The following is a 57,671-nucleotide window of genomic DNA, read 5'->3' as shown; positions in this document are numbered from 1 at the left end:
CCAGCGTCGACAGTTCCCAGTCGAGAACGGCGACGATGCGCGGTTCGGTCGGATGAAATATCAGGTTGTCGAGGCGCAGGTCGCCGTGCACGATGGCGTTCTCGTCGGCGGCTGGAATGTGCTCGGGGAGCCACGCGATCAAGGCATCCATGGCCACGATGGTTTCCGTTTCCGAGGCCTGGTACTGTTTGGTCCAGCGCGCGATCTGGCGTTCAAAGTAATTGCCGGGACGACCGAAGTCGCCGAGCCCGGCGGCGGCCGGGTCGATGCCGTGCAGCGCGGCGACGACACGGTTCATGTCGTCGTAGATCGCGGCGCGTTCGGGAGGCTGTATGCCGGGTAGCGTGGGGTCCCACAGTACCCTTCCGGCAACGAACTCCATCACGTAGAACGGCGTGCCGATGATCGCACTGTCAGTGCACAGGCAATAGGTGCGCGCAACGGGTACCTCGCTGCCGTGCAAGGCGGTGATGACCCGGTATTCACGCTCCACCGCATGGGCGGACGGAAGCAGCACCCCGGACGGCTTCTTGCGCAACACGTAGCGCTGCCCGGGCGTCTCCAGCAGGTAGGTCGGGTTGGACTGGCCGTCGGAGAAACGCCGCGTCTGTAGCGGGCCGGCAAAGCCTTCCACGTGCGCTTCCAGGTATTGCTGCAGGCGGGCAGCATCGAAGTCCTGGTCCCGACCCTCAGTCATGTCGTCACTTGCGATTGCGTTCACCCGGGTCTCCTGTGCAGGGGCGCCGCTGCATGGGCTGGCGCCATGCAGAAAGTGTAGGCGAGTTCCAGCCGGGGACCGTGAATTCAGCAGGTTAACGCAAGGACCGGGCTCATCGCAGCGCGGAAAAGGGCGGCGTGGCAGGCTGGCACAAGACGGCCGATGACGGGCGCGGCATCATGGTAGCGAAAACAACAAGGGAGAAAGCAATGGCAGGTCCCACTCGCGATTTCTGGGAAGCACGTTTTTCCTCGGGCAGCATGCCGTGGGACCGGGGCGGCCCGAATCCGCAACTGCAGTGCTGGATCGATGCCGGCTGTATCACGGCAGAGCAACGGGTCATCGTCCCCGGCTGTGGGCAGGGATGGGAAGTTGCCGCCATGGCAAGGGCCGGCATCCGGGTGACGGGGCTCGACTATGCGCCTGCAGCGATCGATGCATGCCGCGCGCTTCTCACTGCCAATCAGCTCGACGCGCAATTGTGCGTGGCCGACGTGCTCGCGTGGAAGCCGCCGATGCCGGTCGACGCTGTCTATGAACAGACTTGCCTGTGCGCGCTACATCCCGATCATTGGCAGCGTTATGCAGAACAACTCCATGCCTGGCTACGACCGGGCGGCAGCCTGATGATGCTGGTGGCGCAGGTGCCGTCGGAAGGATCGGCGCACGGCTTCATCAAGGGGCCGCCTTACCATTGCGACATCAACGCGATGCGTTCCCTGTTTCCGGCATCCCGCTGGGACTGGCCGAAGCCGCCCTATCCTCGTTCACCCGTCGGGCCGGGAACCGAACTGGCGCTCGTGCTGACCAGACTTTAATCTCGGTAGACGGGCCGGCGCTGCTCGCGCTGCGCCGCCAGCGCCTCTTCGAGATCCGCAGACAGCAGCATCCCCGCATTCCAGGTGGCAATGTAGTTCAGGCCATCCTCAACGGAATGGTCGCGCACATAGGTGATCATTTCCTTGGTTCCGCGCACCGCCAGCGGTGACTTCGCTGCGATGCTGCGCGCAGTGTCGTCGACGCCCTGCACCAGCGCGTCGATCGAATCGTAGGCGCGGTTGACCAGTCGGATTTCCTGTGCTTCGGTGGCTGCGACACGGCGTGCGGTATAGGACAGTTCGCGCGCCATGCCTTCACCGATGAGCTTGGGCAAGCGCTGCAGCGTACCAACGTCGGCAGTGAGGCCGACGTCGACCTCCTTCACGGAAAAGTAGGCATCGGCGCTGCAGTAGCGCAGGTCACAGGCGCTGGCAATATCGATGCCACCGCCGACACATGCGCCGTGGATGCGCGCAATCACCGGCTTGCGGCAACGCTCGATGGCGGTGACCGCGTCTTGCAGGTCCAGAATCATCAGACGCACCTGCTCGGCACCTCGTCCACGGCATTCGACTGCGGCAAAGCGTTGCAGCGCCTCCAGCATGGACAGGTCGATGCCGGCGCAGAAATGACGGCCCGCGCCGGACAGGATAGCGACGCGCACCGCCTCGGTGCGGTCCACCCATTGCATGGCGGCGCGCAGTTCCTGCCACATGCGGTCATCGATGGCATTGGCCTTGTCCGGGCGGTTCAGCTCCAGGTAGGCAAGCGGGCCATCCTGCCGGATCCGGATTGTCGTGAATTCCATGGCTACCCTCTCGCTAATTCAGTTCCATCGCCACGCGCGTGCCTTCCGCGATGGCACGTACCGCATCCAGTTCCGCCGCGACCCGCGCACCGCCGATCAGATGCGTTGCCAATCCATGCTGACGCAGGGCTGCATGCAGGTCCGCCAGCGGCTCCTGCCCGGCGCATACCACGATGGTGTCGACTTCCAGCACGCGCGGCTCGCCGCGCACACGGATGTGCAGTCCCGCATCGTCGATGCGCTCATACTCGACCCCGGCCAGCATGGCGACATTGCGCCGGGCCAGCAGGGTGCGCCGTATCCAGCCCGTGGTCTTGGCCAATCGCTCGCCGACCCGCTCGTCCTTTCGCTGCAGCAGCCACACCTGGCGCGACGAGCGTTCTTCCTCCGGGGCCTGCAGTCCGCCCCGATTTTTCACGTCCGCCTCGACGCCCCATTCCTGGTGAAATCGCTGCACCGGTTCGCTGTCGTCATCCTGGTGCGTGAGCAGTTCGGCCACGTCGAAGCCAATGCCTCCTGCGCCGATGATCGCCACCCTCGCGCCCGGCGTGCGCCGGCCTTCGATGATGTCGATGTAGCTGGCGACGGTCGCATGTTCGATGCCGGGAATCGCCGGGTTGCGTGGCGTCACGCCGGTGGCGATGACCACCTCGTCGAACTCTCCCCGTTGCAGTTGAGCGGCTGTTACCCGCTGGTTCAGGCGCAGCTCTACATCCAGCACCTGCAGTCGGCGGCGGTAATAGCGCAGGGTTTCGCCAAATTCTTCCTTGCCGGGTATCTTGCGCGCGTAGTTGAACTGTCCGCCGATGTCCGGCCCGGCTTCGAACAAGGTCACCCGGTGTCCGCATTCGGCGGCCGTGACCGCACATGCCAGCCCTGCCGGCCCCGCGCCGACGACGGCGACGCGGCGACGGGCGGGTGCTGGCCGTATTTGCAATTCCGTCTCATGGCAGGCGCGGGGGTTGACCATGCAGGTCGTCAGCCTGCCGCTGAAAATATTGTCGAGACAAGCTTGGTTGCAGGCAATGCAGGTATTGATCTCTTCCGCCCTGCCCTCGGCCGCCTTGCGCACAAAATGCGCATCGGCAAGAAAGGGGCGCGCCATCGACACCATATCGGCTGTGCCTTGGGCCAGGATGTGCTCGGCAACTGCCGGGTCATTGATGCGATTGCTCGCGACAACCGGTATCGACAGCACGGACTTGATGCGCGCAGTCAGGTCGATGAAGGCTGCGCGCGGAACCATGGTGGCGATAGTCGGGATGCGCGCCTCGTGCCAGCCCACACCGCTGTTGATGATGGTCGCACCCGCGTGCTCGATTGCCACGGCAAGCGCGGCGATTTCGTCCCAGGTGCTGCCGCCTTCGACGAGGTCGAGCAAGGACAGGCGATAGATCAGGATGAAATCCTTACCGGCCGCCTGGCGTGCCCGCCGCACGCTTTCGACTGCGAAACGGATACGGTTTTCCAAAGAGCCACCCCAGCGATCACTGCGCTGGTTGGCCCGCGGCACCAGGAACTGGTTGATCAGGTAGCCTTCCGATCCCATCACTTCGACGCCGTCGTAACCGACGGAGCGTGCCAGCCATGCAGCACGCGCGTAATCGTCGAGTGTACGCTCGATGTCGTCCTCGCTCATTTCGCGCGGCGTCGCCTTTGAGATCGGTGAGCGCAGCGCGGACGGGGCCACGCCTTGTCCATGATGTGCATAGCGTCCGGCATGCAGCAATTGCATCGCGATGCGCCCACCCGCCGCGTGCACGGCTTCAGTGATCTCGCGATGCGGCGCTGCATCCTCTTCGGTCTCGAACTTGCGCATGCCTTGCCACATGTTGCCTTCGGCATTCGGCGACAGGCCACCCGTGACGATCAGGCCGACGCCGCCGGCGGCACGTTCGGCATAGAAGGCCGCCATGCGCGCGAAACCGTCGGGATGCTCTTCCAGGCCGGTATGCATGGAACCCATGAGGACCCGATTCGGCAAAGTGCAAAAGCCGAGGTCCAGCGGTGCAAGCAGATGCGGATAGGCGCTCATGTTTCCTCATTCAGTATTTGGCGTGAGCCGTCATTGCTGTTTTGGCCGTTGGTCTCCGTCCGTGGACGGTACCAGCGTGGATGAAACTGTGCGACGATCGGACCGCTGGTGTCGAGCGCGTGGCAGCCGTCCAGGCTGAACGGCTTGACGTCTTCCTGCCGCGGGACTTGTCCCACGAGCGCCTGGATGACGCCGGTACCCATGGTCAGCAGCAACTCGGTCAGATGCGTGCATCCACTCACGCCGGCCAGCAGCCGGCGCACCGCCGAGCGGAATCCTGGCCCTACGCGCAGGCCGACCAGTTCTTCATACTTCGGGGTGATGGTGGCGCAACTGCGGCCAAAGGGCGCGGCGGCGGTGCTGGCGGCAACGGCAACGATGGTGGCGCCTGCGTCCACGGTCAGCCGCAGCCGCATGTCGTGTATTGGTTCGCCGGCCGGTAGCGGGCCGCGCGGTAGCGTAATGTCATGCGCGCGCATGTCCTGTAGCTGGCCCTCGACATCGTACAGGCCGTCTGCGCGGCGGTAGGCCTGGATAGCGATGGTGCGCGTATGGATGGGCTCGCGTTCTTCCTCCGGATGCGGTAAGGGCACGCTGCCTCCCTCAAGGTGTGACGAACAGGTCGATTTGCGGCGCGTCACCGGGACTTACGCTGTACGCGTCAAAGTCGCTGAGGCCGGCCTCGCGCAGTACCTGTTCATCGAGATACAGCCTGCCGCTGCACTGCTTGCTGTCGGAAGTCAGAATCCGGTAGGCGGCATCGGCCATGATGTCCGGTATCCGTCCCTGTTCGGCAGCGCCCTGTCGGGCAACGTTGAGAGCGGCGGTCGCGATGATGGTGCGCGGCCAGAGACCATTGACCGCAATGCCGAATCTACGAAATTCCTCAGCCATGCCCAGTGCCAGCATGCTCATTCCGTACTTGGATGCGGTGTAGGCGGGATGCGGTCCCAGCCACTTGGGGTCGAGGTCGATTGGCGGCGACAGCACCAGTACATGCGGATTGGCTGCCTGTTTCAGGTATGGGAGGCAGGCCTGGGTGCAGGCGAACGTGCCGCGCATGTTGATGTCCATCATCAGGTCGTAGCGCTTCAAGGAAGTTTCCTCGGTACCGGTGATGCTGATGGCGCTGGCATTGTTGACCAGGATGTCGATGCTGCCGAAGCGTTGCACCGCCTTGTCCACCGCTGCCCTGACCTGCTCTTCGTCCCGCACGTCGACTACCACCGGCAGCGCTTGTCCGCCAGCCTGCTCGATTTCTTCGGCAGCGCTGAAGATGGTGCCGGGCAGGCGCGGATCAGGTTCGGCTGTCTTGGCCGCAACCACAATCCTCGCGCCATCACGTGCGGCGCGCAGTGCGATCGCCTTGCCGATGCCACGGCTGGCGCCGGTGATGAACAGGGTCTTGTCCTTGAGTGTACCCATCTTATGCTTCCAGTTCGCGTGCGAGCGCGTCCGGCACAGCGACCGGCATGTCGAGCAGCATCTGCGCCATGCCCTTGCCGAGCGGGTCCATTCGCATCGATGCCGTCCCGCCGCCATCGAGCGCGTCATGCAGCAGGAAGTTGCAGGCATGGATGCCGGGCAGCGCATAGCGCATCACCTCGCCGCGCACCATGTGGGCGAAATATTGTTTTACCGCCTGCGGCGTCAGCTGGCTCTGGATCAGCGGCAGGTATTCCGGCTTGCGCGCAATCACACCGATGTTGGAGATATTGCCCTTGTCGCCGCTGCGCGCCCAGGCCAGGCGCACCAGCGGAACCGAGCGCGTGCCGCTGGCTGCTACAGATGCCGATGCGTCGACGGTGTCAGGTGCCGTGGGCGCAATCGGCGCGCCCGCCACGGGCACTTCCACAGTTGTACTCTCGCTGCCCATGGCGACGCTGATCCTGACCTCGCGTTTCGGCAACGTGAAAGCAAACTGCTTGATCAGCGGCGACGCCGATGGCCGGGCGAGCGCCGGGCCGGTGGTGCCTGGCGACCAGGAGGTGCCGGCCGGTGCGATTTCACGCGCGAAGATTTCCAGCGCCTGCTTCGATACGTGGTTGACGGCTACCCGCATCATCACCTCGCGCGATGCGCCGGTGCGGGCGTGCGGGCCGTAGGATGTCTCTGCACCGATGATTTCGACGTGCGATGCGCTGTAATCCGGCAGCCCAAGTTTTTTGAAAATACCGCGCGTGCGCTCCAGGATGGCTTCACCGGTGCGGCGGGCCTTGCCGGCGGCGCCGATGCCGATGATCACCAGCGTGCCGGCGCAGCGGTAGCCATCCATGTAGGTGGCCGACACCTTGTAGGAATCGGTCGGCGGCTTGCCGCGCGCACCCGCCACCCGCACCCGGTTTTCGCCTTCCTGAATTATCCTGACTTCGCGGAAGTCGCACACCACGTCGGGCAGCACGTACGCGCCCGGATCGCCGATCTCGTACAGCATCTGTTCCGCCACTGCAGGGGCCAGCACGCGGCCACCGGTGTCGTCCGGCTTGGTGACGAAAAAGCTGCCGTCGGCATGACATTCGATCACCGGGTAGCCGATGTTGGCCCAGTCGGGAACATTCTCCCAGTCGGTGTGCAGGCCGCCGGTTGCCTGGCAGCCGCATTCGATGATGTGGCCGGCGAGGCTGCCAGCTGCGAGAAGATCATGGTCGCCGGCGCTCCAGCCGAATTCATGCATCAACGGACCGAGCGTGACCGCGCTGTCGACGCAGCGCCCGGTAATCACGACATCCGCGCCGGCGGCAAGCGCCTGGGCGACCGGCAGAGCGCCAAGATAGGCATTGGCACTGAGGATGCGTTCCGGTAAAGGCTCGCCGGTGAACATGTCCTTGAGCCCGGCTTCGCGCAGTGCGGGAATGCGGCCGCTGACATCGTCGCCCTCGACCACCGCGATCTTAAGCTGCACGCCCATTTCATCAGCCAGCCTGGCGAGCGCATCGGCGCAACCGCGTGGATTGATGCCGCCAGCGTTGCTGACCACCTTGATGCCATGCCGGCCAAGCTCGGGCAGCACACTTTTCATGGCAACCTCGACGAAGTCGGTGGCATAACCGAGTTCGGGCTTCTTGCCACGGGCCGAGGCAAGGATAGCCATCGTGAGTTCGGCCAGGTAATCGAACACAAGGTAGTCGATGCGCGCTCCGCCTGCCAATCCGTTGACCAGTTGCGCGGCGGCCACCGAGCTGTCGCCCCAGAAGCCCGATGCGCCACCGATGCGGACCACTTTACCGTTTGCTTGCATATGCCCTTCTCCTTGTGTTCAGCGTCCGGTCCAGACCGGCTTGCGCTTTTCGTTGAAGGCGGCCAGGCCTTCCTTTGCGTCCTCGGTCAGCGCGAGCAGGGCGATCTGGCTTTCGGTATAGGCGATGCCCTGTTCAAAGGACATCGATGCCATCGCATGCATTGCGTACTTGCCGCGCCGGATGGCGGTCGGCGACTTGTCGGTCAGGCGGTTTAATAGCCAGTGTGTTTTTTCGTCCAGTTCCGCCGCCGGCACGACGTAATTCAGCAGTCCGTGCGCTTGCGCAGTGCGTGCGTCGAAGGGCTCGCCGGTGATGCACCACTCCCGCAGGACGCGCTGCGGCACCAGATTCTGCAGCAGGCTCAGCACCTGCATCGGGAATACGCCGACCTTGACTTCGGGCAATCCAAACAGTACATGGTCCGCAGCCACTGCCATGTCGGCCATACAGAGCAGGCCCATGCCGCCGGCCATGCAGGTCCCGTTGATGCGGGCGATGCTGGGAAGGGTTGCGTCCTGCGCCTGGCGCAGCAGGTCGGCATAGGCGATGTTCGGAGTCGCATAGTCGAACGCGAAGCCTTTGCCCGGCTGCAGGTCGCCTCCGGCGCAGAATGCTTTTTCGCCGGCAGCGGTCAGCACAATGGCGCGCACCTCGGGGTCGGCGTGGGCCAGGCGGTAGCCTTCACGTATGCCGTCGATGACCTCTTGGTTGATGGCATTGCGCTTGTCAGGCCGGTTGATGGTGATCCAGAAGGCGGAGGATTTCTTTTCGTGGAGGACAGGGTCGCTCATGGTGTTCTCGTGAAAGTTGGAGGTCCGGGGCGACAAAAGGCTGCGCCTGCAACAGGTCGCGCCTGCATCATGCCGCCCGCGCGACCTCTGCAGATTCGATCTCGGCGATGACGCGATGCACGGCAACCTGGTCGCCCATGACGGCGGACATCGACTTCACGCGGCCGGCTACAGGTGCGGTGTGGACATGCTCCATCTTCATCGCGTCCAAGGTCAACACCGGCTGCCCCGCCTTTACCATATCCCCGATGGCAACATGGACCGCCACCACGCGCCCGTTCATCGCGGCGCGGATGCGTCCGTCGCTGGCATCTTCGCCCTGAGTCTGGGCAGCATGGGTCAGGTCGACAATACGGTAGGCAGCGCCGCGGAACTGCAGGTGCAGCACACCGCCGTCGCGCGTGAATGCGGCGCTTTCGATCAGTCCGCCGCAGGAAAACCGTACCAGCCCCGCCTGCTGTCCGATTATCTGCAGTTCCTGCTTCTGCTCACCGACGGTCACGCTGAAGCGTCCGCCGCCGCAGTTGACGAGAGTGGCCACGCATTGCTTTCCGTCGACCTCCATGTAGAACGCAATCGGCAGGCGATGGGCGATGTCCACCCCGTTGCCCTTTCCAGCGCCGGGAGAGTCGGTCTGGTAAAGCATGGCGGCAGCAAGCGCATGCGCACGCAGCGTGTTTGCTTCATCGATCTGCAACAGTGCCTCGCCATGCCGGCCGATGAAGCCGGTAGTGGCATCGCCAGCAGCGAAAACCGGATGCGCAAGGCAGCGTGCAAGGAATTCCTGGTTGGTGCGCACGCCCAGAGCCACCGCGTCCTGCAGCGCGGCATGCAGTTTGCGCCGCGCCTCGTCGCGATTGCGACCATAGGCAATCAGCTTGGCGATCATGGAATCGTAATACGGCGGTATTTCGGCGCCTGCTTCTAGTGCATCCTCGACGCGGATGGTGTCCGGCATCTGCCATTGCACCACGGTGCCGCTTTGCGGCATGAAACCCTGGTACGCATCTTCGGCGCACAAACGCACCTCGATTGCGTGGCCTTCCCAGCGCACGTCCTCCTGCCGGATTGGCAGCGGCTCGCCGGCGGCAACACGTAGTTGCAGCTCGACCAGATCGAGGCCAGTGATCGCCTCGGTGACCGGATGCTCGACCTGCAGCCGGGTGTTCATTTCCATGAAATAGAAATTGCCGTCGGCATCGAGCAGGAATTCCAGCGTGCCCGCCCCTTCATACCGGATCGCACGTACGGCGGCCACTGCGGTCTCTCCCATCCGCTGCCGCAGCTCGGCATTGACGGCGGGCGATGGCGCCTCTTCCACCACTTTCTGATGGCGCCTCTGCACCGAGCAGTCACGCTCGCCAAGATGAATCGCATTGCCATGGCGGTCAGCAAACACTTGTATTTCGATATGGCGCGGTTCGACAATGGCTCGCTCCAGGATGACCTCGGGATTGCCGAACGCACTCTGCGCTTCCGACTTGGCGCTTCGTAGAGCGTCCAGAAAGGCGTCATGGGATGTGACCAGGCGCATGCCGCGCCCGCCGCCGCCAGCGGTTGCCTTGATCATGACCGGATAGCCGATCCGGTGCGCCTCTTCATGCAGGCGTCCTTCGCCCTGGTCCGCGCCCTGATAGCCGGGGATGCATGGCACGCCGGCATCCATCATCAGCCGCTTCGCGCCGGCCTTGTTGCCCATCTCCACGATGGCCTGCGGCGAGGGTCCGATGAACACCAGGCCGGCATCGTGGCAGGCTTGCGCAAAGTCTTCGTTTTCCGCGAGAAAGCCGTAGCCGGGGTGGACCGCATCGGCGCCACTGAGACGGGCTGCCTCGATGATGGCCGGGATATTCAGGTAAGACTGGGCGGGCAGGGATTCGCCGATCCAGACCGCCTGGTCCGCCTCGCGCACATGGCGGGCGTTGCGGTCGGCGGTGGAAAAAACGGCAACCGTGCGATAGCCCAGCACGCGTGCGGTACGCATGACGCGCATGGCAATTTCACCGCGGTTGGCGATCAGGATCTTGTGAAACGGAGTGGATGTCTGCATGGCTTTACTTGCGATGAAGGATGGATTGTGCAAATTATTCGGACCGCGGAAAGATACCCATGTACTTGGAAATGATCTGCAGCATAACTTCGTCGGCGCCGCCGCCGATCGAGGTCAGGCGACCATCGCGGAAGGCACGCGAGACCGAGCTCTCCCAGACATAGCCCATGCCGCCCCAGAACTGCAGGCAGCCGTCCGGTACCTCGCGCATCAGGCGCCCGGCCTTGAGCTTGGCCATCGAGGCGACCTCCGTCGCATTCTCGCCGTTGACGACCATCTCGACGCCACGCCACGTGAGCGCGCGCAGCGATTCAACCTCGGTCTTGAGCTCGGCCAGCTTGAAGTACACCCACTGGTTGTCCAGGATGGACTTGCCGAAGGCCTTGCGCTGGCGCGCATAGTCGATGGTGTCGTCGATCACCCGCGGCAGCATGCCGCCGGCGTTGAGCGCTCCCCACAGGCGTTCGATCTGGAACTGTTCCATCTGGTAGATGAAGCCCATGCCTTCTTCGCCGATGCGGTAACGCTGCGGCACCCTTACCTCGTCAAAGTAAAGCTGTGCGGTATCGGACGAATTCATGCCGATCTTGCGCAATTTCTTCGCCACCGATACGCCGGGGGTCTTCATCGGCACCACAATCAATGACTTGTTCTTGTGGGCCGGCCCGTCGGAGGTGTTGGCGAGCACCACGCAAAAGTCGGCCTGAGTGCCGTTGGTGGTCCACATCTTGCCGCCATTGATGATGTAATCATCGCCGTCCCGGCGCGCGGTGGTCTTGATCGAGGCGACGTCGGAACCGCTGCCGACCTCCGACACGCCGAGGCAGGCCACCATCTCGCCGGATATGGCAGGCGCGAGGAATTCCCGGCGCAGGGCGTCGGAGGCGCGCTCGGCAAGCGCCGGCGTCGCCATGTCGGTCTGGACGCCGATGGCCATGGGCACGGCAGCGCCATTGACGTCGCCCAGCGTTTCCGCCAGCACCGCCGCAAACGAATGATCGAGTCCCATGCCACCAAACTCAACCGGCTTGTTCAGTCCGAGCAGGCCCAGCTTTCCCATCTTCCCGAATACCTCGTGGGCCGGGAAAATTTCTGCTTCTTCCCACTCATCCATGTAGGGGTTGATCTCTTCGGCGATGAAGCGCTTGATGGTGCGCCTCATTTCCTCATGTTCGGGGGTCAGTTTCATACATCGGTCTCCGTCATCATGTTCGCCTGACTTACGGGCGTGCCACCGAGAACTGCATTGCATGCGGCTGGCGTACTTGCGCCTCACGGCAGACCGACAGCACATAGGACAGCACCGCGCGGGTGTCGCGTGGATCGATCACGCCATCGTCCAGCAACAGCGCGCTCGTCGTGAAGACATCCATCTGGCTGTCGAAGTTATCGACGATCTTGCGCTGCAGCTTGCCCAGCTGTTCATGGTCGACCTCGGCGCCCTTGCGCTTCATGGCGGCCTCGGTAACGATGGCCATGGTCTGCGCGGCCTGTTCGCCGCCCATCACTGCGGTCTTGGCGTTGGGCCATGAGAAGCAGAAGCGTGGATGAAAACCGCGACCGCACATCCCGTAGTTGCCAGCACCGAAGGATGCGCCGCAATAGATGGTAATCTGCGGAACGGTGGCATTGGTCACTGCCTGGATCATCTTGGAGCCATGCTTGATGCTGCCGATTTCCTCGTAGTGACGCCCCACCATGAAACCGGTCGTGTTGTTGAGGTAAAGGATGGGCACCTGCGCCTGGCAGCAAGCCTGAATGAAATGGGTGGCCTTGGCGGCGCCGGCCGGGTCGATCGGGCCGTTATTTGTGATGATGCCTAGCGGATAGCCGTCGATCATCGCATGGCCGCACACCGTGGCCGAACCGTATCGCGCGCCGAATTCCAGGAAGTCGGAATCGTCGACGATGCGAGCGATCACCTCTTTCATGTCGACCGGGCGCTTGTGATCCATAGGCATGATGCCCAGAAGTTCCTCCTTGTCGTACCGTGGCGACGCGACAACGCGTTCCGATTCACGCGGGACGCCCCGGTTCCATTCCAGCTTGCTCATGATGTCGCGCGCGATGCGCAGCGCATCGCGGTCGTCTTCCGCAAGGTAGTCACCGAGACCGGAAATGCTGGTGTGCATCTCGGCACCGCCCAGTTCTTCCTCGGTTGCAATTTCGCCGGTTGCCGCCTTGAGCAGGGGCGGCCCGGCCAGGAAGGCGCGCGAACGTCCGCGCACCATGATGATGTAGTCCGACAGGCCGGTCTGGTAAGCGCCTCCTGCGGTGGAAGAACCATGTGTCACGGTCAGCACCGGCAAGCCAGCTGCGGACAGGCGCGCAAGATTGCGGAATAAATTGCCACCGCGCACGAAATCTTCGACCCGGTAGGCCATCAGGTTGGCGCCGGCGCTTTCCACCAGCTGCACATAAGGCAATTTGTTTTCCAGCGCCAGTTCCTGCACCCGCAACTGCTTGTCCAGGCCGCGCGGTTGCAGGGCTCCGGCATCGATGCCGGAATCGGAGGCGCACACCATGCAGCGCACGCCGGAAACGTAGCCGATGCCCGCAATCAGGCCGCCGCCCGGGACACTGCGGTCCGGATCGTTGACATCAAGGCCGTAACCGGCCAGCGTCGCCAGCTCCAGAAACGGCGTACCGTGGTCGAGCAGGAGGGCGAGCCGTTCACGCGGCAGCAGCTGGTGCCGCTTTTCGAAGCGCGGCTTGGATGCCGATGAGGTACGCCGGGTGCGCTCCTCCAGTGTACGTACGCGCTCAAGCAATGCCAGCATGCCGCCACGGTTGGTCTGGAAGGATTCACTGCCGGTCGAAATATTGGTTTCGATAATTGCCATGTTTTCTGTGGTCGATGTGTTGGCGACACAGGTCTGGGAGACCCGCTTTTTGCACTTGTGAAATGAAGGTTACCTGCCAGTCTTTGTTGCGTCTTGCGTAAAGTGGCTGATGCGCTGAGACCTGTTTCAGAACCGGAAGAGTCCTGAAGGATGAAGACTTTTTCGGCTGCTTACGCACGCAATGCAACCCGGCATTTCTGCAGCATTGCATGAGGCTGATAGGAACGCTTGGTCTGACGGAAGTTGGGCAGGCCGATGTCCTGTTCGAAGTTGATCCACGCAATATCCTGCGCCTGCATGCAGTAGTGGTGGAACATGTACTGGTAGATGCCCTTGTAGCGGTCGCTTCCCTTGGCAAAGCGCATCGCGGCGGTGCCTGCATTGAGCCGTTGCGCGATGATGAATCCGGCCGGATCGCCGTCGGCATAGTAGATGCGAGCGTCGAAGCCGAAGCGGTCGATCAGCTGCAGTGCCTCGCGGCATGCCGATTCGTCGCCCTCCCCCTGCGCTTTTTCCTTGTCGTGCATCCAGGCTTCGAGCAGCGACTCGGCGTCGCCAATGCGATCAGTGCCGAGGGGATGCGTGGTGACCTGCCATTGGCGCAGCAACTGCTGCATCAGCTGGCGCTTCTTGCGCAGGAGCTCGCCGCGATAGTCACGGAAATTCTGTGCCGCATACAGGTAGTCGGCGTCGTCATCGCACTGCGTGACGCTGAACAGCGATGGGTCGAGCGTGTCTGCGGTAGACGTCGGAACGGGAAAGAAGCAGTCATGCTCGCGTAGCAAGTCTTGAAGAACGGAGACCGGTGCCGCGTTGAGGTCGAACAGCGGCATCAGGTGGCGCACGCCGTCATAGGTGACGCCGGCTATACAGGGCCAGGGGCCGCGCAGGAAACGATAGACGTGGGCGCGGCGGAAGAGATAGAGGTTGGAAAATGCAAACTCCGACAGGCAGGCGCTCCCCATACGCTCGCGCAAGGGGAACAACATTGCGTCGATTTCTTTGCTGTGTTCCAACGTCAGCGGCAGGCTGATGTCGGCCTGCGCGGGAGTGACCGTGTCCAACACGCTCAGCAGTCTCAATAACGGACCGCGCGCACTCCCGGCGCCGGCCCATCGGCCGGGGGGCCGGCGAAACACTGGGCAATCGGCAGCCATTCGGCGCCGGCTCCCGCGTATTCGAGACCGGTATCGCGCACGTTGCGCCGCTGCGTGACCACCAGGCAGAAGTCCTCCGCGCTGCCGCGCACATAGTCGGTGTCGGAGGGAGCGTTCCATGTCCACGCCCCCCTGTCTGGCGTCTGCAGCACAATGTACGGCGCAACCGGGGGCACCGGCAACTTGCGGTTGACGAAGGACCAGCCAAAGGTGGTAGCACCGATATGGGCTATATGACGCAGGCGGCCGTTGAGCGGACGGCGCGCCGGCACGCTGTCATAGACATCCTGGCCGTGCGCCCAGGTCTCCATCAGGCGCGCGGTCGCGAAGGAACGCGCGCTCATGGTCGGGCCGTACCACGGCAGGCGTGCCTTCGGATCGAGTTCAGCCAGTGCCGCCACCAGCGCTTGGTAACGCTCGCGCCAGACCTGCAGCAGCTGTGCGCCGTCAAGGTGGCCAAAGCGTTCACGGGCGATCTGGCTGATTTCCTTTCCGCTTTCCTGTTCGGCCATCAGCTTCCTGGTATCGGCGGCGAAAGCTTCGGCATCGGTCGCTGCGAACAGGCCAGTCTCGTCGAAGTAGCAGAGGTGGGCAATCTCATCCCATGGCGTCCAGCCATAGAATTGCGTCCTGCGCTGCCACTGCTCCGGACTCAGCGTGGCGCACAGCGCGGCAAGTGCATCGTACTCAGCCTGCAGATCTGCGCAAAGGTCTTTCATCCTGTCTCCTGATGCTCTCGTGTTCAGTAGCCACGGAATACCGGGCTGCGTTTTTCCATGAAGGCGCGCACACCTTCGCGGCCATCCTGACTGCCGGCGCTGGCGATCATATAACGTTCTTCGAGTGCCAGCTGCTCCTGCAGGCTGCGCGTAACGGCACAGTCGACCAGCTGCTTGATGCGTCCGAAGGACGCAGTGGCACCAGCGGCCAGCCGAGCCGCCAGTGCATGCGCCTCCTCGGCCAGCCGTTCGTCGGGATGAACCGCGTCAACCAGTCCGAACGCGAGGCATTCCTCGGCGCTGACGGGCTGGTTGAGGAAAAGGATGCGCTTGGCCTGGGCGGCCCCCGCGCGACGCGCCAGTTGCCACGATGCACCGAGGTCCGGCGACAGGCCGATAGCGGAGTACCCGCCGCGCAGCTTCATTGATTGCGCCGCCAGCACGATGTCCCCGCACAGCGCAAGTCCAATACCTCCGCCGCCGACCGGGCCGTTGAGCGCGGTGATGACAGGACAGGGAAGCTCCGCCAGTTGCGACACAGCTGCATGCAGCCGGGGTATGCCCGCCTGCATCTGCGCGGGCAGGTCGGTGGTTTGCAGCATTTCGGCGATATCGCCGCCGACACAAAACATTCTGCCGCTGCCGGTGAGCAACACCGCGCGCACACCATCTCGTACCGCGAGCTTGTCGACGACTGCGGCAAACGCGATACCAAAGGCCTCGTCAATGGCATTGCCGGCATCAGGACGGTTCAGCGTAATGATGGCAACGCCGTTGCGCAGGTCGCACAGCACGGGATCGGACAAATTTCACTCCTTCTAATGGTCGCAGCCAGCATACCTCCCGGAATGAGCGCGGTCTTGCGTCAAATGGCTACGCTGCACGCAGGCTAGACAAGACCGCGTACCACCGTGATGTATGCCCCGTACCTGCGCTTACTCTGTCTACCGGCGTCACTTTATGGAATGCCACGAAGATTGAAAACTGTGCCAGGTGTGAGGAGAATTACTGTCACAGAATGTGAAAAGCGACGGTTCCTGTACTCGGCGAAGTAACAAAGAGATGATTCTGAAATTTCCCATGGAGTCCATATAAGCGCTGTCCGTATAATTAGGGATATGTTGAACGTCGCTTTTCAAACCAACAACTTGGAAACGGGACCTGTCCGTACATGCCGGAAGTTTGGTGCCCGCATAAGTAATTAGGTATGGTGGTAAATGAAAAAAGCAGCCGCGAAGCGTAAGGAGTCTCTAGTTGAACCGCAAAGCCCGGCGCCGAATCCATATGCCATGGCCGTCTTAACAGCGGTGTTAGCGGGTTTGTTCGCCGTAATCGGAGGCTACTTTACTTCGGCTTTCCAAGCTCGACATGCAATCGCACAAAAGCAACTCGAATACCGTGTCGCAGCATACAGTTCGCTCCTTGACAAAACAAATCTTAACAACGCACAGGCTATCAGTCAGATTCTGAATATTGGCCAAATGGCTGACCATATAGCTACTGATGGGGAAATTCAGGCTTTCGAAGACCGAATTGCAGACCTTCTTAAAAAGCAAGGTACCCACGACCTGTATTTGCAGTTAAGCGCTGACCTGAACCTGTTCCGGCTGCATGGTTCTGGTCGCGCGCAGAGAACTTGTGACGACCTCTTAAAGGCGTTAATGCTGAGAGATTTTGAAATTGACTGGAAAATCTATCCACCGGACGTAGGGGAATATCATGAGAAATGGAAGACTGCGCTGGAAAACGGGACTGCGTATGGATGGGAAGAACGAGTTTCGTCCGACGAGAGGTTAATGGTTATTACGATGGCTAAGCTTACTCAGTTGCTTATTCGGCAGTTGAAAGAAGAAATACATGGAGCAGCGGTCTAAGAGCTGAAAATAGAAAATAGCATTTTATTTGGTCATAACTTGTTGTTCGACACCGACGAACAGGCTCGCCGGTAGACCTGACGTTAAGCATCAACGGAAATGAAATCCAAGATATTTGCCATTGTTCCCTCGCTGTTCTTCATTGCAGCTGTCGCCTGGAACCTTACTTCAGTCAGCTGGCGCAGCGATCCAGTCTCGTATTTGCTGGGTGGCGCGTTGATTGCTAGCCCTTTTGCCGTTTTGGCCATCGCCCACCTCACAATTGCAAAACGATGGCGTAGTCATGCCTTTCTGCTATCGGGCAACGTGTTTGTTGCCTTTGCAGTTTGGTTGGCTTCTTTCTTGATGCGATGGTTTCAGTCTGGATGGTCAGGAATTGCTTTCTTTTCCGTACTTCTGTTCTGTCTGGGCGCGACTTGGGCCGCAGGCGGGTTGGCGTTTCGTGATAAGCACAATGAGCCTGACTTGGAATTGGATTAGGACGTAGTCACGTGTCACATGCTTTTACTATTCGCATCACCCGGCAACTCTGCCGGGCTGCCTATGCCGGAAAGAAGCTCGCATAGCCTGCATGAAAGCGACATGTCATCCACTCTGTACCGAACCGGGCAGCAGTACGATCTTGCCGGTCGCCTTGCGCGCCGCAACCTCGGCCAACGCTTGCGCTGCCTGTTCCAGCGGATAGCGTTTCGAGATGTAGGGGCGCACCTTCCCTTGCCTAAACCATCCAACCAGTTCCCGCGTTAGCGCCGCCGCGCGTTCCGGTTCGCTGCGCAGGAAGCCGCCCCACCATACTCCGACAATTGAACAGCCCTTGAGCAGCGTGAGATTGAGCGCGATCTTGGGAATTTCACCTGCAGTAAAGCCGATGACCAGAAAGCGACCATTCCAGGCCATGCTGCGCAGCGCGGCTTCGCTGTAGCTTCCTCCCACCGGGTCGTAGACGACGTCGACCCCACGTCCGCCAGTGAGATCCTTGATGCGCTGGCGCAGGTCTTCCCGGCTGTAATTGATGACCTCATCAGCGCCGCGTTCCCGGCACAGGGCGAGCTTGTCGTCGCTGGACGCAGCCGCGATGACGCGTGCGCCGAGCAGTTTGCCCATCTCAACCGCCGACAGGCCGGTGCCGCCGGCGGCACCGAGCACCAGCAGGGTCTCACCCGGCCGAAGGACTGCGCGCACCTGCAGCGCGTAATGGGTGGTTCCATAAGCGATCAGGAATGCCGCCGCATCGGCAAAGTCGATGCCCTCCGGAAGCGGAAACGTGTCCTCCTCCCGCGCCAGCGTCTGCTCGGCATAGCCGCCGTAGCCCGGCACCGCGACCACCCGGTCGCCGGGCCGAAAGGCGCGTACACCCTCACCCACCGCCTGCACGATACCGGCCACCTCGGCACCGGGAGAAAACGGCAGATCGGGCTTGAGCTGGTAGCGGTTCTCGATGATTAAAGTATCCGGGAAGTTAACGCCGGTGGCACGCACCGAGATCACGACCTGGCCCGGCCCCGGCTGCAAGGACGGGACGTCTTCCAGCACCAGCGCCTCGGGCGGACCATATTGCTTGCACAGTACGGCCTTCATTGCCGTGCTCCTGCTGCAACCCCGTACTGCTTGACCAACTGCTTTGCCACCGCCGCCAGGTGCACCTGATCGGGCCCGTCGCCGATACGGATGAAGCGCGCGTACACATAGGCTTTTGGAAGGAAGGTGTCTTGCGACACACCCATGCCGCCATGGACCTGGATGGCGCGGTCGATCACGCGCGCGGCCATGCTAGGCACGACGATCTTGGCGGCGGCGATCAGATCCTTGGCCGCCTTGTTGCCCTCGCGGTCCATCTTGTCCGCCGCCTGTAGTGTCAGCAAGCGCGCCTGCTCCAGCTCACACCAGGAATGCGCGATGTCTTCGCGCACCGATCCCTGTTCCGACAGTCTGCGGCCGAATGCCACGCGCGACTCGGCGCGTGCGCACATGCTTTCGAGCGCGCGCTGCGCGACGCCAATCAGGCGCATGCAGTGATGGATGCGCCCCGGCCCCAGCCGCCCCTGGGCAATCTCGAAGCCGCGCCCTTCGCCCAACAGAATATTGGACGCGGGAACACGGACGTCGTCATACACGATCTCCGGATGGCCGAGCGGCGCATCGTCATAGCCGAACGCCGTGATGTCGCGCACGATCTTTACGCCCGGGGTGTCCTTTGGCACCAGGATCATCGACTGCTGCTTGTGCACGTCGGGATTGTCGGGATCGGTCTTGCCCATGACAATCAGCACCTTGCAGCGCTTGTTGAGTGCACCCGAGGTGAACCATTTGCGGCCGTTGATCACATACTCGTCGCCGTCGCGCCGTATCTCGCAGCGTATGTTGGTCGCGTCACTTGATGCGACTTCCGGCTCGGTCATCGAGAACGCGGAGCGGATATGGCCGTTGAGCAGCGGCTCCAGCCAGGTTTTTTTCTGCTCGGCATTGCCGAAGAGCGTGAGGATTTCCATGTTGCCGGTGTCCGGCGCCGAGCAGTTGAACACTTCGGACGCCCATTCGACGCGGCCCATGATTTCAGCTAAAGGCGCGTACTCTAGGTTGCTAAGGCCCGCGCCATGATCGCCGGGCAGGAACAGGTTCCATAGTCCTGCCTCGCGCGCCTTGACCTTCAGTTCTTCCATCAGTGCAACGGTGTCGTATCGGTCGCCGGAAAACACCTGATCGTAATAGGCCAGTTCGGCCGGGTAGATATGCTGCTCCATGAATGCGCCCAGCTTGTCCTGCAGGCTGCGCACCTTGCTGCTGTGCTGAAAATCCATTGTGTTCTCCTCGGTCAGGACTTTGTCGATGGCTGTTGCTGCTGGTAGCGCCGCATGCCCTTGAGCCAGCGGTCATAGTCCGCGCCCTTGCGGCGCATGTATTCGAGCACATCGGGATGCGTCAGGATCAGGAAACGTTCCGCATCGATTCCCTGGACGATTGCTTCAGCGGCTTCCTCCGGCTCGACCGCGGCGGCGAGCAGCGCGGGCTGGTCGACCTCGCTCACGCTGCCAAGCAGCATATTGGTGCGCACGCCCATCGGGCAGAAGCAGCTGACCTTGATGCCACGATCGCCGTAGGTGATCGACAGCCATTCCGCAAACGCCACCGCGCCGTGTTTCGTGACGGCATAGGAGGCATCGGAAATCGACAGCAGACCGGCTGCCGAAGCGGTTTGCAGCAAATAGCCTTCGCCGCGTTCGAGCATGTGCGGGACCACCGCCCGCGCCGCATACACATGCGCCATCAGATTGACCGACCACGCCTTTTCCCAGTCGGCATCGGATGATTCCAGCCCCTTGCCAATCGATACCCCGGCGTTGGAGCAGAAAAGGTCAATGTGTCCATAGGTCGCCACCGCGCGCTCGACCAGTTCCGCGAGTTCCTGCTCCCTTGCCACATTGACCGCAATCCCCATGCCGCCGATTTCCGCCGACACCCGGCTGGCGGCCTCGCCGTCAAGATCGGCCACCACCACTGCCCGTGCACCCTCGGCTGCGAAGCGGCGCGCCATGGCGGCGCCGATTCCGTTCCCGCCGCCCGTAACGACGACCACCTTGTCCCTGATCTTCATGTGCTGTCCTTTTCTCCAAATCATGTCCGGCGGCAGTTGCCGCCTTGTGTTTCAGCTTGTAGCTGGTGCCGCGTCGATACGCGCTGCTTCGGCCGCGAACATTTCACGCAGCCTGAACTTCTGTACCTTGCCCGAAGGCGTGAGCGGAAACTGCTCGACCACGCGCAGGTACCTGGGAATCTTGTAACGGGCGATGCGGTCATGCAGGCGTTCGCGCATCTGTTCGGCGTTCAGCGACGCTCCCGGTTTCAGGCGTACGTATGCGCATACTTCCTCACCGTAGCGGGGATCAGGCACGCCGACCACATTGGCATCGGTGATCTCTTCCAGCGTCAGCAGGGCTTCCTCGATCTCGCGCGGCGAGATATTTTCCCCGCCACGGATGATCATGTCCTTGGCACGGCCGCTGATCCACAGGTAGCCGCGCTCATCCATGTGTCCAAGGTCGCCGGTACGCAGCCAGCCATCGTCCGACAGTGCGTCGCGCGTAGCTTGCGCATTGCCGAAGTAGCCCTTCATCACTAGCCAGCCGCGCGTGCGCACCTCGCCTGTCTGGCCCAGCGGGACTCTGGTTCCGCCGGCGTCGACCAAGTCCACTTCGGCCGCCGGAAGTGGTTGCCCGCAACTGCCCATCTGCAATTCTTCCGGGTCATACGGTGCGCTCTGGGTGATGATTGGAGAGGCTTCGGTCAGGCCATAGGTGATCGAACAGCGCGCGCCGTAGCGCACATGCCAATGGCGCAGCAGTTCCACTGGCACGGTGGAGCCACCGGTGATCACGCGCTCCAGGCTGCCAAGGTCCAGGCCTTCGCGGTCGGCCGCTTCCTCCAGCGCAATCAGCATTGTTGGCACGGCACTCAGCACGTTAACGCGCTCGCGCGCGATGGTACGGGCCACCCGGTCCGGCTCGAAGGTGACTATGGGATATTGCGTGGTCCCGGACGCCAGTGCACCCAGGGTAGCGATGACACAGCCGCCGCAATGAAACAGCGGCATCGGGTTGACCCAGCGGCTGCCCTCGCTAAGCGCCGCGCGCTGTGCGAACAGGCGGCCGTCGTTGACCACGCCCCGGTGCGTCAGCTCTGCACCTTTCGGAAAGCCGGTCGTGCCCGAAGTGAACTGTATCTGCACGGTGTCGCGCGCCGAGACGCCCATCCGGCGCTGCTCGAGGGCCTCTTCACTTACTGTTGCGGCGCCGGCCAGCCAGTCGGTCCAGGCAATCCCGTTGTCGTCCGGCGCATTGCCAATCGCCACGCGCAAACGCAGTGAGGGTGCTTCACGTGCGGCCTCGTCAAGCATCGTCCACAGCGACGCGCCGCGATTCTCCGGCAGGGCGAAACAGGCGCACGCGCCCGCAGTGCGCAGGATGTAGGCGACTTCGCCGCTGCGCAGCAAGGGATTGATCGGCACCAGTACCGCGCCGCAGTAGGCCGCGCCGAATTCCAGCAGCAGCCATTCGGGCAGATTGGTGGCCCATAGCGCCACCCGGTCGCCAGGGCCGATACCCGACGCCATCAGGGCCCGGGCAACGACGCGGCTGCGCTCGCGCAGTTCGGCAAATGACCAGCGCAGCGAGAGTCCACGGTCCTCGTATGCGACATAGGCCAGGCCATCCTGGTCCGGCCATCTGCGCGCTGCCTCGTCGAGCAGGTCGCCGACCGTCATCTCCTGCAACAAAGCAGCCTCATCGGCGGCCGGTATCCAGTGCGATACACCATTTTCCACAGGCATTACTGTCCTCCTTCCGGGTTGTGTTGTTGTAGCCGCTGGTATGTCGAGTAGCTTGGCTGGTCCACCGCGAGTTTGGCCAGGCCGGTGCGCAGCAAATGCGGCATCAGGCCCGGGGTGTGCGCATTGACTTCACCACGCGCGATGCGCGCACACAGCTCGCGGTTGAGTGCGTCCAGGCCACCTTCGCTGCCAAGCAGGTCCTGCAGGCTGGCACGCTCCTGCGCATCCGCCTTCGAGCCCAGTTCGATTTCTCGCCTGACGATCTCAAGCAGGCTGATGGCGACCCGAGCATGGAAGGCCGTCAGCCCCTCAAGGCGAGGCAGCGCATCGTTGCGCAGGAAGTCGGTAACGGCCTGGATCAGTTCCGGTGCCGAGGGTTGTTCAGACATACTGTCCTCCATCGCGGATCAGGCACAAAAGATCGATCTCCGCCTCCGAGGCGCGGCGCCCGACCGCGGCGCGTTCAACCGTGCGCACGTCGCCGCTTTGGTACGAAAGTGCCATCGATTCGCAGATGACGCCCCACTTCAGCGTTCCCAGCACCTCCCAGAAGCGCACCCGCGCCTGGTCGACAATGCCGCCCGCCGACTCATAGCCGGAGAACAACTCCTCCCGCGTGCCGAAACCACCCACCGGCAGTTCCCGACCGTAGCGCCAGGAATTGACGCACATCCAGCCCAGGTCTTCCATCGGATCACCAAAGTGGGCGATCTCCCAATCGAGCACACCGCACAGCCCTTTCTCGTCGACCATGATGTTGCCGTTGCGGAAGTCGCCGTGGACCAGCGTGCTGCGCACCGCGCTTTCCGGCACGCGTTGCTGCAGCCATTGCAAGGCAAGTTCGAACACCGGCCGCGGCGCGCCCACGGTGTCGTGACGCTTTCTGTAATACGCCACCTCCTCGCGTGCGCCGCTTGCCCGCAGCGGCGGCAATTGCGCAGGATCGAGGGCATGGATCCGGGCGAGCGCCTGTCCGCATTGCCAGGCAAGGCAGGTACGGGCCTGCGCATAGCGGTCGTCGCGCAGGATGCGCCGCGAGTTGGCCTCTCCCGCGATGCGCGACATCACGTAGCCTTCTCCCAGCCCGTCCTCGGGCAGCAGCACGCCTGCCACGCGCGGCACCGGTACGCCGGAGCGAACGACCTGTTCAAGCAGGCGTGCTTCCGTTTCCAGGCCGATTGCTTCTGCCGGCGGCGCGGAACCCGGCGGTGCACGGCGTAGGATCAGGGGAATGCGACCATTGCTGGTGGCCGCGTCAAACGACCAGGTTTCCTGGCTCGCCCCGCCTGGCAAGGCGCGCAAGTCATGGATGCCGTCGGCCTCAGGCATCAGCCGGCCGACCAGCGCGCCTAGGCGCGGCGCGAGGATCTCGTCCTGCCTCAAGGCGTATTCCTCGTCGGGCGGCTGCTGAAGACGGCTTCCATTGCCATGCCACCCGCACTAGCTTCGGTCCACAAAGTCAGGTTGTCACCTTCCTGGCTGCCGACGTGGACCGTGACCGGAGCACCGAGGAACAGCGGCGCGCGTGCCCGAAAACGCGCATGCGCAAGCGGGCGCTCCGGATGCCGGGCGCGATAGCTTTCCGTCAGCAGCGTCGCCTGCAAGGGGCCGTGCACGACCAGTCCCGGATAGCCACCGACCTTGCGCGCGTAGTCGAGGTCGTAGTGAATGCGATGGGAATTGAAGGTCAGCGCCGAGTAACGAAACAACACCGCCTCATTGACCAGCCAGGACCGCTTGCCCGCGGACACGGGCGCATCAGGCACGGCAGCCGTGCCGTCGCTCGCGCCGAGAAACACCGCATGCGAACGCTCGATCACCACCGGCTGCCGGTCCTGCTCGTAGCGGTGCTCCCAAGTGACGAATACCATGGGGCCGCGTCGGCCCGACTTGAAGCGCATCTCGGCGATGGCCGAACGCTTGCTCGTTTCTACCCCTATGCGCAAAGGCCGCAGGAACTCGAACTCGGCACCGGCCCACATCACTTGCTCCAGCGGGATCGGGGGCATCAGCGCGCCGGCGCGCGGCGCACCATCCCCGCCGAGCTGATCCGAGGGCGTGTTATTAGGGAAGTACAGCCAGTGCCAGAGTGGTGGCAGGGTATCGCTGGGGTGCAGCGCCGCAGGCAGGCTGAGCGTGGCCGCAAGCGACCTGGCCGGGATCGGGCTGAGCACTTCGACCGCCGTTTCGCTGCGCCCGATCCATGACTGCAGGGCTGAAAGTTCTTGCTCGGTCATGGCTGACCTCCGGTCTGTCCAGCGGCGATTGCAAGCCTGCGCTCCACCTCACGGCTGCTGCCTAACACGGTCGGACACAGGCGCGAGCCACCGTCGACATCTATCTCGGCGCCGTTCACATAAGCTGCCTCCTCGCTACACAGGAAGGCCACGACGGCGGCAATTTCATCGACGGTGCCGGGGCGGCGCGCTGGCGTCATGCTCATTGTGTAATCCATGATGGTGCGCGGCAGCCGGGCCACTGCGGGAGTGGCGATCAGTCCGGGCAGGACGGCATTGCAGGTGATGCCGCTGGCAGCGTATTCCAGGGTCACGTTCCGCGTAAGTCCCAGTAGACCGGACTTGGACGCCGAATAGCCTCCCTGGCGATACAGGCCGCCGCGGGCGGCAGCGGAAGAAATGTTCACGATGCGGCCCCAGCCACGCGCCGCCATTCCGGGCAGCACCGCCCGGATCAAGTTGAATGGTGCGGTGAGATTGACGCCGATCTCGCGCGCCCACTGCTCGTCTTCCACGCGCTCCAGCGGCGCGATGGTGGCAGTCAGGCCTGCGTTATTAATCAGGCAGTCGATCGCACCGAGTCGGGCAGTGGCAGTGGCGAGGGCATCACGCACCTGGACAAAGTCGGACACGTCCACGCGCAGTGCGAGCGTCTGCACGCCGGTACCGGCAAGGGTACCGGCCGTCTCGTCGACGGTATCATTGACATCCAGAAGCACAAGGTGAGCGCCTTCGACTGCCAGCCGCCGTGCGATGGCGCGACCGATCCCGCCGCCGGCACCCGTTACAAGCGCCACTTTTCCGTGGAACCGCATGACTACATCAGGCCGACGGTCATGCCACCGTCGACCACAAGGTTGTTCCCGGTGACATAGGCCCCGGCGTCCGAACACAGGTAGGTCACCGCATAGCCGATTTCCTCTACCTTGCCGAGCCGTCCAAGCGCTGTCTTGTCGAGTATCTTCCTCTGCGTCTGCTCGTCAAAGGCGTCGGCAAGTTTGGTCGGAAACACGCCCGGGAGGATGGTGTTGGCCCGGATGTTGTCACGCCCGTATTCCAGCGCGAACGAACGGCTCATGCCGATCAGCGCGGTCTTCAGCGTCGAATACAGGCTGAGCATGCGGTCAGGGTGGAGCGCCGCCACCGACGCAATGTTGACCATGCTGCCGCCGCCGTGGGTCTTCATCAGCTTGGCGGCTTCGGCCGACATGAACCAGTAGCCGCGCAGCGACACCTCCACCGTCTTGTCGAACAGGCCGACGTCCGTGTCTTCAATCGTGCGCCACGGGCTCAGCACCGCGTTGTTCACCAGGATGTCGAGCCTGCCGTAGTGCTCGCCGATATGGCTGTACATGGCGCTGATATCCTCCATGCGGCCGATGTGGCAAGCCTTGCCTTCCGCTTTCAGACCCTGCTCGCGAAAGCTTGCCGCCACCTGATCGCACTGGTCCTGCTTGCGGCTGCTGATGATGACCTCGGCGCCCTGTTCGGCCAGCACGCGGGCGGTGCCCTCGCCAATGCCCATCGTCGAGCCGGTGACCAGCGCGACCTTTCCGGTCAGGTCAAAGGGATTCTTTTTCTGCATCGTGGACTCCTTGTGATGGTGGGTGCGCGCCCGCTCCTGCGTTGCTCATGCCGACCTGCTCGCGCAGGGCCGGGTCGCAACGGCGCTGCGCGGCCTTCTTGTATGAAAACTGCCGGCAAGCCTGGCCGGGCTGCATCTGCGCGTGCCCGTCGATCATGAAAAAAAGCGGCCCGCCCTTGAGCTGGGCCCGATTCGATGCCGCGCAGTGGGTGCAATAGGTTGGCGCGTCACGGCGGTTGAAGTTGATGTTGTGCGGCGATTCCATCTTTGCCGCCAGCGGTTCGCCGTAATGGAACATGTCACGCCACATTTCACCGCGCAGCAGGCGCCCGCCGCTGCCGCAGGGATCTAGCCGGAAGACGAAGCGGTCGTCTTCCTCATGGATGGTGAAGTCGGCGCAGTGGTAGTTCCAGGTGCGTGCGATTTCGCGCACCAGTTCTTCGTCGCCCATTGCTTCGTAACGGGAAAAGCCCGCGACGAACGCCGGCTCATAAGTCTGGGCCAGGAGCTCATCCAGATAGTCCGGGCCGCCGAGTTCAAGCGCGACGTTGTAAAAGTATTCCAGGCATACGACACCGAAATCGTGCCATGGCTTCCAGTCCTTGCGCTGACCGCGCAACAGTGGTTCGACATCGGTGTTGCCCGCATCCAGCGCTTGTTCGATACGCCGCACCAGCGTCCTGGACAGGTCAGCCAATTCATCCGAGGCGAACAACTGTTCTCTGCCCTGCTTTTGGATGTGCATCCGGCAATGTCCGTCTTCACCCTTTTCGGTGGTCCACACCGGCGCGCCCAGCTCATCGTTTAACGCATGCTGGCATGACTTGCACAGCTGGCAGAATCCGGAAACGCCATCGCTCCAGCCTGCGTACCAGGCGGGATACTTGACGGTAGTGCCCTGCCTCTCCAGCCGGCCGCCGCTACCGCAGGGCGCAAGGTCGACCACCACCTCTTCCGCCGTTTCCGTTGCGTTGAGCCTGGCGCCGCCCTGATGCTTGTAGACCGCGATCAGATCGGTGATCGCGGCTTTCTCTTCGCCTGCCTGAAACTGGCGCACCCAGGTCTGCATCAGACAGGAACCGATGCGGCGCAACGCGTCGCGTGTTTTTTCTTCGCCGAAATCCTGGCGCAACTTGCCGACCTTGCGCGCCAGCGTATGGGCAGAGAGTGCGTCCAGACCCGCCTGTCCCTGCTCCATCTGACCGAGCAACTCCCGCGCCCGCACGATATCGCCCGCCGCCAGCGCCTCAATTGCGTGTTCCTCGAACGGCCGCGCAATGTCGGCCAGGTGTGCATCGGTGAATTGCCTTGCCATCGAAGGTTCCTGCTAAAGATTCAAGGGCGAGCGTCGCGCGACATCAAGCCCGCCCAACACTAGGTTCGTGGAGCTATTGCTCATGTTGGGGAAACTGTGTGGCCATTACTGCGGCTATTTCAGGCAGCCGGTAAAGAACTCGATGAAGAGGTTTCGGTCCTGACCACCTGCTCCGCTACCTTCGCTTTTTCGTTGGTTGCAGCCCGCCTCTCGCGCAGCTTGCCCACGATGCCGGTCGGGAAAAAATAAACTGACAGCACGAACAGCACGCCCAGCCACAGCATCCAGCGATCGGGATGGAATAGGTTTTCCAGAACGGGTATTCCTTCGAGGGATGAGCTGACCTGTTTCATGCCAATCTGCAGGTAGTTTTCCGCCACCACGAACAGCGTAGCGCCGACTACCGCGCCGTACAGCGTGCCCATTCCCCCGATGACGCTCATGAGCAGGATGTTCATCATGATGGCGAAGCTCACTGTGGTTTGCGGGCCGACGTGATGCAACCACAACGCCATCAGGGCACCGGAGCAGGTCGCGATGGCAGCGGCAATGCAGTTGGCAAGCGTGCGATAGAACATCACCCGATAGCCGATCGCCTCCGCCCGGAACTGATTCTCGCGCAGCGCCTGAATCACGCGTCCGAACGGTGAATTCACGATGCGCAGCATGACCAGAAACAAGGCGATCACGGTCAACAGGATCAGATAGTAGGTAATCAGCCTGCCATTGATCACCGCGCCCAACACTTCTTCTTCCACCAGGCGGAACCCCGGGCTCAGCACTTCCGGTACTTCGAAGCCATGTCCGTCCTCCCCCCCCGTAATGCCAGAGAGCTTGATCACCATGACCGAAAAGGCGCTGGCCACGGCAAGCGTGATCATGGTGTAGTAAATGGCTTGCACTCGCAGGGCGAAGGCGCCGATGGCCAGCGCCAGGATGACTGACACTGCCAGCCCGGCGACCAACCCAATCAACACCGCGCCCCAGCCCGAGCCGAGCGCATTGAGCGAGATGGCGATGCCGTACGCGCCGATCGCATAGAACATGCCATGCGCGAAAGACACGATGCCGGTGTAGCCGAGCACCAGGTCGTAGGACGCCACCAGCAGGATGAAAATGCAGATCGTGGCGGCCGTGTTGAGTGGACGCACACCGTTGACCACGAACGGCAGCACCGTCAGTCCGACCACAATGGCAACCAAGATCACCGAAAGGATGCGGCTGCGGGGGAAGTCCCCGGAAAGCAGGTTGTTGAGCATGGCTTGTCCTATCGCTTGGCAACGGGATAGAGTCCCCGCGGGCGCCACATGATGATGGCGACCATCAGGAGGATGTCGGTGAGGGGCGCCCAGGTAGGTGCCAGAAAGCCGACGTAGTTGGTTACCAAGGCCAGCGCGAGCGCACCGATGAAACAGCCTCCGACCGATCCCATGCCGCCAATGACGATGACGATCAGGACACGCACCAGCACCTCCGATCCCATCGCTGAGGTGACCGTAATCTGGTAAAGGCCCCACATCAGGCCGCCCATGCCGGCCAGTGCGGAGCCGACCATGAACACGCCGACGAACAGATGGCGCACGCGATAACCAAGTGCTTCTACCATTTCCCGGTTTTCCACCCCGGCGCGAATAAGCAGCCCGGCCTTGGTGCGGTTCAGTACTGCATACATCGCCGCGAATACCAGCAGACCTAGCACGACGATGATGAGACGGAACTTCTCTATGGCGACGCCCCCCACTACGTAAGTGCCGACAAATGCCTTGAGTTGCGGCATGGTCACGTTCTGCGGTCCCCACAGCACCAGGATCATCTGCTCGGCCACGATCATGCCGCCCATGGTGATCAGGATCTGTTTCAGGTGCAGGCCGTAGACCGGCCGGATGACGATTCTTTCGAACACCAGTCCCAGCACGCCGGTAACGAGCATGGCGACCACCAGCGCCGCCAGCAGGACGCCGAGGTTGAGCAGGACAGAGTCAGCCTGCAGCCATGCGCGCATCGGAAACAGCACCAGCGTGCCGACGAAGGCACCGATCGAAACAAAGGCTCCGTGGCCCAGATTAAGCACATCCATCAGGCCAAATACCAGGGTCATGCCGCTGGCCATCAGAAAAATCATCATGCCCATGGCCAGGCCGGCAACCGTCAGAGTGACCCATGACGGGAAACTGCCGATTACCGGCAGCGCGACGGCCATGGCGCCAAGCAGCAGCCAGATCGGCCACAGATCGACGCGTACCCGCGGCAGCTCGGCGGCGGAGATGGCGGAAATTGATTCGGAAGTAGCGCTCACCACGATTCTCCTTCAGTGTTCGGTCAGGCTGAGCCCGAGCAGGCGTTCCTGCAGATCCGGGTCTGCGGCAAGCGCGGCCATGCTACCGGCATGAACGACGTGGCCGTCATCCATCACCGCCACCGTATCGCCGAGGTTGCGCACGAAATTGAAATTTTGTTCCACCAGCAGAATGGTGGTGTCCGTGGCCTTGAGCTGCTGCAGCGCCTCCATCAGATGCTGCACGATGGCCGGCGCCAGTCCCTTGGTCGGCTCATCGATAAGTAACAGCTTGCGTGGTTCAATCATGGCGCGGGCAATCGCGACCATCTGCTTCTGCCCGCCCGAGAGATTTCCCGCGGGACTCTCCCAAAACCGTTTGAGGGCGGGGAAGATGCCGAAGATCCAGTCCAGCCGACCCTCATCCATCCTGCCCGCGCGTGCCGCCAGGTACAAGTTCTCGCGTACGGTGAGATCCGAAAAGATGGCCATGTTTTCGGGAACATAGGCGATGCCACTTCTTGCGATGTCTGGCGTAGCCGCCTGTGTGATGTCCCTTCCATCGAAACGCACGGTGCCGCGGCTGGCCTTCCACATGCCGACGATGGTGCGTAAGGTGCTGGTCTTGCCAGCGCCATTGCGTCCCAGCAGGACGGTCATCCCGGTGCGCGGCACGACCAGATCGACTCCCTGGAGAATATGGTACTGACCGACATGCATGTGCACGCCGGACATCTGCAGAAGAATTTCATTGGAGGTTTCAGGCATGGGCGGCCACCTTGGTTCCGAGATAGGCTTCTTTGACGATGGCAGAAGCCATCACTTCGCCCGGCCGTCCGTCCGCCACCAGGCAGCCGTTATGCAGCACCACGATGCGGTCGGCCAGAGAGCGGATGACGTCAAGCTTGTGTTCGACCAGTAAAATTGTCTTCCCCTTCTGTTCCCTGATCTTCTGGATCAGGCCGAGAATGACCGGCACTTCATCAACGCTCATGCCGGCAGTCGGTTCGTCGAACATGAACACGTCGGATTCAAGCGCCAGCAGAATGCCCACCTCAAGCTTGCGCTGGTCGCCGTGCGAGAGCGACGAGGCCAACGCATGCCGCTTCTCGTACAGTCGTACCTCGTTCAGGCAATGGTCGCCCCGTTCGATCAGCTCGGTGTGGCGCGACCACATGGTTCCGAGGCTGACTCCCTTGCCGTACCGGCTTTGTACCGCCAGCCGGACATTTTCCAGCACGGACAGCCCTGGAAACAGATTGGTCAGCTGGAAGCCGCGTCCCATCCCGCGCTGCGTGCGGTTCGACGGCGGCAGGCGCGTGACGTCCTCGCCCTTTAGAAGGACCGTGCCTGATGAAGGGCGCAACTGGCCGGAAATCAAATTGAAGTAGGTTGTCTTGCCAGCGCCGTTCGGCCCGACGATCGCGGTCAGTGTGCCGGCATGGAAGGCGGCGCTGACTTCGCTGACGGCGACGTGGCCGCCGAAACGGATGGTCAGCCCGCTTGTGACCAGCGTTGGCTGCGGCGCGTTAGGCTCGTCAGGGAGAGTACTCTGGTTCATGTTCACTTGGGATCTAGGTGCGGTGGGGGGGCCGCCGCACGCCATTGGCATGCGGCGCAGCAAGAATCAGCTGCCGTTGCGCTTGTGAATCGGCACCGGCATTTCCGTCACCGGGATTTCACGGACAAGTTCAAGCAAGTCCCATTCGTTCTGCGCGGTCTTCTTTGTGCGGAAGTGATACTGCACCTGCATGCCCTGATGGTCTTCCTTGCGGAAGGTGATCGGCCCTTTCGGTGTTTCGAAGGTCATGCCTTCCATTGCCGCGATCAGCTTGTTGGTGTCAGTCGAACCTGCCTTGCGGATGCCTTCGATTGCGGCGGAAATGGCTGCAAAGCCGCCGGCGGTGAAAAGATCTGGCGGAACCTTGTAACGCTTCTGGTGCTCGGCGACCAGCCAGTCGTTCATCTTGTTTTTGGGGAAGGCGTAGTAGTAGAACGTTCCTCCTTCGACATCCAGGCCCGGCCAGTTCTTCATGTAATCGAGACTGGCACCACCGACCGAACCAATCTGTATCCCGTAACGCTCAGGACCCATGTCAGCGATCTTTTTGATCGGATTCGGCGCGCCCCAGACGATGTACAGTTTCTTCGGTCCCTGCTTGTCCTTGAGCGCGTCGACAATGCGCTGGAAGGACGCGGTGAAGTCGCTGGTGGACAAGGGAATGTATTCCTCGTGCACTACCTTTGCATCGCTCTTGATCGCTGTCAGCGCGTCCTTGAAGGACTTGACGCCGTCACGGCCATACACGTAATCGGGAGCAAGAAACGCGATGTTGGCGCCCTTGCCGGCGGTGACAGCGGTGGCAAGCGCATCCTGAAAGGAATTGCGGCTGGCGCGGAACACGTAGCGATTGGACTTTTCGCCAGTGATGGAGTCGGCGATCGCCGGCTCGGCGATGAAGACCTTGCGGTATTCGGCCGCTACCGGCATCATCGCCAGCGCACCGCCTGACCAGCTGGTACCGATGGCGATGTCGGCCTTGTCGTCGCCATAGGCTTCTGCCAGCAATGCCTTGGAAAGTTCCGGCTTGAACTGGTCATCCTTGACGATCAGTTCGACCTTGCGGCCGTTGACCATCATGGTGTTATTGGTCAGGTATTCCAGTCCCAGGCGCACGCCCCGCTCGGTGTCGCGGGCGAAACTTTCGGAAGGCCCGGTCTTGCTGGCGATGAGCGCGATCCGGATTGGCGCGCTGCTCTGCGCTTGCGCCACCCAGGCTGCAGACATGGCCGCGACAGCGCCGATGGTTACTACAATTGATCTAAACATCCTTGTCTCCTTGTCGATAAATTGCGGCCGCCGGCGGCGAGCCGAGTAGGGCACCGCTGCACTGTTATTCCGGCACTGCTTGCCTGAACTGCTCGCGCAGCCGGTATTTCAAGACTTTCCCGGTTGGATTGCGGGGCAAGGCTGGCACCAGCCGAAGCTGGCGCGGAACTTTGTAGCGCGCCAGCTTGCTGGCGGCGAATGCCTGCAGTTGTTCGAGGCTCAGTTCGGCGCCGGGCTTAAGAGCGGCCACCGCGACCACGGTCTCGCCCCACTTTTCGTCCGGTTCTCCGATCACGGCAACCTCGGCAATAGCTGGATGCTCGTACAACACGCTCTCGACTTCGGCGGGATACACGTTCTCGCCCCCGGAAATCACCATGTCCTTGACCCGATCGCAGATGGTGTAGAAGCCGTCCTCGTCCATGTAGCCGATGTCGCCGGTGCGGAACCAGCCGTCGTCGTCGATCGCGTCACGGGTGGCGTCGGGGCGATTCCAGTAGCCGAGCGTCACGTTCATGCCGCGCACGCATACCTCTCCCCTGACATGCGGTTTGGTGATGGGCTTGCCTTCGGTGTCGATCAGGCGCATGCGGGTGAGAATCGGCGGCTTGCCGACCGATCCCATCTTTTCCCAACACCATTCCGGTGTGAGGAAGCTGGCCATGGCGGCGGTCTCGGTCAGGCCATAGCCCTGATTGACCGCAATGCCGCGCTCATTGAACAGTCGCAGCAGCGCTTCTGGGCAGGGCGCACCGCCGACCATGACAGACCGCACGGAAGACATGTCGGCCTGTTCGAAGTCCGGATGCTGGCTGATGAACAGCAGCATGGCCGGCACCGCGAACATCAGGTTGACCTTGTATCGGGCCACGTCGGCGATCACCCTTGCCGGATCGAAGGTCGGGTGCAGTACCACATGGACGCCCTTGAGCAGGCAGCTTAGGGTCAGGACGTTGAGGCCCCCAACGTGGAATAGCGGCGCATAAGTGAGCAGCACGTCGCTGCTCATGATATCCAGGGCGACCAGTTCGTTGACGTTGTTCCACCAGATATTCCCGCAGGTCATCATCGACCCTTTCGGGCGACCGGTCGTGCCGGAGGTGTACATCAAGACCGCAATGTCGTCGTCAGTAAGCTCCGCCGCCTCGCGCAACGGGTCTATGTTTTCCATGGCGCGCCTGACGTCTGGCCAGGCTGCGGCCTCGATGCCGAAGCCATAGAAGCACGTGCACCCGAGTGCCGCGCGCACCGGTTCGATGACGGGCTGGTGGTCGGGACCGACGATGAGCGTATGCACGCCGGCGTCATTGATAATGAATTCGAGTTCGGCGCCTGTGAGCCTGAAGTTGAGCGGCACGAAGATCGCACCGAGCCTGGATGCCGCAAACAGGCTTACCAGGAACAGCGGATGATTGAATGCGAGGAAACCCACCCGGTCGCCGCGACCGATGCCACCCTGCCGCAGGACCGCAGCCAGCCGGTCGATCTCGCCGACGAATTCGCCATAGGTCCATGTCCGTTCCTGGAAGGTCAGCGCCTTGCGCTGCGGGGCGCGGTCTGCCCTCTCGGTGATCCATTGGCCAAGCGCTATTGCAGGTCTCACTTGCATTCTTGTCTCCAGTGGGATGCAGCATTGCGGCTTATGGTGCCGCTTATGTGTTGCTGTCTTGAAGGCAGGTTACCGACGCTTGCGCATAACTGTCTTGCGTAAACGTGCTAAACATCGCGTGGTTTATCTTGCATCGGGTGCTCGCGGTTTCATGCCGTTCGGTATGCATTATTCGACAGCCGAAAAAAGGCCCGCATGCGCGACGAGCGAGCGGGCCAAGAGACAAACGTTGTGACAGCACCGGGGCGATGCGTAGGACTTGGATGGATGACTTGGATACAAGCCCTGTGCGGTGATCCGGGTCAGCCGACCTGCCGCTCGATACCCTTCCAGTAAGGCTCGCGCAGGATGCGCTTGAGCAGTTTCCCCGAGGGATTGCGGGGCAGCGAGGAGACGATGTCGACCGACTTCGGGCATTTGTAATGCGCAAGGCGCTCGCGGGTGAAGTTGATGATTTCGCGGGCGTCAGCGCTCAGCCCTGGCTTGAGGACCACGCATGCCTTGACGGCCTCGCCCCATTTTTCGTCGGGCACGCCGATCACCGCGCACTCCGCCACCGCCGGATGATACGACAGCGCGTTCTCCACTTCGGCGGGATAGATGTTTTCCCCGCCGGAAATGATCATGTCCTTGATGCGGTCGTGGATGTACAGGTAACCGTCGCGCAGATAGCCGGCGTCCCCTGTGCGCATCCATCCGCCACGCTCGTCACGCCCCTGCGGGAAGACGTCATCCGTTGCCTTGCGATTACGCCAGTAACCCTTCATGTTGTGCAAGGCGCGCACCCAGATCTCTCCGACTTCGCCGTCCCTGGCGTCTTCGAGCGTGCCGGGGTCGACGATGCGCAGATCGACGCTGCGGATCGGCTTGCCCGCCGAGCGCAGCAGATGCGCGCGCGGGCCACCCGGATCGTGGTCCCCGGGTGACAACGCGGTCAGCGTGCCGGCCGCCTCAGTCATGCCGTATATCTGAAGCAAGCCACAGCGGAAAACGCGCTGCGCGTCGATCAACAGCTTCTCCCCGGCCGGCGAGCCGCCGTACGCGATAAGCTTGAGTGAGGAAAAATCCGCCTGCTCGACACCGGGTACCTGCAACATGAAAAGCACCATGGCCGGTACCAGGAACGTATGGCTGACCCTGTGCTCGCTGATGGCAGCGATGACACGGGCTGGATCGAAATCAGGCAGCAGCACGTTACGCCCGCCCTCGATCAGCGGCATGAAAGCGCTGTTGATCCCGGCGATATGGAAGATCGGCAAGGCATTGAAAAAGACCGAACGCTCGCCATCGAACCCGGTATTTTCTGCATACAGCTCATTCATCAGGATCAGGTTTGCATGGGTCAGCTCGATGCCTTTGGGCAGCCCCGTCGTGCCCGACGAAAACAGTTGCAGGGCGGTGTCTTCCGGACGCCCGTCAGCCCCGGTGTCCTCGGGACTGAATTCGGCGCGCCAGTCGGCAAAGACAGGCAGCTTGGAGCCGGAATCGGTGGCGACAGTCAGGCGCAGCGCGGGTACCGAGATGCGCGCAACGGCGTCCTGGAAAACCTGATCCACCATTAAAAACTTCGCTTCGCCGTTGTTCAGTACATATTCGATCTCTGGTGGTGCCAGGCGCCAGTTGACCGGCATGCCGACCGCGCCGATCTTGCAGGCGGCCATCAGCAGCACCACGGCTTCCTCGGTCTGCCTGGTCAGGCAGGCCACGCGGTCACCGGGGCCGATGCCGAGACTGGCGAGCCCCTGTGCCACCCGGTTGGATTCGGCATGAATGTCGGCAAACGTCCAGATACGTTCCGGTGTAATGAAGGCGGTGGCGTCGGGGCGTTCCCTGTACTGGCGGCGCACTGCTTCTGTGAGCGTCGTATCGCGCATATTGTCTCCTCGTCTCTTTATAACCAGTCATCCTGCGTCTGCGTGCAGGTGGTATTAACCGGATCAGGCGTCAAGCCATGCCGCTTGGCCACCTGTTCACCTGTCAGGCAACCTCGAACAGCCCGGCCGCGCCCATGCCCCCGCCGACGCACATGGAGACCACCACATAGCGCACGCCGCGGCGCCGGCCTTCGATCAGCGCGTGCCCTACGAGGCGAGCGCCGGTCATGCCGTAGGGGTGGCCGATCGAGATGCTGCCGCCGTTGACGTTGTATTTGTCAGGGTCGATGTCGAGCTTGTCCCTGCAGTACAGCACCTGGCAGGCGAAGGCTTCGTTCAGCTCCCACAGGCCGATATCCTTGACCGACAGGCCATGCTGCCTGAGCAACTTTGGAATCGCGTACACCGGACCGATGCCCATTTCCTCGGGTCCGCAGCCAGCCACCGCCATGCCGCGATAGATGCCCAGCGGCGCAAGTCCACGCTGCTCGGCGAGCTTGCGGTCCATCAGCACGCAGGCAGAGGCGCCGTCCGACAACTGGCTGGCGTTGCCCGCCGTGACCACGCCGCCTTCGATTACCGGCTTGAGCCCGGCCAGGCTTTCCAATGTGGTCTCTGGACGATTGCCTTCGTCGCGCGCGAGCGTGACGTCCTTGTAGCTGACCGCCTTGGTTTCCTTGTCGACCACTGCCATCGTGGCGCCTATGGGCACGATTTCGTCATCGAACCGCCCACTTTGCTGCGCATGCGCCGTGCGCCGCTGCGACTCAGCCGAATAGCTGTCCTGCGCCTCGCGCGAAATCCCGTATTTCTTTGACACGAATTCCGCTGTCTGCAGCATTGGCATGTAGGCATGGCGCGCCGCAGCCACCACGTTGGGATCGATTTCCTCCGCCGTCCATGCCATGTAGCGGTTCTGCACCGCCGAAATATTGTCTTGGCCACCGGCGACCGTGATCTTCATTCCGTCCACCATAATCTGCTTGGCGGCGGTGGCGATGGCCATCAGGCCCGACGAACACTGGCGGTCCAGCGTCTGTCCGGAAACGGTGTCGGGAAGACCGGCGGCCAGCGCAGCGGTACGGCCGAGATTGCCGCCTGCGGTTCCTGCGGTCAGGACCGCGCCGATCACTACGTCGTCGATTTCGCCACCTTCCACGCCGGCCCGCGCGACGGCATGCCGGATCGCATGACCCATCAGTGTGGGGGATTTGATGTTGTTGAGCGAACCGCGGAAGGCACGACCGATAGGCGTGCGTGCGGTGGAAACGATGACAGCTTCATTCATGTCGAGCTCCGGTTAAGGTGAGTTTATTTGAACGGCCAGTCGGCGAAGCTGCGCCCGCCGGTGATCATCTCGGTCAGCAGGCCGGCGCGCGACCAGTAGTCATGTCGGTCGTCCCGTTCTGCACCGTAGTGGTCGAGCCGGGCAGCGATCTTTTGCAGGCCGATTGCGTCGGCCATGTGCATCGGCCCGCCACGGAAATCCGGGAAGCCGTAGCCGTTGACCCAAACCAGGTCGATGTCGCCCGGCCGGTATGCAATTCCCTCTTCCAGGATCTTTACGCCCTCGTTGATCAGCGGGTACACGCAGCGCTCGATGATTTCCTCGTCACTGATGTCGCTGCTGTTGCGACGGGCGATGCCATGCTGCTCGGCCAGCGCGACGCAGATGCGTTCGACTTCCGGATCGGGCACCGGGGTACGGCCATCATAGCGGTAATAACCGGCTCCGGTTTTCTGGCCGAAGCGGCCCACTTCCATCATCTTCTGCACCACTGCGCGATACGATGGGTCGTCGGGGAGTCCGCCGGCCTTGCCGCGTTCGATGACGACCTTGGCAGCCACGTCCAGCCCCGCAAGATCGAGCATGCGGCACGGCCCCATGGGCAGGCCGAGCGACTGTATCGCGGCGTCGATCTGTGCCGGCGTCGCGCCTTCCATCATCAGGAACTCGGACTCGCGCAGATACGGCTCCAGCATGCGGTTGCCGATGAAGCCGTAGCAAACGCCGGAGACGACCGGCACCTTGCCTATCGTGCGCGCCAGTTTGACGACGGTACCAAGCACGTCCGGAGCCGTCGCGTCGCCGCGGACGATTTCCAGCAGGCGCATCACATTGGCGGGGCTAAAGAAATGCGTACCCAGGAAATCCGCTGGCCGGCCGCTGGCTTGCGCCAGGATGTTCACGTCCAAGGTAGAGGTGTTGCTGGCGATGATCGCGCCCGGCTTGCACACGTCGCCCAGCTGCTTTGCGACCTGCTTCTTGATGTCCATGTTTTCGAATACGGCCTCGATCACCAGGTCGCAGTCGGCCAGATCCTCGATGTTTAGCGAGCCGGTCAGCAAGGCCATGCGCTTTGCCGGGTCGTCAGGACGCAGCTTGCCCTTGGCGGCGCTTGCCTCATAGTTTTTCCGCACGATACCAAGGCCGCGTTCCAATGCTTCACTGTTGGTCTCGACGATGGTGACCGGGATGCCGGCATTGGCGAAGTTCATCGCAATGCCGCCACCCATTGTGCCGGCGCCGAGCACGCCGACCTTGCGCATCGGGCGCACCGTGAAATCGGTGGGAACGCCGGGGATCTTACCGGCGGCGCGTTCAGCAAAAAACAGATGGCGCATCGCCACCGACTGTGGCGACACCCTACATTCCTCGAACAATGTCGCTTCGACTGCCTCGCCCTCTTCGAAAGGCAAGGTCGCGGCGGCCTCGACGCAGCGCACGATGCGCTGTGGTGCCGGATAGGCGGCCTTTTTCGTTTTTGCTTCCGTCAGTGCCTTGTCGAAGAAGTCCGGCTCGATGCCTTCCATGGCAGGCGTGCGGTCGCGCGTCCTGCGCGTACCCTTGCCTGCAGCGAGCAGTTCCTGTGCATACGCGAGGGCGCGTTCCAGCAAGCGGTCGTTCCCGGCCGGCTCCACCAACGCGTCGACCAATCCGGATTCAAGCGCCTTGGCGGCGTCGATCGGCTTGCCGCTCAGAATCATGTCCAGCGCGAGGCGCACGCCGACCAGACGCGGCAGGCGCTGGGTGCCAAGCGAGCCGGGCAAAATGCCCAGCAGAACTTCGGGCAGACCCAAGCGGGTGCCTTCTGCGGCGATCCGGTAGTGACAGGCCATTGCCAGTTCAAGACCGCCACCCAGCACGGTGCCGTGCAAAGCCGCGATCACCGGCCGGTCGAGGCTTTCGATGCGGGCCAGGGTACTGTTGTAGGTCTTTGCCTCGAAACCCGGTTTTGAAAATTCCGCGATGTCGCCGCCTGCAACGAAGGTCCGGCCCTCCGCATGTACGACAAGCGCCTGCAGCGTGCGGTCGGCCTCGAACTGATCGACCGCATTCTTGATGCCTTGCACCACCCCGGGGGACAGGGCATTGACAGGTGGATTATGAATACGCAGCACGCCGATGGTGCCGTGGACTTGCAGGGTGGCCAGATCGCTCATGTCATTCCGGTGTTCTGATGAAAGCCTTAAGCTATCAGGGTCGGTATTGACAGGCTTGCGTTAAGTGGCTGAAAGACGGGAAGACTGGTTGAGGCAGGGCCGCGTAGCCCTGGCGACCCGTCATGCATTGGAGAACAGCCGGCGGAAAGCTGGTATGCCGCCGGCGACGCTTTCAGGCTGACGCTGATACGTGGCGGCAACCAATCGGGTACGTGTGTCAGGTTGGAGTGAACGGCCGCGGCCGCGGCCGCGACAGCAGGCTCAGACGCCGCGCCAGAGCGGCGCGCGCTTCTCGGCAAACGCCCTCGCGCCTTCCTGGGCATCCTCCGATTTCACCACCGGATCGACGATTGCCGCCTGCCGGGTGAACAACGACTCGGTCGGCCAGGATCCCGACTCGGCGATGATGCGCTTGCTGGCCATTACCGCCAGCGGAGCGTTTTCCGAGATCGCGGCCGCCAACTTCAGCGCGGCGGCGAGCGTTTCCCCAGGCGGTGCAATGCGATTGACGAGACCAAGCGAAGCCGCACGTGGCGCATCGATCGTGTCGCCGGTCAGCGCCAGTTCCATCGCGAGGTGGTAGGGAAGGCGACGTGGCAAGCGCAGCAGGCCGCCCGCCGCCGCCACCAGCCCGCGCCGCACTTCAGGCAAGGCGAAGCGTGCGTTCTCGGCGGCGACAATCAGATCACAGGATAGCGCGATCTCGAACCCGCCCGCGACCGCATAGCCTTCGACCGCGGCGATCAGCGGCTTGGCCGGCGGGCGCTCGACGATGCCGGCGAAGCCTGCGCCGGGTACCGAAGGCCGCTCGCCTCGGGTGAAGGCTTTCAGGTCCATGCCGGCGCAGAAACAGCCACCCGCGCCGGTCAGCACCGCGATGCGGAGATTAGGGTCGGCGTCGTAGTGGGCGAGCGCCTGCGCCAGTGCCTCCGCCAGCGCCTGGTTGACGGCGTTGCGTGCCTCGGGGCGGTTCAGGGTCAGGATCAGTACCGCACCTTCGGTGCGCGTCAGGATTTCGTCGGCCATTGCGGACTCTCGTCGAAGAAAGAAGAAAACGGGCGTCGCTGCCCGGCGGCATTTACATCCAGGTCAATGTCTGCCCGCCATCCACCGGAATGGCGGCGCCGGTGATGTAGCGTCCCGCATCGCTGGCCAGAAGCAGTGAGACGCCATCCAGGTCGTCCGGACGACCGAAGCGCCGCATCGGCGTGCGCTTGACCAGCGCCTGCTCGAAATCCTTGAGTGACTCTTGCATGTCGGTTTCGATATTACCGGGACAGATAGCATTGACGCGTATGCCCTTGCCCGCCAGTTCCAGGGCCATGACGTGAGTGAGGTGGATCAGGCCGGCCTTTGACGCGCAGTAGCTCGACAGGGTACCGCCGGCCCGCATTCCGGCGGTGGAAGCGATATTGATGATATTGCCACTGCGGCGCGCGGCCATGCGGCGTGCCGCTTCCTGGGCGACCAGCATCGCACCCTTCAGGTTGGTGTCGAACACGCGCACTATCTCGGCTTCGTCCTGCTCGATGAAGGGCTTGGTGTAGATGACACCCGAATTGTTGTACAGGATGTCCAGCGGCGCACCCGCCGCCTGCTCGGCGGCGTCGAACGCGGGCGCGATGGTGTCGCTGCGCGTAACGTCCAGGTAGACGCCGCTGGCCGCAAAACCCTCGGTGCGCAGCGCCGACGCCGCCTCGTCGACGCGCTCCTTGCGGCGTGCGGCCAGCACCACGTGGGCGCCGGCGCGGGCATACACGCCAGCCACATGCCGCCCGATGCCGCTTGACGCACCGGTTACCAGAACCGTCTTGCCGCGCAGGCTGAACAGGGTATCGCTCATTGCTTGTTGTCCTTATCGTTGTCGTGGGTCGTGACCAGCGCGGTCAGGATATTGCCGAACTCCTCGGTGCTGTAGCGGCCGTTGGGCCTGAACCAGGTCATCGCGCCGCGTACTGCACCGTGCAGGATCAGCACTGCGGCCTCCGGTTCGCAGCGCAGCAGTCCGGCTGCATGACAGGCCTCGGCCGCACGCTTCCAGCTACGGTTGTAGCGCTTTTGCATCCGTGTCAGCTCCGGCTTGGCCGCTTCCGGCACATCCCGCCATTCGAAAAACAGCACGGCATGGTAATCCTTGCGTGCTCCGGCCACGATCGCTTCCAGCTCCAATCGCACCAGCTCACGCAGTTGCTGCACCGGTGCAGGCGCGTCTTCCAGGATCTTTTCCGCGCGCACACAGATGGTGAACGCCGCCTCCCGCATGATTTCCAGGAGTATTTCTTCCTTGGACTGGAAATGATGGAACAGGCTGCCCGACAGGATGCCGACCTCGCCGGCGATATCGCGCACCGTCGTTGCCTTAAAGCCCCGCTGGCGGAACATGGAGGCTGCGGAGTTGAGTATGCGTTCGCGCGGCACGGCCGGATCGACCGCCCGGCGCTGGGTCCGGACATTGCGCCTCGCCTTGCGGGCCTCGTCGGTGTCGATTTTCAGGTCCATCAGTGTGCCGTTGAAACGAAGCTGCCGTCGTTGATCACGGCGAGGCTGCGAGAACCGGCGATGATGTCACGGGGTGTCAGGCCCCAGTAGCGGCGCACGGTATGGCTAAAGTGCGACGAATCAGGAAAGCCGGTTTCCAGCGCGATATCGGTCAGGTTCAGGTTGGTGTTGACGTAGGACATGAAATTGCGAGCCCGCTTCCAGGCGCGGAAGCGCCTGAAGGTGGTGCCGACCTCATCCTTGAACAAATGCAGGAAGCGTGAAAACGAAAGGTCGATCTGTTCCGCGTATTCCTCTGCGCCGATGCTGTCGGACGGATTGCGCTTGATGCGGTTGACCACCGTAGCCATGCGGCACTCGAGCTGGCGTGCTGGCAGGGTTTCACCAAGCATGAATTCATCGAGTCGGGAGCGAATCGTGTTGACGTGGACAGTGCCGTCGATGAGCGACAGGAAACTTTCGCGCAGACGCGGCAACGGTGCCGCCGCCCCGCCCCCATTTTCCACGGACAGCCACTCCGGCAGCCGTGTCATGTCTATGCTCTCCGGTTCGATCATGTAGACACCGATCCGGCGATCGACGGTTGCGATCTGGTGCGGGGTATCGGGCGGCACCACGCACATTTCCATACTCTGCCAGCCACTGTTGCCGATCATGACGTGCAGCGGAGAACCGAGCGATGTGTAGATGGTCAGCGCGCCGAATTCCCTGGTCTGCGGACGTCCGAGCAGGCCGGCGTAACAGATGCGATCCGGGGTGATGAGCATCAGCTTGCCGCTGCCTGCAGTTGCAATGCCGTCGCCTGTTTGGGGAGATTTCTCGCTGCAGAATACGGGGTCAATCGTCATCGCCAGTCTCCTTGTCTTGGACCACGACGCTGGTGCGCCGGGCACACGATTTTTTCCAGGCGTCTATTGCCCGGTCTGTTTTTTCAGCATGCCATGCCCAACTTAACAAAGCAACTGCTTGGTTTGATGTCGGGTTTGAGAAATGTCAAAGATCCTGCCCGTACGTTCATCAAAGCGCCGCTACTGAAGGGACAGCAGAAATCGCAGTTCACAAAGCATGAGCGGACGGAAAGGCCTAGACGTACCAAACAAGTGCTTGGTTATGATCCGCCGTCCGGTTTGTGCCTGTGCCGGTTACCGCGATAGCATGTTTTCACAAGTTCGTTTCTGCGGGCCATGTTAGATTGGCCTGGAATAAATCCCGCCGGAATGAACGCGGCACGGGAAGTCCGCTGCGACTGCCCAATAAGGAGACCTGATGGAGACTACAACGCCGGCCGGCGTGCTCGTCCGACGCGCCGCCAACCCGTGCCTTCCCGAATTCTTCGCGCAGCAGGTTGCACGCCATCCGGAGCGCGATGCGCTCAAGGACGGCAGCCGTACCTTCACTTACGCCGAACTCGACCAGCGCACCAACCGCCTGGTCAATGCGCTTGCCAAGCGCGGTGTCCGCCACGGCGACCGAATCGCCATCCTGGCCGAGAACCGCCCGGAATACATCGAACTCGAAATTGCCGCCGCCAAGATGGGCGCCATCCTCGCCTGCCAGAACTGGCGGCAGGCCGACAGCGAACTGGAACATTGCATCAGGCTCGTGTCCCCGCGCCTCGTGATCGCCTCGACACGACATGCTCCGGCCCTTGAGCGCATCTCGCACGGCATCGATACGGTGATTCTGTTCGAGGATGGTTATGAGGCCATGCTCGAACAGGCATCCCCGGAGGCGCGTGCGCCGGACCAGCCGCTCGACCCGGAAGACGGCATGATCATCCTCTACACGAGCGGCACGACGGGCCTGCCGAAAGGCGCCCTGATCAGCCAGCGGGCAATGATCGCCCGCATGACCGTTGCGCGGCTCGACGGCCTATTGCAACCCGCTGATACCTTCATTGCCTGGGCTCCGCTGTTTCACATGGTGTCGACAGACCAGGCGCTGGCCACGTTGATGACCGGCGGCACGGTGATCGTGATGGACGGCCTGAATGTGCCGGCGCTCGTATCCTGCCTCGCGCAGGAAAAAATCGGCCATCTCACCCTGATCCCCGGGATGATCGACCTTGTGATCGACGAGCTGCAGCGCAGCGGCATCAAGGCGCAGGGCGTGCGCACGCTGGGCTGCATGGCCGACCTCGTTCCGCGTGAACAGATCGCCCGCATTACCACGCTGCTGCAGGCCCCTTTCCTGAATTCCTTCGGCGCCACCGAAACCGGAGCACCCCCTGCCAGCCGTGCAATGATTCCGGTTGGCGTCATGCCAGCGACGCTGCCAAAGGAGCAGAGTTCGCATTGCATCGTCCGGCTGGTCGATGCCGACGGCAAGGAAGTGCCGGACGGGATGCCTGGGGAGATGGCAGTACGCGGCCCCACCCTGTTCAGCGGCTATTGGGGTTCACCGAAGGAAACCGAGGAAGATTTCCGGGACGGCTGGTTTCATATGGGCGATGTCTTCATCCGCAATCCGAATGGCAAGCTCGATTATGTTGACCGCCGGAAGTACCTGATCAAGTCCGGCGGCGAAAACATCTATCCGGCGGAAATCGAGCGCGTTCTGCTGTCCCAGCCCGGCATCGCCGATGCGGTCGTCGTACGTAGAACCGATCCGAAGTGGGGCGAAGTGCCCGTCGCTTTTGTCGTCAAGTCCGACCCCGCGCTGCAAGCCGCCGAAGTCATTGACGCCTGCCGTGGCAGGATCGCAAGCTACAAGCTACCGAAAGACATTCTGTTTGTGCGCGACGATGAACTACCGCGCAGCACCACCGGAAAGATCAAGCGCCACGAACTCGAACAAGCCTTGGCCGAGCGGCTTGCCGGCCAGGCCAACTCCCCCCTTTCTTCCATTGAAGGATAAACCCATGTCCATCCTTGCCCGCAACCTCCGCGTCGTGCTCTGCGCGACTGCCCTCTCAGGCGCTTCGCTCGCCCTTGCCGACACTGTCAAGATCGCCTACATCGATCCCCTTTCCGGCAGCTTTGCCACGACCGGGCAGAACGTGCTCAAGAGCTGGCAGATGGTGGCCGAGATCGCCAACCGTGACAAATGGGCGGGCGATCACACCTTCGAGGTGGTCGGGTTCGACAACAAGGCGAGCCCGCAGGAAACGCTGGTGATGCTCAAGACCGCAATTGATCAGGGGTATCGCTATGTGGCACAAGGATTCGGGTCGGGCGCGGGACTGGCGCTGATCGATGCGATCAACAAGCACAACGAGCGCAACCCAGGCAAGGAAGTGATCTATCTGAACACCTCGGCCGGTGATCCGGACATGACCAACAGCAAATGCAGTTTCTGGCATTTCCGTCTTGATGCCCACTCCGATATGCGCATGGAAGCGCTCAGCTCCTTCATTGCTGAGGACAAGAGCATCAAGAAGGTCTATGTGATTAATCCCAACTACGCCTTTGGGCAGCAGGTAAGCCGGGCGGCCAAAGAGACGATCAAGCGCAAGCGGCCAGATATCGAGATCGTGGGCGACGACCTGCATCCATTCGGACAGGTAAAAGATTTCACCCCTTACATCAGCAAGATCGCCGCCTCGGGCGCTGATGCGGTGGTTACCGGCAATGCCGGCTCCGACCTTGCCCTGCTCATCAAGGCCTCCAAGGAAGGCAACCTGAACGCGGCATTCTTTACCTATTTCGCCAGCAGTCCCGGCACCCCCGCAGCGCTGGGCTCGGCTGGCGCTGGCAGGGTTAAGTCCCTTCCCTACTGGCATCCGAACAACGAGACCTTCGCCGGCAAGGAAATCGTGGAAGCCTTCAAGAAAAAATACAACGACGACTTCTTTTCGTCGGCCACCTACGCCGGCATCGCATTGCTTGCAAAAGGCATCAAGGCGACCAATTCGCCCGACCCTGTGAAGCTCGCATTCGCCATGGAAGACATGAAGGTGCAGAGCCTCAATGGCGAGGTCGAAATGCGCAAGCAGGACCACCAGCTCTTGCAGCCACTTTACATGGTCACCTGGACCAAGGTAAACGGCCAGGACGTGAAATACGATCATGAGAACACTGGCTACGGCTGGAAGACCGACGCCAGGATGGATTCTCGCGTCTCGGCGCTGCCGAGCTCGTGCCAGATGAAGCGTCCCAAGTTATGAGGGCAGGGAACCCCACCTTGCGAAGGGCTTCAGGCCTTCGCCCATGCCGCTCCTGCAGCGGTAGGGCCATATCCATTTCTTAACATGATTGCGGATGCCCAGTAGCTTACCGCCATGGAAAATTGCGTTAACGCATGGCAGGGGAAATCTAGCCAGTTAACACAAGACTTGCGCGGCTCGTCACGCTAGTTTCTGTAATGGACTCAAAACAGACACTCAATACAACACGCCTTCAGGCAAAGGAGACAACTGTGCACACCCCCCTTCGATACCTCGTTCCCGTCAAGCTCGCGACCCTCGCCCTGGTCGCCTCATCGGCAATGGCAGATACCGTGAAGATTGCCGTCATCGATCCGCTTTCCGGCCCCTTCGCCGCGCTCGGTGAAAACCAGTTGAAAAGCTGGCAGATCATGGCAGAGATCGCCAACAAGGAAAAATGGGCGGGCGAGCATACATTGGAATTCGTTCCCTTCGACAACAAGGCCAGCCCGCAGGAAAGCCTGAACCAGCTCAAACGCGCGATTGACGGCGGGTTCCGCTATATCGCGCAGGCCAACGGCTCCGGCGCGGGGCTGGCATTGATCGATGCCATCAACAAGTACAACGAGCGCAATCCGGGTAAGGAAGTCATCTATATCAATCATGGCGCGGTGGACCCGGAGCTCACCAACGGAAAATGCAGCTTCTGGCATTTTAGCTTCGATTCGAACTCGGATATGAAGATGCAGGCTCTGGTCGAGCATATGTCGCAGGACAAGAACATCAAAAAGGTCTACATCATCGGTCAGGACTACGCATTCGGGCGTTCTGTAAGCCGGTCTGCAAAAGAGTACCTGAAAGGAAAGCGGCCGGATGTGGAGATTGTCGGCGACGATCTTCATCCTATCGGGCAGGTAAAGGACTTTGCGCCGTATGTCAGCAAGATCAAGGCATCGGGAGCGGATACCGTCATTACCGGCAACTGGGGCGCCGACTTGTCCCTGCTGATCAAGGCGGCCAAGGATGCCGGCGTGGACGCCAACTTCTATACGTATTACGCGGTCCTCAAGGGCGCGCCCACCGCAATGGGTAGCGCCGGGGCGGGCAAGGTCAAGTATGTCGGCGTATGGAACGTCAACAATGAATCCGGCGCAGGAAAGGACATCGTGGAGACATTCAAGACGAAGTTCAACGATGACTATACCTGGATGCAGACCCACTCGGCCGTCACCATGATGAGCAAGGCGATACGTGACGCAAAAACGACCGACCCGGTGAAAGTGGCGCTGAAGATGGAAGGCATGACCGTCAAGAGCCTGAACGGGGATGTCACCATGCGCGCCGCTGATCACCAGTTGCAGCAACCGTTGTACATTGCGGTATGGTCGAAGGCAGGCGATAAGGATGTCAAGTTTGACCAGGAAGGAACCGGGTTCGGATGGAAGACGGAAAAGAAAATTCCGGCGGAGGTCGCAACACAGCCGACGGTCTGCAAGATGAAGCGCCCGGCGTCGTAAGCGCGCCTGACGCATCATCTTCAGTCTTCATCAGGGGGCGTGTCGCATGAACGCCCTCCTCCGCTTTCCTGTCCTGAAGAGCTTGTATGACCGACAATCTGCCGCGCCCGTGGCTTTCGCTGTATCTGCCCACCGATAGGCAGAAGCCCTTCGTCGCCCGTTACACCGACGGGCTTTCCCTGTTCCGACATGCGCTGCACGCCGCCGGCGACAGCGCCGCACTCCATTATTTCGATCGCACACTGAGTTACGCGGAACTCGATCGCCTTTCCGACGCGTTTGCCGGCTTCCTGCTGCAGCAAGGCATCGTAGAAGGTGACCGGGTCGCGTTTTATCTGCAGAACGTGCCGCAATTTTTGATCGGCCTGCTGGCGACGTGGAAGATTGGCGCCATCGGCGTGAGTATCAACCCGATGAACCGCGATCGGGAGCTCAAGCTGCTGCTGGAGGATAGCGGTGCTCGCGTCGTGTTGACGCACCGTGACCTGTACGAAGATGTTGCAGGCAAGGTATTGCAGCACTTCCCTGGAATGTGTGTAGTCACGACTTCCACGCGCGACTTCCAGAATCGGAACGATGCGCGTGTATTGGGCGACCCGGAACCGGAACGCTGCGACGGCACCCACGATATGCTGGAAATTCTCGGTTCCGGATTTGTAGCGGCGCAGCTGCGTACGCGACTGGACGGAGAAACGCCGGCCATGATTGTCTACACCTCGGGCACCACCGGCATACCAAAAGGCGCGGTCGTCTCGCACCGCAACTTCTCTTTCGACGCCGACATATGGCGCGCCTGGATGGACCTGCGGGGCGGCGGTCCCATACTCGGTATTGCACCGCTGTTCCACATCACCGGCCTGGTCGGCCACATCGGTGCGGCTTTCGCAACCGCCTCTCCGCTGATACTGTCGAAACGCTTTCATCCGGCAGTGATAGCCGAAAGCGCGGCAGAGCATCAGGCCGAGTTTGCCGTCGGCGCCATTACCGCCTTCATTGCAATCATGAATTCGCCCGATGTCCGGACTGAACATTTGCAGAGCATTAAGAAAATCTACACTGGCGGCGCTCCCGTCCCGGCAACTGTCGTCGAGCAGTTCGACCGCAAGTTCGGCATTGGCATTCGCAATACCTACGGACTTACCGAAAGCACTTCGCTCGCGGTCGCAGTACCGCGCGACCGGATGACGCCGGTCGACAAGAACGGTGCCTGTGCCATTGGCGTGCCGGTATTTGGCACAGATGTGTATATCGCGGACGAAGCGGGCAAACCCTTGCCGCCGAATGAAGTGGGCGAGATTTTTTTACGCGGGCCGCAGGTTGTCGCCGGCTACTGGCAGCGCGAGGATGCGACCACGGAAGCGTTCTTTCAGGACTATCTGCGTACCGGGGATGTGGGCTACATGGACAGCCAGGGATGGCTGTTTATCGTGGACCGCAAGAAGGATATGATTAATGCCTCCGGATATAAAGTCTGGCCGAAGGAAGTAGAGGATGTGATTTACACTCACGAGGCAGTCCGCGAAGCAGCGGTAGTGGGTGTCAAGGACGACTATCGCGGCGAGACCGTGAAGGCAGTGGTCTCCCTGAAACCAGGCATGTCGCTTGACCCGGTCGAGCTGATGTGCTTTTGTAAAGAAAGGATGGCGGCTTACAAGTATCCGCGGAAAGTAGTCATAGTAGACGAGTTACCAAAGACGCCAACTGGAAAGATCCTCCGGCGCGACCTTCGGTAGCGTTGGTTATTAAAGGGGCTGACAGAGATAGGGGTATCGCAGTTTTCCCCGTGTCGAATGATGTGGCCATACGACCATCAGACGCGGCCCCACGTGTCGTGGTGGGCGGCAACAGCAGCGTCTACATCGCATGGTTCCGGCCTCGAATATGCCGGCCGGAACGAATTTGATACGAACGTCATTCGTTCCACCTACTCGATCAGCATGACACTGATCTCAGTTATGACCATATTTTATATAGAATTTATATAGAACGTCGCACCATCTGAATATTCCTGAGAACCGATCCTGTAACCGGCTGTTTTCATGGAGACGGTCTGCGCGTACGGCGACGTTACATTGTGCGGCTGCTGACGGAGACACATCTAAAGGGATTCGTTCACGCAGCATAACCTCCGCGCGAAATGTGCTTCGGATGCGCCCAGTCTAGAGCACGCGCAGAAGCTGCTCGCACATACGGATGGCAGGACCACCGAGCGGTGCTACCGACGCAACGGGGGAACGCGTGGTGCCGCTGCGGTGAGAGCCGGCGCGCCGTTTTGTGGTACAACCCGTGTTGTGGTTGAGATGAATAAACAATGCCTTACAAGCGTAACTGTAAGGCAGTTATCTCTAAGGAACTTTTGGTGCTGATGAGAGGAGTCGAACCTCCGACCTACTAGTTACGAAGCAGTCATACACTCCACCGAAGCAACATTCCGCCATATCCAACAAATATGGAGAATCACTTTTCCAAATCCGTATTAGTCTGCCGTTGATGGCTCAGATAGTTGCGCAGCTCATCAGTCAATGCTTGTTGAGATTCCAATTTGGCGTGCGTAGCCGCGAGTGACGAGCCTGTCAGATTTTCTGTGTGACAAGAGGTCATGAGATGATACCGAAAGGGAAACACCATGACCGTAGTGATGAGCACGACCAAGAAACCGAAGGCGCCGAAGCTTTTTCCGGATGAACTGATCGATCAACTGCTGGCCCAGGTCCAGAACAAGGATGCCGAATCAATTCTCGGCGAATCCGGAGTGGCGGGCCAGCTCAAGAAGCAGCTGGCCGAGCGCATGCTGGCCGCCGAGCTAAGCCACCACCTCGACACTGAAGCCAAACAGGGCAAAGCCGGCAACCATCGCAACGGCAGCAGTTCCAAGACCGTCATCACGCCAAACGGCGAACTGAGCCTGGACATTCCACGCGACCGGCAAGCCACGTTCGAGCCGCAGCTGGTAGCCAAGTACCAGCGCCGCCTACCGGGCTTCGACGACCACGTCATCAGCATGTATGCACGCGGCATGAGCGTGCGCGAGATCCAGGGCCATCTGCAGCAGCTGTACGGGCTGGACGTGTCGCCCGACCTGATTTCCACCATCACCGACGAAGTGCTGGCCGAGGTCGAGCAATGGCAGCAGCGGCCGCTGGAGGCGATGTATCCGATCGTGTATTTCGACGCGATGCGATTGAAGATCCGCGACGAAGGCACGGTCAAGAACAAGGCAGTGTACCTGGCACTGGGCATCCGGGCCGACGGCAAGAAGGAAGTGCTGGGGCTGTGGATCGAGCAGACTGAAGGCGCCAAGTTCTGGCTCAAGGTGTTCAACGAACTGAAGAACCGCGGCCTGCAGGACATCCTGATCGCGGTCGTGGACGGCTTGCGCGGCTTCCCGGAAGCGATCGAGGCGGTGTATCCGCAGGCGCAGATCCAGACCTGCATCGTGCATCTGATCCGCAATTCATTGAGCCTGGCGAGCTGGAAAGACCGCAAGGCGCTGGCAGCAGCCCTCAAGCCGATCTATCAGGCAGCCACTGCTGATGCAGCAGCGTCTGCTTTGCAGATGTTTACCGAAAGCGACTGGGGCAAGCGCTTCCCGACGGTGCCCGCGATGTGGCAGCGGCAATGGGAGCAGGTCATCCCGTTCTTTGCGTATCCACTCGAGGTGCGGAAAATCATTTACACCACCAACGCCATAGAGAGCATGCACATGCAGCTGCGCAAAATCGTCAAAAATCGCGGCCACTTCCCGAGTGACGAGGCCGCCACCAAGCTGCTCTATCTGGCCTTGCGCAATATCCAGAAAGACTGGAAGATGCCGCCTATCACATGGAAGCAGGCGGCCAATCAGTTTGCCATCCTGTTCGGCGAACGATTCACGAACGCACTGCACTGAGATTTTTTAAACCGACCTCAGCACACAGAATTTCTGACACTACCCGAGTGACAGCTCCATCTCTCGTATTTTCCTTGATAACCCTTCCCCTTCCGCCTTAGCCGCGTTCAATTGCTCAACCAGACGCTCGGACAACGCGGTCTGTTCTGCCAAGTGCACTTGGACGACCTGTGCTCGATGTTCCGCTTGCTGCAGTGTCTCCAGCCTCTGCACAAGCTGCCTGTTATTAGCCTGCTCGTCATGCAGGGCTTTCCTAGTATGCGACAGGTCCGACACCAAGCGCACGCCTTCCTGATTCAGCCGTGTCACCTCTTCCTGCCTGACCACCAGCGACTGCTGCAGCTGCCTCATCTCCGCCTGTAACTGCTGCCCCTGCTGTTCATGCCGGCGTTGGTCCTGCTCCCGCTGTTCCTTGACCGAACTACGGTAATGTTCCAGCGACTGTCGTGCATGTTCGTGTTTTTGCTCCAGAGACTGGCGGTGCTGTTCATTTTCATGGAGTCGCTCTTCCAGGCCGACGATACGCTGCTCTGCCGCACGGTGGTCAACGGTCAGGTCGTGCAGAGCTTCGCGCGTGCTGGCGTGGGCACCCTGTTCTTGTGTCAGAGCGCCATTGGTTTGGTCCAGACGTTCTGTGATCGCTGCTAACTCGGTGCGTAACGTGGCGATTAACTCTGCCTGCGCGCGAGTCTGCTCCTGATGCCTTACGTTCGCCTCGTCGAGCTTTTCATTGGCCTCGGCCTGCAATTGGCCAGCCAGCCGCTCCACCAGGTCCTGCAAGACTTCGCTGATCGACGCTTTGCGGTCGACACCCTCCCCCTCCTGAAGCTCGCGCAGGTACTTGTGGATGGTCGTTTTCGAGCCGGTATTGCCAAGGGCAATACGTACGGCATCGACGGAGGGATGCTTGCCCTGCGCGAGCAAAATGTCGCGTGCCTGTTTAACGTCTGATTTATATAGCCCTGAGCGCCCCATCTGCCTTCCCCAATATATCGTTACACGTTACATGATACGTTATTACATACGGCAAATCGATATTTATGACGCCTTTACGATTTAATTTCTATAGTCGGATAATCGGTGATTATCCAAGATGATGCCGATTTTCCGGTATATTTTCACCATCCGCCCTGTAATCCCTGTTCCCGCAGCGACAGAATGACCAAGCTCGACCAATACGTAAATGCCGCCACCCGCGATAACACCCGCAAGGCTTATCAGGGTGCAGTACGCCACTTCGAAGTCGAATGGGGCGGCTTTTTACCGGCGACCGCCGAGAGCGTCGCCCGTTACCTCGTCCACCATGCCGAAACGCTGTCGGTCAATACGCTGCGCCAGAGGCTCGCCGCCCTCGCCCAATGGCACCTGGATCAGGGCTTTCCGGACCCGACCAAGGCGCCAGTCGTCCGCAAAGTACTCAAGGGCATTCAGGTGCTGCACCCTGTGCAGGAAAAACGCGCCAGGCCACTGCAGCTTGAACAGTTGGGACAAGTCGATCATTGGCTCGCATCGGCCATCGCTATGGCAAAAACCAGTCACGACCGCGGTGCAGAGCTGCGCCACCTGCGCAACCGGGCGCTGCTGCTGCTCGGGTTCTGGCGTGGCTTTCGGGGCGATGAACTGACTCGGCTGCGTGCCGAACACGTCGAAGTGGTGCCTGGAGAAGGAATGACTTGCTATTTCCCCGTCACCAAAACCGATCGTCAGGTCAGGGGGACAACGTTCAAGGCGCCGGCCCTCGCGCGACTCTGCCCGGTGGAGGCTTATCTTGCATGGGTCGATGCGACACGGATCAGTGAGGGAGCGGTTTTCCGTGGCATTGATCGCTGGGGGCATGTGAGTGACGAAGGCTTGCACATCGATAGTTTGGTGCCGTTACTGCGCTCGATCCTGAAGGAAGCTGGGGTTGTGTCGCCTGAACTCTATAGCGGCCATTCGCTGCGACGCGGCTTTGCCACCTGGGCCAGTGCCAACGGCTGGGAGGTCAAAACCCTGATGGAGTATGTTGGCTGGAAGGACGTGCATTCGGCTATGCGCTATGTCGACAGCGCTGACCCCTTCGCACGACACCGCATCAGCGAAATGCTGGCAACTGAGTTCGTCCTACGCTGAAATCGGTACGCTGCCTGCGCAGTCAGCCATCAATGTCATCAGTCAGCTTAGACTTCGACAGTGGCTGGCATCTGGTCGGATGCTGTCACATTGAAAGTGAAAGGCACTATTCAACTTAAACAACATATTGCGCAAATTCCGCGGACTAGCCTATCTCAGCAGGTAGATCGGACACCTTGCTGGCGTTACCAAAATCTTGTGACAGTGGTTGCATGAGTACCATGAACTCCGGCACGCCCATCGGGCGGCCGAGCAAGTATCCCTGCGTTTGATCGCACTTCAGTTCCTTTAGTAATGCCAATTGCGCTTCGGTTTCAACGCCCTCCGCCACCACTTCCATATTCAAGGAATGGGCGAGACGGATGATTGCGGCCACAATCGACTGTCCCTTTTCATTTGTCGTCAAATTGTTGATGAAGCTGCGATCGACCTTCATTTGCTGTACGCCGAACTGCTGCAGATAGCTCAAGCTGGAGTACCCCGTACCGAAGTCGTCAATCGCAAGCTCGAATCCGGCATCTTGCAGCCTTCTGATGGCAGACATGGTTGTTTCCGCGTCTTGCATGGCCACCGTCTCGGTAATTTCGAACATCAACAGGGACGGGCTAATGTCATGTATAGCAGTAATGTCGAGGATATCGTCAACAATGCTTGAAGAACGCAATTGGATTTGCGACAGGTTAATCGCCACCTTAAGGTGCTTTAAACCGGCGTTTTGCCAGGCATGCATCTGCCGGCATACTTCATCAATGACCCATCTGCCGAGCTCAATGATTTGACCCGTGCGCTCGGCGATAGGGATGAACTCGGCCGGCGAAATAAGCCCTAGTGTGCCGTGTTGCCAGCGTAGCAGTGCTTCGGCGCCAAGTAGCTGGCCATGGGCGCAGTCGAACTTTGGCTGGTACTGTACAAAAAACTCGCCATTCCCTATCGCGGCAGACAGACTGCGTTGAATCTCGATCGTCCGCTTCATCGCCACGTTCATTGACGCTTCAAAAAAGCGGTAATTGTTGCGGCCACTCGCCTTGACTTCATACATCGCAGTGTCTGCGTGGTTGACCAAGTCATCCACGGTGGTGCCATCGTCCGGATAAACCGCAATTCCGATACTCGGTGAAATGGGCAAGGTGGCTTGGTCCGGAATCAGTGGTGTTTTGAAGCACTCAAATAACTTTTCTGCGATATGGCTTGCCATGCCGGCATCTGGAATATTCCCTACCATGACGACAAATTCGTCACCGCCCAGACGCGCCACAATGTCCTCCTTGCGTACGGCATTCTTGAGCCGGCATGCCAGTTCCTTCAGGACGCTGTCGCCTGCCGCATGCCCTAGGGAATCGTTGATCGCCTTGAAGCCGTCGAGGTCAATGAAATAGAGAGCGAATTGCTTCTGTGTCCTCTCTGAGCTGTCAATTGCGAGCTGAATGCGCTCAAACAGCAACACTCGATTTGGCAAGCCGGTCAGCGCATCGTGCATTGCCTGATATTGCAATTTTTCATTGACACTCTTGAGCGATTGTACATAGGCAGTCGTCTTCACCTGCAAACGCGCATCGAGCACCGACAGAACCAGGGTAATCGTCAAGATGCTGAAGGTCGATCCTGCTATCGTGATCGCCAACCAATTTGTGCTGATTCCTGATGAAGCCATGCAGACCGACCCGACAGGAAAATCGGCTGCTGCCATTCCCGTGTAATGCATGCCAACAATGGCACATCCCATGATCAATGCTGCGCCCACACGCCACACGAATACCCGTTTGATCTTGTTGCTGCGCAGCGTAGAGGCGATCCAAAGCGCAGCAGTAGCAGCCACGACCGCAATGAGGATCGAAAGCGCGAAGATGAGCGGTTTGTATTGAATCCCTGGATTCATTTTCATCGCCGCCATGCCTGTGTAATGCATGCCTGCGATACCGAATCCCATCAAGGTGCCGCTCATTCCGAGGCGTACAACTGAAAGACCGCCGCGCGTTACTGTTACTAAGTCTAGGGCGAAGTAGGAAATCAGTATCGCAATCAGTAGCGAAATCGATGTGATGCTTAAGTCATAGCCGAGAGGGATTGGCAGTGAAAACGACAGCATGCCAACAAAATGCATGCACCATATGCCGAGGCCCATTGAGATAGCACCACCAGCCAGCCATGGGCGTCGTTGCGATGATTTGCCGAGTGCTGAAATCCTGCCAGCCAGGTCCAAAGTCGTATAGGACGCCAGAGTGGCAATGCAAAGTGCTGCAAAAACGAGGGGGAGACTGTACGTCGGTTGGAGCAAGAGCGGCATTAATTGCGAAAAAGTTGTTTCCATAAAGAAACAACAATACCCGATCCCCAATGCTTTTGCCACAAGGCATTTTCATACATTTGTAACGCCGACTCGACCGCTTGTAGAAGTATCAACTTCATGTCTTTCTTGAAGGCACTTCCTTCGTCATGTATGGTGGCAATGAATTCTAGAGAAGGCAGGTCTGAACTACCTAATACGAACAGAGTGGCTGTATAGATGTGAGAATATTGCCAAGCTCACGAACCCTATCGCGCGTTTTGGCGCTTACTCGAAACGTGCTCTATACAATGAAGTGATGCGCCAAGACGCAGATATCAAGGCGGCTCGTTCCGTTGCAATAAGGAGGTCAGCGCGAGACAGAGCGTGCAGTGTCGTTTGCTCAGGTGGCCAAGGAATAGAATTGGTCTGCAGCAGGCGCAGCTTGCCCGTTGGGACAATCCAGTTGCCCTTCCTGATCATGTGCATAATTTCGATACCGGCCAGCAGAATGCGCGCGCAACGAAAGGATTGAAAACCAAGCATGGGCCGGTTGATACGCTTGATGGCGCGATGATCCTGCTCGACGATGTTGTTGATATATTTCACCTGGCGCAGTTCGATCGACGCGCCTGTATCGGCCAACATACTTTGGACGGCGGCCGTATTGGCGCCGCTCTTATCGATCGTGATCTTGTCGGGCAAGCCGTGCCGGCCGATTGCGCGGTACAGGTATTTCCATTCACCATGGATCCTGACGTAGGTCCCATCCATCCTCCAACTGGCACCAACCGGGCGCTTACGGCGACGGTAGGCCGCAGCCAGCAGCGGCAGGATAAAGACTGCTTGAATAGCAAATTAATGGAGGTTGACCTGATGCGCGACGCCGAACCGTTCTGCCAGGGTCGCGAGCCGCTTATCTAACGTCCAAAGCTTCGCCCCTGGGGTAATCAATGTTGATGCAAGCAGAGTCATGTCCACCAGTCCGCAGCCCAGACCATACAACTTTTCCCGTTCGATGAACTGAAGCACTTCATTCATGCTTGCCTGGTTGACTTGTTGAAGTGATTTCAAATCGCTCAACGATCTGGAACGTGGCGCTGGTGGCGTGCCGCAAGCGAGTTCGACAACGACCATCGGATGAATGACAGTCATATCAAGAGCCAGCAACTCGACCAAGGCCTCGTTGCGTTTTCGAAAATGCTCGACCCAGACAGATGTATCGACAAGCACGCTCATTGAGGAGCTTGCTCCCCACGGCGGCGCGGAATATCGGGCATTTCAGGGGCAGCACCGCCCAGCGCGGCAAGTCTCTTCGCTGCTTGCACACGCACGAACGTCTTGAATGCTTCGCGCCAAATGTCTGATTTATCCATGCTTGGATCAGCCATCTCTAAGGCTCTTTCATACAGTTCGTCATCAATTGTTACAGTAGTTCTCATGGTATCTCCGCGAAAGCGAATCGGATCCGATTAATCACCTAGTCTGATGCGAAACATCATCAATTTTATCATCAAATCCTGAGATTATTCATGATGTCATATTTGGAGAATCGTGTCGCCTCGCCAGTATGCAGTTTCACGGAAGCGCTGGGCGGGCGACGGAGCAGCTGTAATGGCGGCTATAGGCCGATTGTGTTTGCAAGGACTTCCCCTGCGAGTCAAGAAGTAATTAAGGCGGTACCTGCGGCGGCAGGTACCTCAACCATTGCGGTGGGCCAGTTTCTGTAGTCATATGGCGAATTGATGTCAGCGGATACAAC

At 60.9% G+C, this 57,671-nt stretch carries 49 protein-coding genes and 1 pseudogene (1 of these 50 running past the window's edge); 9 read left to right on the top strand and 41 right to left on the bottom strand.

The window, feature by feature from the left end:
* A protein-coding gene (locus ACFQUU_RS23770) for a phosphotransferase (protein WP_382250606.1) crosses the window boundary here: on the bottom strand, positions 1 to 697 show its 5' portion. Its footprint begins 344 nt before the window's first position; only the first 697 of its 1,041 coding nucleotides appear in the window; its start codon is at positions 695 to 697; its stop codon lies beyond the left edge, outside the window.
* A gap of 230 nt (positions 698 to 927) precedes the next feature.
* Here ACFQUU_RS23770 and ACFQUU_RS23765 point away from each other — a divergent pair, with 230 nt between their 5' ends.
* Complete coding sequence (locus tag ACFQUU_RS23765) at positions 928 to 1,536, top strand: methyltransferase domain-containing protein (protein ID WP_382250601.1); 609 nt, start codon at positions 928 to 930, stop codon at positions 1,534 to 1,536.
* On the opposite strand, the gene ACFQUU_RS23760 is transcribed toward ACFQUU_RS23765, so the two are convergent.
* From ACFQUU_RS23760 to ACFQUU_RS23705, 12 genes are all read right to left on the bottom strand, one after another.
* Positions 1,533 to 2,345 carry a crotonase/enoyl-CoA hydratase family protein gene (locus ACFQUU_RS23760; RefSeq protein ID WP_382250600.1) on the bottom strand — a complete coding sequence of 271 codons (813 nt, stop codon included), beginning with the start codon at positions 2,343 to 2,345 and terminating at the stop codon, positions 1,533 to 1,535. The genes ACFQUU_RS23765 and ACFQUU_RS23760 overlap by 4 nt on opposite strands.
* Before the next feature lie 13 nt (positions 2,346 to 2,358).
* On the bottom strand, positions 2,359 to 4,380 hold the full coding sequence (locus tag ACFQUU_RS23755) for an FAD-dependent oxidoreductase (RefSeq protein WP_382250599.1): 2,022 nt from the start codon (positions 4,378 to 4,380) through the stop codon (positions 2,359 to 2,361).
* Positions 4,377 to 4,973, bottom strand: coding sequence for a DUF2889 domain-containing protein (locus ACFQUU_RS23750; RefSeq protein ID WP_382250598.1), 597 nt, complete (start codon positions 4,971 to 4,973; stop codon positions 4,377 to 4,379). Before ACFQUU_RS23750 ends, ACFQUU_RS23755 begins: the two co-directional genes overlap by 4 nt.
* Before the next feature lie 10 nt (positions 4,974 to 4,983).
* A complete protein-coding gene (locus tag ACFQUU_RS23745; protein WP_382250597.1) occupies positions 4,984 to 5,805 on the bottom strand; it encodes an SDR family oxidoreductase in 822 nt (273 codons plus the stop codon).
* Between the two features lies 1 nt (position 5,806).
* Positions 5,807 to 7,618, bottom strand: coding sequence for an acyclic terpene utilization AtuA family protein (locus ACFQUU_RS23740; protein WP_382250596.1), 1,812 nt, complete (start codon positions 7,616 to 7,618; stop codon positions 5,807 to 5,809).
* A gap of 18 nt (positions 7,619 to 7,636) precedes the next feature.
* Complete coding sequence (locus ACFQUU_RS23735; protein ID WP_382250595.1) at positions 7,637 to 8,410, bottom strand: enoyl-CoA hydratase/isomerase family protein; 774 nt, start codon at positions 8,408 to 8,410, stop codon at positions 7,637 to 7,639.
* Positions 8,411 to 8,477: 67 nt separating this feature from the next.
* Positions 8,478 to 10,460 (bottom strand): acetyl-CoA carboxylase biotin carboxylase subunit, encoded by a 1,983-nt coding sequence (locus tag ACFQUU_RS23730; protein ID WP_382250594.1) that lies wholly within the window; start codon positions 10,458 to 10,460, stop codon positions 8,478 to 8,480.
* Between the two features lie 34 nt (positions 10,461 to 10,494).
* Entirely contained in the window at positions 10,495 to 11,649 is a 1,155-nt protein-coding gene (locus ACFQUU_RS23725) for an acyl-CoA dehydrogenase family protein (RefSeq protein ID WP_382250593.1), read from the bottom strand.
* Between the two features lie 31 nt (positions 11,650 to 11,680).
* On the bottom strand, positions 11,681 to 13,303 hold the full coding sequence (locus ACFQUU_RS23720; protein ID WP_382250592.1) for an acyl-CoA carboxylase subunit beta: 1,623 nt from the start codon (positions 13,301 to 13,303) through the stop codon (positions 11,681 to 11,683).
* A gap of 170 nt (positions 13,304 to 13,473) precedes the next feature.
* Entirely contained in the window at positions 13,474 to 14,370 is an 897-nt protein-coding gene (locus tag ACFQUU_RS23715; protein ID WP_382250591.1) for a phosphatidylglycerol lysyltransferase domain-containing protein, read from the bottom strand.
* 11 nt (positions 14,371 to 14,381) lie between these two features.
* Positions 14,382 to 15,179 carry a TIGR03084 family metal-binding protein gene (locus ACFQUU_RS23710; protein WP_382250590.1) on the bottom strand — a complete coding sequence of 266 codons (798 nt, stop codon included), beginning with the start codon at positions 15,177 to 15,179 and terminating at the stop codon, positions 14,382 to 14,384.
* Between the two features lie 23 nt (positions 15,180 to 15,202).
* Positions 15,203 to 15,985 carry an enoyl-CoA hydratase-related protein gene (locus tag ACFQUU_RS23705; protein WP_382250589.1) on the bottom strand — a complete coding sequence of 261 codons (783 nt, stop codon included), beginning with the start codon at positions 15,983 to 15,985 and terminating at the stop codon, positions 15,203 to 15,205.
* A gap of 411 nt (positions 15,986 to 16,396) precedes the next feature.
* Between ACFQUU_RS23705 and ACFQUU_RS23700 the strand changes: the two genes are divergently transcribed.
* A complete protein-coding gene (locus tag ACFQUU_RS23700; RefSeq protein ID WP_382250588.1) occupies positions 16,397 to 17,053 on the top strand; it encodes a hypothetical protein in 657 nt (218 codons plus the stop codon).
* A 99-nt stretch (positions 17,054 to 17,152) separates the two neighbouring features.
* Positions 17,153 to 17,533, top strand: coding sequence for a hypothetical protein (locus ACFQUU_RS23695; RefSeq protein WP_382250587.1), 381 nt, complete (start codon positions 17,153 to 17,155; stop codon positions 17,531 to 17,533).
* A 105-nt stretch (positions 17,534 to 17,638) separates the two neighbouring features.
* On the opposite strand, the gene ACFQUU_RS23690 is transcribed toward ACFQUU_RS23695, so the two are convergent.
* The 23 genes from ACFQUU_RS23690 to ACFQUU_RS23580 all read right to left on the bottom strand — a co-directional run bounded on the left by ACFQUU_RS23690 (position 17,639) and on the right by ACFQUU_RS23580 (position 42,892).
* Positions 17,639 to 18,631 (bottom strand): NADPH:quinone oxidoreductase family protein, encoded by a 993-nt coding sequence (locus tag ACFQUU_RS23690; protein WP_382250586.1) that lies wholly within the window; start codon positions 18,629 to 18,631, stop codon positions 17,639 to 17,641.
* Positions 18,628 to 19,851, bottom strand: a complete 1,224-nt coding sequence (locus ACFQUU_RS23685) for an acyl-CoA dehydrogenase family protein (RefSeq protein ID WP_382250585.1) — start codon at positions 19,849 to 19,851, stop codon at positions 18,628 to 18,630. Before ACFQUU_RS23685 ends, ACFQUU_RS23690 begins: the two co-directional genes overlap by 4 nt.
* A 14-nt stretch (positions 19,852 to 19,865) precedes the next feature.
* Complete coding sequence (locus ACFQUU_RS23680; protein ID WP_382250584.1) at positions 19,866 to 20,645, bottom strand: SDR family oxidoreductase; 780 nt, start codon at positions 20,643 to 20,645, stop codon at positions 19,866 to 19,868.
* Positions 20,646 to 20,696: 51 nt separating this feature from the next.
* A complete protein-coding gene (locus tag ACFQUU_RS23675) occupies positions 20,697 to 22,376 on the bottom strand; it encodes an AMP-binding protein (protein WP_382250583.1) in 1,680 nt (559 codons plus the stop codon).
* Complete coding sequence (locus tag ACFQUU_RS23670) at positions 22,376 to 22,765, bottom strand: DUF6285 domain-containing protein (RefSeq protein WP_382250582.1); 390 nt, start codon at positions 22,763 to 22,765, stop codon at positions 22,376 to 22,378. The genes ACFQUU_RS23675 and ACFQUU_RS23670 overlap by 1 nt, the downstream gene beginning before the upstream one ends.
* Positions 22,758 to 23,759, bottom strand: a complete 1,002-nt coding sequence (locus ACFQUU_RS23665; protein WP_382250581.1) for a phosphotransferase family protein — start codon at positions 23,757 to 23,759, stop codon at positions 22,758 to 22,760. The genes ACFQUU_RS23670 and ACFQUU_RS23665 overlap by 8 nt, the downstream gene beginning before the upstream one ends.
* The gene (locus tag ACFQUU_RS23660; RefSeq protein WP_382250580.1) at positions 23,756 to 24,613 is read right to left on the bottom strand and encodes a MaoC family dehydratase N-terminal domain-containing protein; all 858 of its coding nucleotides are present in this window, start codon (positions 24,611 to 24,613) and stop codon (positions 23,756 to 23,758) included. Before ACFQUU_RS23660 ends, ACFQUU_RS23665 begins: the two co-directional genes overlap by 4 nt.
* On the bottom strand, positions 24,610 to 25,428 hold the full coding sequence (locus ACFQUU_RS23655; protein WP_382250579.1) for an SDR family NAD(P)-dependent oxidoreductase: 819 nt from the start codon (positions 25,426 to 25,428) through the stop codon (positions 24,610 to 24,612). Before ACFQUU_RS23655 ends, ACFQUU_RS23660 begins: the two co-directional genes overlap by 4 nt.
* Positions 25,429 to 25,430: 2 nt before the next feature.
* Positions 25,431 to 26,198 carry a glucose 1-dehydrogenase gene (locus tag ACFQUU_RS23650; protein ID WP_382250578.1) on the bottom strand — a complete coding sequence of 256 codons (768 nt, stop codon included), beginning with the start codon at positions 26,196 to 26,198 and terminating at the stop codon, positions 25,431 to 25,433.
* Entirely contained in the window at positions 26,176 to 27,513 is a 1,338-nt protein-coding gene (locus ACFQUU_RS23645; protein WP_382250577.1) for a hypothetical protein, read from the bottom strand. The genes ACFQUU_RS23650 and ACFQUU_RS23645 overlap by 23 nt, the downstream gene beginning before the upstream one ends.
* Positions 27,514 to 27,632: 119 nt before the next feature.
* Positions 27,633 to 28,772 carry a branched-chain amino acid ABC transporter permease gene (locus ACFQUU_RS23640; RefSeq protein ID WP_382250576.1) on the bottom strand — a complete coding sequence of 380 codons (1,140 nt, stop codon included), beginning with the start codon at positions 28,770 to 28,772 and terminating at the stop codon, positions 27,633 to 27,635.
* Positions 28,773 to 28,780: 8 nt separating this feature from the next.
* The gene (locus ACFQUU_RS23635; RefSeq protein ID WP_382250575.1) at positions 28,781 to 29,809 is read right to left on the bottom strand and encodes a branched-chain amino acid ABC transporter permease; all 1,029 of its coding nucleotides are present in this window, start codon (positions 29,807 to 29,809) and stop codon (positions 28,781 to 28,783) included.
* 12 nt (positions 29,810 to 29,821) lie between these two features.
* Positions 29,822 to 30,556, bottom strand: coding sequence for an ABC transporter ATP-binding protein (locus tag ACFQUU_RS23630; RefSeq protein WP_382250574.1), 735 nt, complete (start codon positions 30,554 to 30,556; stop codon positions 29,822 to 29,824).
* Positions 30,549 to 31,349: an ABC transporter ATP-binding protein gene (locus tag ACFQUU_RS23625; protein WP_382250573.1), complete on the bottom strand. Its 801-nt coding sequence runs from the start codon at positions 31,347 to 31,349 to the stop codon at positions 30,549 to 30,551. The genes ACFQUU_RS23630 and ACFQUU_RS23625 overlap by 8 nt, the downstream gene beginning before the upstream one ends.
* A gap of 66 nt (positions 31,350 to 31,415) precedes the next feature.
* A complete protein-coding gene (locus tag ACFQUU_RS23620; RefSeq protein WP_382250572.1) occupies positions 31,416 to 32,618 on the bottom strand; it encodes a substrate-binding domain-containing protein in 1,203 nt (400 codons plus the stop codon).
* 64 nt (positions 32,619 to 32,682) lie between these two features.
* On the bottom strand, positions 32,683 to 34,227 hold the full coding sequence (locus ACFQUU_RS23615) for a long-chain fatty acid--CoA ligase (protein ID WP_382250571.1): 1,545 nt from the start codon (positions 34,225 to 34,227) through the stop codon (positions 32,683 to 32,685).
* Between the two features lie 302 nt (positions 34,228 to 34,529).
* Positions 34,530 to 36,101, bottom strand: a complete 1,572-nt coding sequence (locus ACFQUU_RS23610) for a long-chain-fatty-acid--CoA ligase (protein ID WP_382250570.1) — start codon at positions 36,099 to 36,101, stop codon at positions 34,530 to 34,532.
* Positions 36,102 to 36,204: 103 nt separating this feature from the next.
* Entirely contained in the window at positions 36,205 to 37,389 is a 1,185-nt protein-coding gene (locus tag ACFQUU_RS23605; RefSeq protein ID WP_382250569.1) for an acetyl-CoA C-acyltransferase, read from the bottom strand.
* 23 nt (positions 37,390 to 37,412) lie between these two features.
* Positions 37,413 to 39,545: a 3-hydroxyacyl-CoA dehydrogenase NAD-binding domain-containing protein gene (locus ACFQUU_RS23600; protein WP_382250568.1), complete on the bottom strand. Its 2,133-nt coding sequence runs from the start codon at positions 39,543 to 39,545 to the stop codon at positions 37,413 to 37,415.
* 261 nt (positions 39,546 to 39,806) lie between these two features.
* Positions 39,807 to 40,571: a crotonase/enoyl-CoA hydratase family protein gene (locus ACFQUU_RS23595; RefSeq protein ID WP_382250567.1), complete on the bottom strand. Its 765-nt coding sequence runs from the start codon at positions 40,569 to 40,571 to the stop codon at positions 39,807 to 39,809.
* Between the two features lie 52 nt (positions 40,572 to 40,623).
* On the bottom strand, positions 40,624 to 41,388 hold the full coding sequence (locus ACFQUU_RS23590; protein ID WP_382250566.1) for an SDR family NAD(P)-dependent oxidoreductase: 765 nt from the start codon (positions 41,386 to 41,388) through the stop codon (positions 40,624 to 40,626).
* On the bottom strand, positions 41,385 to 42,044 hold the full coding sequence (locus ACFQUU_RS23585) for a TetR/AcrR family transcriptional regulator (RefSeq protein ID WP_382250565.1): 660 nt from the start codon (positions 42,042 to 42,044) through the stop codon (positions 41,385 to 41,387). Before ACFQUU_RS23585 ends, ACFQUU_RS23590 begins: the two co-directional genes overlap by 4 nt.
* Complete coding sequence (locus ACFQUU_RS23580; protein WP_382250564.1) at positions 42,044 to 42,892, bottom strand: helix-turn-helix domain-containing protein; 849 nt, start codon at positions 42,890 to 42,892, stop codon at positions 42,044 to 42,046. The genes ACFQUU_RS23585 and ACFQUU_RS23580 overlap by 1 nt, the downstream gene beginning before the upstream one ends.
* Positions 42,893 to 43,310: 418 nt before the next feature.
* On the opposite strand from ACFQUU_RS23580, the gene ACFQUU_RS23575 reads away from it, so the two are divergent.
* The 5 genes from ACFQUU_RS23575 to ACFQUU_RS23555 all read left to right on the top strand — a co-directional run bounded on the left by ACFQUU_RS23575 (position 43,311) and on the right by ACFQUU_RS23555 (position 51,534).
* On the top strand, positions 43,311 to 44,900 hold the full coding sequence (locus ACFQUU_RS23575) for a class I adenylate-forming enzyme family protein (RefSeq protein WP_382250563.1): 1,590 nt from the start codon (positions 43,311 to 43,313) through the stop codon (positions 44,898 to 44,900).
* Positions 44,901 to 44,904: 4 nt separating this feature from the next.
* On the top strand, positions 44,905 to 46,149 hold the full coding sequence (locus ACFQUU_RS23570) for a branched-chain amino acid ABC transporter substrate-binding protein (protein ID WP_382250562.1): 1,245 nt from the start codon (positions 44,905 to 44,907) through the stop codon (positions 46,147 to 46,149).
* Positions 46,150 to 46,469: 320 nt separating this feature from the next.
* Positions 46,470 to 47,645 (top strand): branched-chain amino acid ABC transporter substrate-binding protein, encoded by a 1,176-nt coding sequence (locus ACFQUU_RS23565; protein ID WP_382250605.1) that lies wholly within the window; start codon positions 46,470 to 46,472, stop codon positions 47,643 to 47,645.
* An 86-nt stretch (positions 47,646 to 47,731) separates the two neighbouring features.
* Positions 47,732 to 49,378, top strand: a complete 1,647-nt coding sequence (locus tag ACFQUU_RS23560; protein ID WP_382250561.1) for a class I adenylate-forming enzyme family protein — start codon at positions 47,732 to 47,734, stop codon at positions 49,376 to 49,378.
* A 905-nt stretch (positions 49,379 to 50,283) separates the two neighbouring features.
* A complete protein-coding gene (locus ACFQUU_RS23555; protein WP_382250604.1) occupies positions 50,284 to 51,534 on the top strand; it encodes an IS256 family transposase in 1,251 nt (416 codons plus the stop codon).
* A 39-nt stretch (positions 51,535 to 51,573) separates the two neighbouring features.
* Here ACFQUU_RS23555 and ACFQUU_RS23550 read toward each other — a convergent pair whose 3' ends face one another.
* Entirely contained in the window at positions 51,574 to 52,509 is a 936-nt protein-coding gene (locus ACFQUU_RS23550) for a DNA-binding protein (RefSeq protein ID WP_382250560.1), read from the bottom strand.
* A 183-nt stretch (positions 52,510 to 52,692) separates the two neighbouring features.
* On the opposite strand from ACFQUU_RS23550, the gene ACFQUU_RS23545 reads away from it, so the two are divergent.
* Complete coding sequence (locus ACFQUU_RS23545) at positions 52,693 to 53,646, top strand: site-specific integrase (RefSeq protein WP_382250559.1); 954 nt, start codon at positions 52,693 to 52,695, stop codon at positions 53,644 to 53,646.
* Positions 53,647 to 53,791: 145 nt separating this feature from the next.
* Here ACFQUU_RS23545 and ACFQUU_RS23540 read toward each other — a convergent pair whose 3' ends face one another.
* The 4 genes and pseudogenes from ACFQUU_RS23540 to ACFQUU_RS23525 form a co-directional block, all read right to left on the bottom strand.
* On the bottom strand, positions 53,792 to 55,930 hold the full coding sequence (locus ACFQUU_RS23540; protein ID WP_382250558.1) for a putative bifunctional diguanylate cyclase/phosphodiesterase: 2,139 nt from the start codon (positions 55,928 to 55,930) through the stop codon (positions 53,792 to 53,794).
* A gap of 382 nt (positions 55,931 to 56,312) precedes the next feature.
* A pseudogene (locus tag ACFQUU_RS23535) lies at positions 56,313 to 56,755 on the bottom strand (transposase); the annotation flags it as partial.
* A 12-nt stretch (positions 56,756 to 56,767) separates the two neighbouring features.
* The gene (locus ACFQUU_RS23530; RefSeq protein WP_382250557.1) at positions 56,768 to 57,148 is read right to left on the bottom strand and encodes a type II toxin-antitoxin system VapC family toxin; all 381 of its coding nucleotides are present in this window, start codon (positions 57,146 to 57,148) and stop codon (positions 56,768 to 56,770) included.
* Positions 57,145 to 57,351, bottom strand: coding sequence for a type II toxin-antitoxin system VapB family antitoxin (locus ACFQUU_RS23525; RefSeq protein ID WP_382250556.1), 207 nt, complete (start codon positions 57,349 to 57,351; stop codon positions 57,145 to 57,147). The genes ACFQUU_RS23530 and ACFQUU_RS23525 overlap by 4 nt, the downstream gene beginning before the upstream one ends.
* Positions 57,352 to 57,671: the final 320 nt, after the last annotated feature.

It is taken from the genome of Herbaspirillum sp. GCM10030257 (genome assembly GCF_042666555.1).
GTDB lineage: Bacteria > Pseudomonadota > Gammaproteobacteria > Burkholderiales > Burkholderiaceae_D > Noviherbaspirillum.
The sequence above is the reverse complement of the archived record's forward strand: the minus strand, read 5'-3'. Positions and strand labels throughout refer to the sequence as shown.

Excerpts from the sequence above, each read along its gene's own strand:
- ACFQUU_RS23765 (WP_382250601.1), top strand. The coding sequence starts at position 928 with ATGGCAGGTCCCACTCGCGATTTCTGGGAAGCACGTTTTTCCTCGGGC.
- ACFQUU_RS23760 (WP_382250600.1), bottom strand. The coding sequence starts at position 2,345 with ATGGAATTCACGACAATCCGGATCCGGCAGGATGGCCCGCTTGCCTAC.
- ACFQUU_RS23755 (WP_382250599.1), bottom strand. The coding sequence starts at position 4,380 with ATGAGCGCCTATCCGCATCTGCTTGCACCGCTGGACCTCGGCTTTTGC.
- ACFQUU_RS23745 (WP_382250597.1), bottom strand. The coding sequence starts at position 5,805 with ATGGGTACACTCAAGGACAAGACCCTGTTCATCACCGGCGCCAGCCGT.
- ACFQUU_RS23740 (WP_382250596.1), bottom strand. The coding sequence starts at position 7,618 with ATGCAAGCAAACGGTAAAGTGGTCCGCATCGGTGGCGCATCGGGCTTC.
- ACFQUU_RS23735 (WP_382250595.1), bottom strand. The coding sequence starts at position 8,410 with ATGAGCGACCCTGTCCTCCACGAAAAGAAATCCTCCGCCTTCTGGATC.
- ACFQUU_RS23730 (WP_382250594.1), bottom strand. The coding sequence starts at position 10,460 with ATGCAGACATCCACTCCGTTTCACAAGATCCTGATCGCCAACCGCGGT.
- ACFQUU_RS23725 (WP_382250593.1), bottom strand. The coding sequence starts at position 11,649 with ATGAAACTGACCCCCGAACATGAGGAAATGAGGCGCACCATCAAGCGC.
- ACFQUU_RS23720 (WP_382250592.1), bottom strand. The coding sequence starts at position 13,303 with ATGGCAATTATCGAAACCAATATTTCGACCGGCAGTGAATCCTTCCAG.
- ACFQUU_RS23710 (WP_382250590.1), bottom strand. The coding sequence starts at position 15,179 with ATGAAAGACCTTTGCGCAGATCTGCAGGCTGAGTACGATGCACTTGCC.
- ACFQUU_RS23700 (WP_382250588.1), top strand. The coding sequence starts at position 16,397 with ATGAAAAAAGCAGCCGCGAAGCGTAAGGAGTCTCTAGTTGAACCGCAA.
- ACFQUU_RS23695 (WP_382250587.1), top strand. The coding sequence starts at position 17,153 with ATGAAATCCAAGATATTTGCCATTGTTCCCTCGCTGTTCTTCATTGCA.
- ACFQUU_RS23690 (WP_382250586.1), bottom strand. The coding sequence starts at position 18,631 with ATGAAGGCCGTACTGTGCAAGCAATATGGTCCGCCCGAGGCGCTGGTG.
- ACFQUU_RS23685 (WP_382250585.1), bottom strand. The coding sequence starts at position 19,851 with ATGGATTTTCAGCACAGCAGCAAGGTGCGCAGCCTGCAGGACAAGCTG.
- ACFQUU_RS23680 (WP_382250584.1), bottom strand. The coding sequence starts at position 20,645 with ATGAAGATCAGGGACAAGGTGGTCGTCGTTACGGGCGGCGGGAACGGA.
- ACFQUU_RS23675 (WP_382250583.1), bottom strand. The coding sequence starts at position 22,376 with ATGCCTGTGGAAAATGGTGTATCGCACTGGATACCGGCCGCCGATGAG.
- ACFQUU_RS23670 (WP_382250582.1), bottom strand. The coding sequence starts at position 22,765 with ATGTCTGAACAACCCTCGGCACCGGAACTGATCCAGGCCGTTACCGAC.
- ACFQUU_RS23660 (WP_382250580.1), bottom strand. The coding sequence starts at position 24,613 with ATGACCGAGCAAGAACTTTCAGCCCTGCAGTCATGGATCGGGCGCAGC.
- ACFQUU_RS23655 (WP_382250579.1), bottom strand. The coding sequence starts at position 25,428 with ATGCGGTTCCACGGAAAAGTGGCGCTTGTAACGGGTGCCGGCGGCGGG.
- ACFQUU_RS23650 (WP_382250578.1), bottom strand. The coding sequence starts at position 26,198 with ATGCAGAAAAAGAATCCCTTTGACCTGACCGGAAAGGTCGCGCTGGTC.
- ACFQUU_RS23645 (WP_382250577.1), bottom strand. The coding sequence starts at position 27,513 with ATGGCAAGGCAATTCACCGATGCACACCTGGCCGACATTGCGCGGCCG.
- ACFQUU_RS23640 (WP_382250576.1), bottom strand. The coding sequence starts at position 28,772 with ATGCTCAACAACCTGCTTTCCGGGGACTTCCCCCGCAGCCGCATCCTT.
- ACFQUU_RS23630 (WP_382250574.1), bottom strand. The coding sequence starts at position 30,556 with ATGCCTGAAACCTCCAATGAAATTCTTCTGCAGATGTCCGGCGTGCAC.
- ACFQUU_RS23625 (WP_382250573.1), bottom strand. The coding sequence starts at position 31,349 with ATGAACCAGAGTACTCTCCCTGACGAGCCTAACGCGCCGCAGCCAACG.
- ACFQUU_RS23620 (WP_382250572.1), bottom strand. The coding sequence starts at position 32,618 with ATGTTTAGATCAATTGTAGTAACCATCGGCGCTGTCGCGGCCATGTCT.
- ACFQUU_RS23615 (WP_382250571.1), bottom strand. The coding sequence starts at position 34,227 with ATGCAAGTGAGACCTGCAATAGCGCTTGGCCAATGGATCACCGAGAGG.
- ACFQUU_RS23610 (WP_382250570.1), bottom strand. The coding sequence starts at position 36,101 with ATGCGCGATACGACGCTCACAGAAGCAGTGCGCCGCCAGTACAGGGAA.
- ACFQUU_RS23605 (WP_382250569.1), bottom strand. The coding sequence starts at position 37,389 with ATGAATGAAGCTGTCATCGTTTCCACCGCACGCACGCCTATCGGTCGT.
- ACFQUU_RS23600 (WP_382250568.1), bottom strand. The coding sequence starts at position 39,545 with ATGAGCGATCTGGCCACCCTGCAAGTCCACGGCACCATCGGCGTGCTG.
- ACFQUU_RS23595 (WP_382250567.1), bottom strand. The coding sequence starts at position 40,571 with ATGGCCGACGAAATCCTGACGCGCACCGAAGGTGCGGTACTGATCCTG.
- ACFQUU_RS23590 (WP_382250566.1), bottom strand. The coding sequence starts at position 41,388 with ATGAGCGATACCCTGTTCAGCCTGCGCGGCAAGACGGTTCTGGTAACC.
- ACFQUU_RS23585 (WP_382250565.1), bottom strand. The coding sequence starts at position 42,044 with ATGGACCTGAAAATCGACACCGACGAGGCCCGCAAGGCGAGGCGCAAT.
- ACFQUU_RS23580 (WP_382250564.1), bottom strand. The coding sequence starts at position 42,892 with ATGACGATTGACCCCGTATTCTGCAGCGAGAAATCTCCCCAAACAGGC.
- ACFQUU_RS23575 (WP_382250563.1), top strand. The coding sequence starts at position 43,311 with ATGGAGACTACAACGCCGGCCGGCGTGCTCGTCCGACGCGCCGCCAAC.
- ACFQUU_RS23570 (WP_382250562.1), top strand. The coding sequence starts at position 44,905 with ATGTCCATCCTTGCCCGCAACCTCCGCGTCGTGCTCTGCGCGACTGCC.
- ACFQUU_RS23565 (WP_382250605.1), top strand. The coding sequence starts at position 46,470 with ATGGCAGATACCGTGAAGATTGCCGTCATCGATCCGCTTTCCGGCCCC.
- ACFQUU_RS23560 (WP_382250561.1), top strand. The coding sequence starts at position 47,732 with ATGACCGACAATCTGCCGCGCCCGTGGCTTTCGCTGTATCTGCCCACC.
- ACFQUU_RS23555 (WP_382250604.1), top strand. The coding sequence starts at position 50,284 with ATGAGCACGACCAAGAAACCGAAGGCGCCGAAGCTTTTTCCGGATGAA.
- ACFQUU_RS23550 (WP_382250560.1), bottom strand. The coding sequence starts at position 52,509 with ATGGGGCGCTCAGGGCTATATAAATCAGACGTTAAACAGGCACGCGAC.
- ACFQUU_RS23545 (WP_382250559.1), top strand. The coding sequence starts at position 52,693 with ATGACCAAGCTCGACCAATACGTAAATGCCGCCACCCGCGATAACACC.
- ACFQUU_RS23540 (WP_382250558.1), bottom strand. The coding sequence starts at position 55,930 with ATGCCGCTCTTGCTCCAACCGACGTACAGTCTCCCCCTCGTTTTTGCA.
- ACFQUU_RS23530 (WP_382250557.1), bottom strand. The coding sequence starts at position 57,148 with ATGAGCGTGCTTGTCGATACATCTGTCTGGGTCGAGCATTTTCGAAAA.
- ACFQUU_RS23525 (WP_382250556.1), bottom strand. The coding sequence starts at position 57,351 with ATGAGAACTACTGTAACAATTGATGACGAACTGTATGAAAGAGCCTTA.